The sequence below is a fragment of the Mesorhizobium sp. M0062 genome, from assembly GCF_040323125.1.
GTDB lineage: Bacteria > Pseudomonadota > Alphaproteobacteria > Rhizobiales > Rhizobiaceae > Mesorhizobium.
This window is the reverse complement of record NZ_JAMYUO010000005.1, coordinates 166481-219144: the sequence shown is the minus strand read 5'-3', so window position 1 is coordinate 219144 and position 52664 is coordinate 166481. Positions and strand designations below refer to the sequence as shown.

At 62.9% G+C, this 52664-nt stretch carries 64 protein-coding genes (2 of these 64 running past the window's edge); 33 read left to right on the top strand and 31 right to left on the bottom strand.

What is annotated here, in order from left to right:
* Positions 1-682, top strand: the 3' portion of a protein-coding gene (locus NKJ64_RS08985) for a phosphatase PAP2 family protein (protein WP_352462392.1). 224 nt of this gene lie to the left of the window's left edge; only the last 682 of its 906 coding nucleotides appear in the window; its start codon lies off the left edge, out of view; the stop codon is at positions 680-682.
* Between the two features lie 30 nt (positions 683-712).
* Here the strand turns inward: NKJ64_RS08985 and NKJ64_RS08980 are convergent, their stop codons facing one another.
* The gene (locus NKJ64_RS08980; RefSeq protein ID WP_023700865.1) at positions 713-1360 is read right to left on the bottom strand and encodes an FMN-binding negative transcriptional regulator; all 648 of its coding nucleotides are present in this window, start codon (positions 1358-1360) and stop codon (positions 713-715) included.
* Between the two features lie 212 nt (positions 1361-1572).
* A complete protein-coding gene (locus tag NKJ64_RS08975; RefSeq protein ID WP_023669128.1) occupies positions 1573-2247 on the bottom strand; it encodes an alpha/beta hydrolase in 675 nt (224 codons plus the stop codon).
* Between the two features lie 256 nt (positions 2248-2503).
* On the opposite strand from NKJ64_RS08975, the gene NKJ64_RS08970 reads away from it, so the two are divergent.
* The 7 genes from NKJ64_RS08970 (at position 2504) to sufA (ending at position 9738) form a co-directional block, all read left to right on the top strand.
* Positions 2504-3667, top strand: coding sequence for a cysteine desulfurase family protein (locus NKJ64_RS08970; RefSeq protein ID WP_023826174.1), 1164 nt, complete (start codon positions 2504-2506; stop codon positions 3665-3667).
* Positions 3668-3852: 185 nt separating this feature from the next.
* On the top strand, positions 3853-5370 hold the full coding sequence (gene sufB, locus NKJ64_RS08965) for a Fe-S cluster assembly protein SufB (protein ID WP_352462390.1): 1518 nt from the start codon (positions 3853-3855) through the stop codon (positions 5368-5370).
* A gap of 27 nt (positions 5371-5397) precedes the next feature.
* Entirely contained in the window at positions 5398-6153 is a 756-nt protein-coding gene (sufC, locus tag NKJ64_RS08960; RefSeq protein ID WP_023684862.1) for a Fe-S cluster assembly ATPase SufC, read from the top strand.
* A gap of 43 nt (positions 6154-6196) precedes the next feature.
* A complete protein-coding gene (sufD, locus tag NKJ64_RS08955; RefSeq protein ID WP_352462389.1) occupies positions 6197-7465 on the top strand; it encodes a Fe-S cluster assembly protein SufD in 1269 nt (422 codons plus the stop codon).
* A gap of 137 nt (positions 7466-7602) precedes the next feature.
* Positions 7603-8844, top strand: coding sequence for a cysteine desulfurase (locus tag NKJ64_RS08950; protein WP_023826172.1), 1242 nt, complete (start codon positions 7603-7605; stop codon positions 8842-8844).
* Between the two features lie 21 nt (positions 8845-8865).
* On the top strand, positions 8866-9252 hold the full coding sequence (locus NKJ64_RS08945) for an SUF system Fe-S cluster assembly protein (RefSeq protein WP_023709315.1): 387 nt from the start codon (positions 8866-8868) through the stop codon (positions 9250-9252).
* A gap of 105 nt (positions 9253-9357) precedes the next feature.
* Positions 9358-9738 carry a Fe-S cluster assembly scaffold SufA gene (gene sufA, locus NKJ64_RS08940; protein WP_013532156.1) on the top strand — a complete coding sequence of 127 codons (381 nt, stop codon included), beginning with the start codon at positions 9358-9360 and terminating at the stop codon, positions 9736-9738.
* Between the two features lie 143 nt (positions 9739-9881).
* Here sufA and NKJ64_RS08935 read toward each other — a convergent pair whose 3' ends face one another.
* On the bottom strand, positions 9882-10379 hold the full coding sequence (locus tag NKJ64_RS08935) for a GFA family protein (RefSeq protein ID WP_023706439.1): 498 nt from the start codon (positions 10377-10379) through the stop codon (positions 9882-9884).
* An 83-nt stretch (positions 10380-10462) separates the two neighbouring features.
* Here NKJ64_RS08935 and NKJ64_RS08930 point away from each other — a divergent pair, with 83 nt between their 5' ends.
* Entirely contained in the window at positions 10463-10786 is a 324-nt protein-coding gene (locus NKJ64_RS08930; protein ID WP_023669120.1) for a TfoX/Sxy family protein, read from the top strand.
* A 25-nt stretch (positions 10787-10811) separates the two neighbouring features.
* Entirely contained in the window at positions 10812-11306 is a 495-nt protein-coding gene (locus NKJ64_RS08925) for a GNAT family N-acetyltransferase (RefSeq protein ID WP_023826171.1), read from the top strand.
* A gap of 34 nt (positions 11307-11340) precedes the next feature.
* On the opposite strand, the gene NKJ64_RS08920 is transcribed toward NKJ64_RS08925, so the two are convergent.
* The gene (locus tag NKJ64_RS08920; RefSeq protein ID WP_352462387.1) at positions 11341-12258 is read right to left on the bottom strand and encodes a pseudouridine-5'-phosphate glycosidase; all 918 of its coding nucleotides are present in this window, start codon (positions 12256-12258) and stop codon (positions 11341-11343) included.
* A 70-nt stretch (positions 12259-12328) separates the two neighbouring features.
* Positions 12329-13273, bottom strand: a complete 945-nt coding sequence (locus NKJ64_RS08915) for a carbohydrate kinase family protein (protein WP_023826169.1) — start codon at positions 13271-13273, stop codon at positions 12329-12331.
* Positions 13274-13555: 282 nt separating this feature from the next.
* Between NKJ64_RS08915 and recA the strand changes: the two genes are divergently transcribed.
* Complete coding sequence (gene recA / locus NKJ64_RS08910) at positions 13556-14659, top strand: recombinase RecA (protein ID WP_023669117.1); 1104 nt, start codon at positions 13556-13558, stop codon at positions 14657-14659.
* 271 nt (positions 14660-14930) lie between these two features.
* Positions 14931-17597, top strand: coding sequence for an alanine--tRNA ligase (gene alaS, locus NKJ64_RS08905; protein WP_352462414.1), 2667 nt, complete (start codon positions 14931-14933; stop codon positions 17595-17597).
* Positions 17598-17710: 113 nt separating this feature from the next.
* Here alaS and NKJ64_RS08900 read toward each other — a convergent pair whose 3' ends face one another.
* From NKJ64_RS08900 to NKJ64_RS08890, 3 genes are read right to left on the bottom strand one after another with little or no spacing between them, the layout of a single operon-like run.
* Complete coding sequence (locus NKJ64_RS08900) at positions 17711-18295, bottom strand: demethoxyubiquinone hydroxylase family protein (protein ID WP_352462385.1); 585 nt, start codon at positions 18293-18295, stop codon at positions 17711-17713.
* Between the two features lie 14 nt (positions 18296-18309).
* Positions 18310-18924 (bottom strand): glutathione S-transferase family protein, encoded by a 615-nt coding sequence (locus NKJ64_RS08895; RefSeq protein WP_023690203.1) that lies wholly within the window; start codon positions 18922-18924, stop codon positions 18310-18312.
* A gap of 10 nt (positions 18925-18934) precedes the next feature.
* Complete coding sequence (locus tag NKJ64_RS08890) at positions 18935-20146, bottom strand: NADP-dependent isocitrate dehydrogenase (protein WP_023669114.1); 1212 nt, start codon at positions 20144-20146, stop codon at positions 18935-18937.
* A gap of 217 nt (positions 20147-20363) precedes the next feature.
* On the opposite strand from NKJ64_RS08890, the gene NKJ64_RS08885 reads away from it, so the two are divergent.
* The 3 genes from NKJ64_RS08885 (at position 20364) to murI (ending at position 22837) form a co-directional block, all read left to right on the top strand.
* Positions 20364-21212, top strand: coding sequence for an RNA methyltransferase (locus NKJ64_RS08885; protein ID WP_352462383.1), 849 nt, complete (start codon positions 20364-20366; stop codon positions 21210-21212).
* An 81-nt stretch (positions 21213-21293) separates the two neighbouring features.
* Positions 21294-21902: a DUF805 domain-containing protein gene (locus tag NKJ64_RS08880; RefSeq protein WP_023731156.1), complete on the top strand. Its 609-nt coding sequence runs from the start codon at positions 21294-21296 to the stop codon at positions 21900-21902.
* A gap of 146 nt (positions 21903-22048) precedes the next feature.
* Positions 22049-22837: a glutamate racemase gene (murI, locus tag NKJ64_RS08875; protein ID WP_023694125.1), complete on the top strand. Its 789-nt coding sequence runs from the start codon at positions 22049-22051 to the stop codon at positions 22835-22837.
* An 85-nt stretch (positions 22838-22922) separates the two neighbouring features.
* Here the strand turns inward: murI and NKJ64_RS08870 are convergent, their stop codons facing one another.
* Positions 22923-24305: an RNB domain-containing ribonuclease gene (locus NKJ64_RS08870; RefSeq protein WP_352462381.1), complete on the bottom strand. Its 1383-nt coding sequence runs from the start codon at positions 24303-24305 to the stop codon at positions 22923-22925.
* Positions 24306-24467: 162 nt separating this feature from the next.
* Here NKJ64_RS08870 and NKJ64_RS08865 point away from each other — a divergent pair, with 162 nt between their 5' ends.
* On the top strand, positions 24468-24656 hold the full coding sequence (locus NKJ64_RS08865; RefSeq protein WP_023684876.1) for a DUF3008 family protein: 189 nt from the start codon (positions 24468-24470) through the stop codon (positions 24654-24656).
* Positions 24657-24739: 83 nt separating this feature from the next.
* Here the strand turns inward: NKJ64_RS08865 and NKJ64_RS08860 are convergent, their stop codons facing one another.
* The gene (locus NKJ64_RS08860; protein WP_023684877.1) at positions 24740-24940 is read right to left on the bottom strand and encodes a hypothetical protein; all 201 of its coding nucleotides are present in this window, start codon (positions 24938-24940) and stop codon (positions 24740-24742) included.
* A gap of 387 nt (positions 24941-25327) precedes the next feature.
* On the opposite strand from NKJ64_RS08860, the gene rpsD reads away from it, so the two are divergent.
* From rpsD to NKJ64_RS30485, 4 genes are all read left to right on the top strand, one after another.
* Positions 25328-25945, top strand: coding sequence for a 30S ribosomal protein S4 (gene rpsD, locus NKJ64_RS08855; RefSeq protein WP_023669107.1), 618 nt, complete (start codon positions 25328-25330; stop codon positions 25943-25945).
* A gap of 107 nt (positions 25946-26052) precedes the next feature.
* Positions 26053-26940: a tRNA 2-thiocytidine(32) synthetase TtcA gene (ttcA, locus tag NKJ64_RS08850; RefSeq protein ID WP_352462380.1), complete on the top strand. Its 888-nt coding sequence runs from the start codon at positions 26053-26055 to the stop codon at positions 26938-26940.
* Positions 26930-27757 (top strand): inositol monophosphatase family protein, encoded by an 828-nt coding sequence (locus NKJ64_RS08845; RefSeq protein WP_023684879.1) that lies wholly within the window; start codon positions 26930-26932, stop codon positions 27755-27757. The genes ttcA and NKJ64_RS08845 overlap by 11 nt, the downstream gene beginning before the upstream one ends.
* An 85-nt stretch (positions 27758-27842) precedes the next feature.
* Complete coding sequence (locus NKJ64_RS30485) at positions 27843-28253, top strand: UCP034077 family protein (protein WP_023669104.1); 411 nt, start codon at positions 27843-27845, stop codon at positions 28251-28253.
* Positions 28254-28314: 61 nt separating this feature from the next.
* On the opposite strand, the gene NKJ64_RS08835 is transcribed toward NKJ64_RS30485, so the two are convergent.
* Positions 28315-29583 (bottom strand): multidrug effflux MFS transporter, encoded by a 1269-nt coding sequence (locus NKJ64_RS08835; RefSeq protein WP_352462378.1) that lies wholly within the window; start codon positions 29581-29583, stop codon positions 28315-28317.
* Positions 29584-29701: 118 nt separating this feature from the next.
* A complete protein-coding gene (grxD, locus tag NKJ64_RS08830; RefSeq protein WP_023669102.1) occupies positions 29702-30037 on the bottom strand; it encodes a Grx4 family monothiol glutaredoxin in 336 nt (111 codons plus the stop codon).
* Positions 30038-30197: 160 nt separating this feature from the next.
* On the opposite strand from grxD, the gene NKJ64_RS08825 reads away from it, so the two are divergent.
* Entirely contained in the window at positions 30198-31007 is an 810-nt protein-coding gene (locus NKJ64_RS08825; RefSeq protein WP_352462377.1) for a phosphodiester glycosidase family protein, read from the top strand.
* Between the two features lie 12 nt (positions 31008-31019).
* On the opposite strand, the gene NKJ64_RS08820 is transcribed toward NKJ64_RS08825, so the two are convergent.
* From NKJ64_RS08820 to purL, 3 genes are all read right to left on the bottom strand, one after another.
* Positions 31020-31253: a BolA/IbaG family iron-sulfur metabolism protein gene (locus tag NKJ64_RS08820; RefSeq protein WP_010909092.1), complete on the bottom strand. Its 234-nt coding sequence runs from the start codon at positions 31251-31253 to the stop codon at positions 31020-31022.
* Positions 31254-31352: 99 nt separating this feature from the next.
* Positions 31353-31877 carry a hypothetical protein gene (locus NKJ64_RS08815; protein WP_023706458.1) on the bottom strand — a complete coding sequence of 175 codons (525 nt, stop codon included), beginning with the start codon at positions 31875-31877 and terminating at the stop codon, positions 31353-31355.
* Positions 31874-34105, bottom strand: coding sequence for a phosphoribosylformylglycinamidine synthase subunit PurL (purL, locus tag NKJ64_RS08810; RefSeq protein WP_352462376.1), 2232 nt, complete (start codon positions 34103-34105; stop codon positions 31874-31876). Before purL ends, NKJ64_RS08815 begins: the two co-directional genes overlap by 4 nt.
* Positions 34106-34293: 188 nt before the next feature.
* On the opposite strand from purL, the gene NKJ64_RS08805 reads away from it, so the two are divergent.
* On the top strand, positions 34294-34458 hold the full coding sequence (locus tag NKJ64_RS08805) for a hypothetical protein (protein WP_023669098.1): 165 nt from the start codon (positions 34294-34296) through the stop codon (positions 34456-34458).
* Positions 34459-34488: 30 nt separating this feature from the next.
* On the opposite strand, the gene NKJ64_RS08800 is transcribed toward NKJ64_RS08805, so the two are convergent.
* On the bottom strand, positions 34489-35898 hold the full coding sequence (locus NKJ64_RS08800) for an aminotransferase-like domain-containing protein (RefSeq protein WP_023736517.1): 1410 nt from the start codon (positions 35896-35898) through the stop codon (positions 34489-34491).
* A gap of 93 nt (positions 35899-35991) precedes the next feature.
* On the opposite strand from NKJ64_RS08800, the gene NKJ64_RS08795 reads away from it, so the two are divergent.
* The gene (locus NKJ64_RS08795) at positions 35992-36237 is read left to right on the top strand and encodes a DUF1127 domain-containing protein (RefSeq protein ID WP_023736518.1); all 246 of its coding nucleotides are present in this window, start codon (positions 35992-35994) and stop codon (positions 36235-36237) included.
* Here the strand turns inward: NKJ64_RS08795 and NKJ64_RS08790 are convergent.
* The 8 genes from NKJ64_RS08790 to NKJ64_RS08755 form a co-directional block, all read right to left on the bottom strand.
* On the bottom strand, positions 36204-36896 hold the full coding sequence (locus tag NKJ64_RS08790; protein WP_352462413.1) for a Pr6Pr family membrane protein: 693 nt from the start codon (positions 36894-36896) through the stop codon (positions 36204-36206). The genes NKJ64_RS08795 and NKJ64_RS08790 overlap by 34 nt on opposite strands.
* Before the next feature lie 4 nt (positions 36897-36900).
* Positions 36901-37311 (bottom strand): hypothetical protein, encoded by a 411-nt coding sequence (locus tag NKJ64_RS08785; RefSeq protein ID WP_023715992.1) that lies wholly within the window; start codon positions 37309-37311, stop codon positions 36901-36903.
* Between the two features lie 44 nt (positions 37312-37355).
* Positions 37356-38024, bottom strand: a complete 669-nt coding sequence (purQ, locus tag NKJ64_RS08780) for a phosphoribosylformylglycinamidine synthase subunit PurQ (protein WP_023715991.1) — start codon at positions 38022-38024, stop codon at positions 37356-37358.
* Positions 38021-38245: a hypothetical protein gene (locus NKJ64_RS08775; protein ID WP_155921663.1), complete on the bottom strand. Its 225-nt coding sequence runs from the start codon at positions 38243-38245 to the stop codon at positions 38021-38023. The genes purQ and NKJ64_RS08775 overlap by 4 nt, the downstream gene beginning before the upstream one ends.
* A gap of 62 nt (positions 38246-38307) precedes the next feature.
* Positions 38308-38544: a hypothetical protein gene (locus NKJ64_RS08770; RefSeq protein WP_245260653.1), complete on the bottom strand. Its 237-nt coding sequence runs from the start codon at positions 38542-38544 to the stop codon at positions 38308-38310.
* 43 nt (positions 38545-38587) lie between these two features.
* The gene (purS, locus tag NKJ64_RS08765; protein ID WP_023715988.1) at positions 38588-38830 is read right to left on the bottom strand and encodes a phosphoribosylformylglycinamidine synthase subunit PurS; all 243 of its coding nucleotides are present in this window, start codon (positions 38828-38830) and stop codon (positions 38588-38590) included.
* An 88-nt stretch (positions 38831-38918) separates the two neighbouring features.
* Positions 38919-39713 (bottom strand): phosphoribosylaminoimidazolesuccinocarboxamide synthase, encoded by a 795-nt coding sequence (gene purC / locus NKJ64_RS08760; RefSeq protein WP_013532127.1) that lies wholly within the window; start codon positions 39711-39713, stop codon positions 38919-38921.
* A 105-nt stretch (positions 39714-39818) separates the two neighbouring features.
* On the bottom strand, positions 39819-39941 hold the full coding sequence (locus tag NKJ64_RS08755) for a hypothetical protein (RefSeq protein ID WP_280790911.1): 123 nt from the start codon (positions 39939-39941) through the stop codon (positions 39819-39821).
* A 47-nt stretch (positions 39942-39988) separates the two neighbouring features.
* Here NKJ64_RS08755 and NKJ64_RS08750 point away from each other — a divergent pair, with 47 nt between their 5' ends.
* Positions 39989-40309 carry a DUF1476 domain-containing protein gene (locus tag NKJ64_RS08750; protein WP_023669091.1) on the top strand — a complete coding sequence of 107 codons (321 nt, stop codon included), beginning with the start codon at positions 39989-39991 and terminating at the stop codon, positions 40307-40309.
* A gap of 126 nt (positions 40310-40435) precedes the next feature.
* Complete coding sequence (locus tag NKJ64_RS08745) at positions 40436-41209, top strand: HpcH/HpaI aldolase family protein (protein WP_352462375.1); 774 nt, start codon at positions 40436-40438, stop codon at positions 41207-41209.
* Between the two features lie 19 nt (positions 41210-41228).
* Here NKJ64_RS08745 and NKJ64_RS08740 read toward each other — a convergent pair whose 3' ends face one another.
* On the bottom strand, positions 41229-41783 hold the full coding sequence (locus tag NKJ64_RS08740; protein WP_023708637.1) for an RBBP9/YdeN family alpha/beta hydrolase: 555 nt from the start codon (positions 41781-41783) through the stop codon (positions 41229-41231).
* A 194-nt stretch (positions 41784-41977) separates the two neighbouring features.
* Between NKJ64_RS08740 and NKJ64_RS08735 the strand changes: the two genes are divergently transcribed.
* The gene (locus NKJ64_RS08735; protein WP_023754381.1) at positions 41978-42793 is read left to right on the top strand and encodes a VOC family protein; all 816 of its coding nucleotides are present in this window, start codon (positions 41978-41980) and stop codon (positions 42791-42793) included.
* Between the two features lie 15 nt (positions 42794-42808).
* Here the strand turns inward: NKJ64_RS08735 and NKJ64_RS08730 are convergent, their stop codons facing one another.
* Genes NKJ64_RS08730 through NKJ64_RS08715 form a run of 4 tightly spaced genes read right to left on the bottom strand, consistent with a single transcriptional unit; the run spans position 42809 to position 46153 of the window.
* A complete protein-coding gene (locus tag NKJ64_RS08730) occupies positions 42809-43537 on the bottom strand; it encodes a metallophosphoesterase family protein (protein WP_352462374.1) in 729 nt (242 codons plus the stop codon).
* 8 nt (positions 43538-43545) lie between these two features.
* Positions 43546-44847 (bottom strand): adenylosuccinate lyase, encoded by a 1302-nt coding sequence (gene purB, locus NKJ64_RS08725; RefSeq protein ID WP_352462372.1) that lies wholly within the window; start codon positions 44845-44847, stop codon positions 43546-43548.
* Positions 44848-44906: 59 nt separating this feature from the next.
* Positions 44907-45371 carry a hypothetical protein gene (locus tag NKJ64_RS08720; RefSeq protein WP_023819439.1) on the bottom strand — a complete coding sequence of 155 codons (465 nt, stop codon included), beginning with the start codon at positions 45369-45371 and terminating at the stop codon, positions 44907-44909.
* A gap of 56 nt (positions 45372-45427) precedes the next feature.
* Positions 45428-46153, bottom strand: a complete 726-nt coding sequence (locus NKJ64_RS08715; protein ID WP_023754383.1) for a DUF2259 domain-containing protein — start codon at positions 46151-46153, stop codon at positions 45428-45430.
* A 137-nt stretch (positions 46154-46290) separates the two neighbouring features.
* Here NKJ64_RS08715 and NKJ64_RS08710 point away from each other — a divergent pair, with 137 nt between their 5' ends.
* Entirely contained in the window at positions 46291-46545 is a 255-nt protein-coding gene (locus NKJ64_RS08710) for a DUF2171 domain-containing protein (RefSeq protein WP_023711484.1), read from the top strand.
* A 7-nt stretch (positions 46546-46552) separates the two neighbouring features.
* On the opposite strand, the gene NKJ64_RS08705 is transcribed toward NKJ64_RS08710, so the two are convergent.
* Entirely contained in the window at positions 46553-47572 is a 1020-nt protein-coding gene (locus NKJ64_RS08705; RefSeq protein ID WP_023754384.1) for a P1 family peptidase, read from the bottom strand.
* Positions 47572-48642 (bottom strand): branched-chain amino acid ABC transporter substrate-binding protein, encoded by a 1071-nt coding sequence (locus NKJ64_RS08700; protein ID WP_023754385.1) that lies wholly within the window; start codon positions 48640-48642, stop codon positions 47572-47574. The genes NKJ64_RS08705 and NKJ64_RS08700 overlap by 1 nt, the downstream gene beginning before the upstream one ends.
* A gap of 180 nt (positions 48643-48822) precedes the next feature.
* Here NKJ64_RS08700 and NKJ64_RS08695 point away from each other — a divergent pair, with 180 nt between their 5' ends.
* The 6 genes in view from NKJ64_RS08695 to NKJ64_RS08670 are tightly spaced (at most 58 nt apart) and all read left to right on the top strand, a layout consistent with a single transcriptional unit that may run on beyond the window.
* On the top strand, positions 48823-49350 hold the full coding sequence (locus NKJ64_RS08695) for a flavin reductase (RefSeq protein WP_023690179.1): 528 nt from the start codon (positions 48823-48825) through the stop codon (positions 49348-49350).
* Positions 49347-50276, top strand: a complete 930-nt coding sequence (locus tag NKJ64_RS08690; protein ID WP_352462371.1) for an AAA family ATPase — start codon at positions 49347-49349, stop codon at positions 50274-50276. The genes NKJ64_RS08695 and NKJ64_RS08690 overlap by 4 nt, the downstream gene beginning before the upstream one ends.
* A 5-nt stretch (positions 50277-50281) precedes the next feature.
* The gene (locus tag NKJ64_RS08685; RefSeq protein ID WP_352462370.1) at positions 50282-51526 is read left to right on the top strand and encodes a vWA domain-containing protein; all 1245 of its coding nucleotides are present in this window, start codon (positions 50282-50284) and stop codon (positions 51524-51526) included.
* 58 nt (positions 51527-51584) lie between these two features.
* Positions 51585-51923, top strand: a complete 339-nt coding sequence (locus tag NKJ64_RS08680; RefSeq protein WP_023669077.1) for an XdhC family protein — start codon at positions 51585-51587, stop codon at positions 51921-51923.
* 2 nt (positions 51924-51925) lie between these two features.
* Entirely contained in the window at positions 51926-52630 is a 705-nt protein-coding gene (locus tag NKJ64_RS08675; RefSeq protein WP_352462368.1) for an XdhC family protein, read from the top strand.
* Positions 52627-52664, top strand: partial view of an NTP transferase domain-containing protein gene (locus NKJ64_RS08670; protein WP_352462367.1) — the 5' end (the start) only. 1573 nt of this gene lie beyond the right edge of the window; the window shows 38 of its 1611 coding nt (coding positions 1-38); it begins with the start codon at positions 52627-52629; its stop codon lies off the right edge, out of view. Before NKJ64_RS08675 ends, NKJ64_RS08670 begins: the two co-directional genes overlap by 4 nt.

Here is a 52664-nt window from a genome sequence, read left to right as displayed (position 1 = left end):
GTGGGCTTCAGGCTCGACCAATGTCTTCCGCATCGCCGAGTTTTTTACCTTCTTCGGCCTAGGCGGCTGGTATCTTGTCCCGTCGGTATTGGTGCTGATTGCCGCGAATCTGACGGATTGGCGCAGCCGTTCCCGGCGCGCGCGGATGACCTTCTACAACTGGACCTGCTTTGCTTTCATGGTGCTGGGTTCGATCGCACTCTCGGCCATGGTCGTCAACGTGCTGAAATATGGCGTGGGCAGAGCCAGGCCGATGAATTTCGACAAGCTCGGCGATCTGTCGCTGCATCCTTTTTCCTTGGAGGCGCGCTTTGCCAGCTTCCCGTCCGGCCATGCCACGACCATGGGCGTCATTTTCGGCATTGCACTGCTGTTGTTGCCCCAGCGCAGATGGGTGCTGCTGGCAGCAACCTTGTCGGTCGCATCGACCCGGATCTTTATCGGCGCGCACTACCCGAGCGACACTGTCGCCGGATTCGGCCTTGGCTGTGCTGTTGCCATCGTCTGCGCGATGGTGCTTGGCCGGCTGGGATGTATCTTCCGCTACACGGCGTCGGGGTTGCCGGTTGCAAAAACTACGTTCCGCCTATTCCGTCGGGCTCGCAAACCAAACCAAAACGATGCGCCGAGACAAGACGAATTTCCGCATTGGAGCAGCGCCGGCAAGCAACTGAATTGCTGACGCCTTTGGAACCATCTAAGACCACCCCAGCTAGCTGTCGATGCCACCCCAGCTCCGCACCAGCCGAGCCATGTCAGGCGCGCCGGCGGCGTCCTTCTCCAGCCCTTCGGCGACACCGACGCGGTCGGCGACAGGCCGGTTCTGGCTGACTTTCCACTTGCCGCTGATTTCGGCGATCTCGATCTCAAGCCCGACAATGCCCTTGATTTGCGACTGGATGAAGGTCGGCGGCGCATCGGTCACCGCCCAGGGTGCCTCGCGGGCGCCTTCCTGCGACAGCGTCAGCTCGGTGATCTGCTGTGCGATCCAGGCGGAATCCTCGATCACTCTGACGGTTCCTCGCACCTGGACAATGGCGTAGTTCCAGGTCGGCACGACCTTGCCGGTCTCGCGCTTGGTCTCGTACCAGGACGGCGTCACATAGGCGTCGGCGCCCTGGAAGACGACCAGCACCGGCGATGTCGGATTGTCGGCCAGCTGACGCCATTGCGGGTTGGCCCTGGCCAGATGGGCGCGCAGCCGGCCATTCGGCCCAACCTCTGCATCAAGCAGGAAAGGAATGGCATTGGCGACCGGGCCATCGGTGCCGTTGGAGATCAGCAACCCCAGCGGATGCGTCCGGATCAGCCCGTGCAGGACGTCCGGCCGCGTTTCCTGGAAATGGGGAGGCTGGTACATGATCGGTCATGCCTTCTTGCGCTGGCTGAACCGGCATTGTGCACCGTTCAGCCGAGCCGCGCCACATGTCAGGCTGGCTTCACCGTTTGGATCAGCCGAAATGGCATTGTCGCGCCCATGATGGGCACGACTGTGACGGCATCGGACCGGGAGTTTTTGTTTTGACGCAATTCCGGACGGAAAACCCGTTTACACTTTTCCTGGAATTGCTCTTAGCGCAGCCGCTTCGGCCGCGGATCGGACAATTCGCCGGCCAGCCGTCGGTCGAGATAGTCGGCGCATTCCTCGAGCAGCAGATCGGCGTCGTTGGCGAAGAAGTGGTTGGCGCCTGGCAAGGTCTTCTGCGTGATGGTGATGCCCTTTTGCGTGTGCAGCTTGTCGACCAGGCCCTGCACATCCTTGGGCGGCGCCACCTTGTCGGCATCGCCATGGATGATCAGACCCGATGACGGGCAGGGCGCCAGGAACGAGAAATCATAGGTGTTGGGCTGCGGCGCGATCGAGATGAAGCCCTCGATCTCGGGCCGGCGCATCAGAAGCTGCATGCCGATCCAGGAGCCGAAGGAATAACCGGCCACCCAGCAGCTCTTGGAATCCGGATGCAGCGACTGCACCCAGTCGAGCGCTGCGGCGGCATCCGACAATTCGCCGGTGCCGTGGTCGAATTCGCCCTGGCTGCGGCCGATGCCGCGGAAGTTGAAGCGAAGCGTGGTGAAATCGCGCTTCTGGAACATGTAGAAGAGGTCATAGACGATCTTGTTGTTCATCGTGCCGCCGAATTGCGGGTGCGGATGCAACACGATGGCAATCGGCGCGCTCTTCTCCTTGGAAGGCTGGTAGCGGCCCTCCAGGCGGCCGGCCGGACCGGTGAAAATGACCTCAGGCATGAAATACTCCAAATGGCATACGAATGCGCGGCGCCCGGAACAACTCTTTACTCTAGCCCCAGCCCTTCCGGGCCTTGACGCAGGGCAAGCGTCTTCTTAGAAGCTAGTTTAGAATTGTTCAAAACTGGATAGCCAGCCGTGACGGCCCGGCCATCCTCGCCGCAAGCCGCGTAAATAGGACGTCTTGCCTTGCAATTTCAAGGAAATAACGCGCTATCCTTGCGGAAAGGGTCTTGACGGGATCGATTGGGTGAAAATGGCCGCAGCACGCGCCTATCTCGACTACAATGCCAGCGCGCCGCTCATTGCCGAGGCGCGCGAGGCGATGATTACCGCGCTCGATCTCGTCGCCAATCCGTCGTCGGTGCATGCCGAGGGGCGCGCGGCGCGGCGCCTGATCGACACTGCCCGGCGCGATGTGGCGGCACTTGTCGGCGCCAAGGCCGAGCATGTCGTCTTCACCTCCGGCGCGACGGAAGCCGCATCGACGCTGCTGACGCCGGATTGGCGGATGGGCCGTGGCACGGTGCGCATGAGCCGGCTCTATGTCTGCGAGGCCGACCACCCTTGCCTGTTGAACGGCGGCCGCTTCCCGGCAACACAGGTTTCGCAGATCGGCGTCGACGCCGATGGCATCGCTGACCTCGCTCAGCTGACAGCCGCTCTGGCCGCGCATGACAAGGCCGAAGGCCTGCCGTTGGTCGCGATCCATGCGGCCAACAACGAGACCGGCGTCATCCAGCCGATTGATCGCATCGCCGCAATCGTCAAGGTCGTGGGCGGCATTCTGGTGGTCGACGCGGTGCAGGCTGCGGGCCGCGTTCCCATCGATATGTCAGCGGCTTACGCCGACTATTTGATTCTGTCTTCGCACAAGATCGGCGGCCCCAAGGGTGTCGGCGCCGTCGTTGCGGCAGCCGATCTGATGATGCCGAAGCCGCTGATCAATGGCGGGGGCCAGGAAAAGGGCCATCGCGGCGGCACCGAAAACCTGGCGGCCATCGCCGGCTTTGGCGCTGCGGCGCGGCAGGCTTTGGCCGGACTGAACCATGTCGATACGCTTGCGCACCGCCGCGACGAAGTCGAAACCATCATCAAAACACTGGTGCCGGACCCAGAAATCTTCGGATCCGGCGCGCCAAGGCTTGCCAACACGACATTCTTCGCTATTCCCGGCGTGAAGGCCGAGACGGCGCAGATCGCGTTCGATCTGGCCGGCGTGGCGCTGTCGGCGGGATCGGCCTGTTCGTCGGGCAAGGTCGGGCCGAGCCATGTGCTGAAAGCCATGGGTCATGGCGACAGCCTGGGCGCTTTGCGCGTGTCCATCGGTCGCGCAACGAGCGCCGGGGACATCGAACTGTTTCGTACGGCGCTGGCCGAAATCGCCCAGCGCCGGGCGGGCAGGGAACAAGCCGCCTGAAGGCGACAAAGAATTCAGGCCTCGCGGCCTGGTAGAGCCGTGCGTTTGCAAGTGGCCGGGTGAATTCCCGGCCGAGACGCACTATATGAAACTTACGCCGCCTTCGGCGCCTCATGGGCAGCCCTCGGCGATGCCATAGTTTGAAAACTGTCGGGCCTTGACCCCGGCGTGGATGGAGAACGCTTATGCCTGCTGTGCAGGACACGATCGATCGGGTCCGAAAGATCGACGTCGACCAGTACAAATACGGATTCCAGACAGAGATCGCGATGGACAAGGCCCCCAAGGGCCTGAGCGAAGACATTATTCGCTTCATCTCGGCCAAGAAGGATGAACCGTCCTGGATGCTGGAATGGCGTCTGGAAGCCTATCGGCGCTGGTTGACCCTGGAAGAGCCGACCTGGGCGCGCGTCCATTATCCGAAGATCGATTTTCAGGACCTCTATTACTACGCGGCGCCCAAGAGCACGCCCGGCCCGACCTCGCTGAGCGACGTCGATCCCGAGCTGTTGAAGGTCTACGAGAAGCTCGGCATTCCGCTGCGGGAACAAGAAATCCTCGCTGGCGTGCAGAAGACCGACGTCTCCGATCTCGAGGAGCCCAGCGACAATGTCTACAAATCGGGCCGTGTCGCGGTCGACGCGGTGTTCGATTCCGTTTCCGTCGTCACCACGTTCAAGAAGGAACTGGCGCAGGCCGGCGTCATCTTCTGCTCGATCTCGGAGGCCATCCGCGAGCATCCGGAGCTGGTGCAGAAATATCTCGGCTCGGTCGTGCCGACATCCGACAATTTCTACGCCACGCTGAATTCGGCTGTCTTCACCGACGGCTCGTTCGTCTTCCTGCCCAAGGGCGTGCGCTGCCCGATGGAGCTGTCGACCTATTTCCGCATGAACGAGAAGAACACCGGCCAGTTCGAGCGCACGCTGATCATCGCCGAGGAGGGGGCTTACGTCTCCTATCTCGAAGGCTGCACGGCGCCGCAGCGCGACGAGAACCAGCTGCATGCCGCCGTCGTCGAACTGGTGGCGCTCGACGATGCCGAGGTCAAATATTCGACGGTGCAGAACTGGTACCCCGGCGATGCCGAGGGCAAGGGCGGCATCTACAATTTCGTCACCAAGCGCGGCGACTGCCGCGGCCACCGTTCGAAGATCTCGTGGACGCAGGTCGAGACCGGTTCGGCGATCACCTGGAAATATCCCAGCTGCATCCTGCGCGGCGACGATTCCTCCGGCGAGTTCTATTCGATCGCTGTGTCGAACGGCTACCAGCAGGTCGATAGCGGCACCAAGATGATCCATCTCGGCAAGAACACGTCGAGCCGCATCATCTCCAAGGGCATTGCCGCCGGCTTCTCGCAGAACACCTATCGCGGCCAGGTCTCGGCGCACCGCAAGGCGACCAACGCCCGCAACTTCACCAATTGCGATAGTCTCCTGATCGGCGACCAGTGCGGCGCGCACACCGTGCCCTACATGGAAGCCAAGAACTCGACGGCGCAGTTCGAGCATGAGGCGACGACGTCAAAGATTTCCGAGGACCAGAAGTTCTACGTCATGCAGCGCGGCATCCCGGAAGAGGAGGCGATCGCGCTGATCGTCAACGGCTTCGTCAAGGATGTCATCCAGCAGCTGCCGATGGAGTTCGCGGTCGAAGCGCAGAAGCTTATCGGCATCAGCCTCGAGGGCTCGGTCGGCTGACCGGACAATATATCCAGGAAAGAAAAAATGCTTGAGATCAAGAACCTGCATGCCCGCATCGTCGATGACGGCACCGAGATCATCCGCGGCCTGAACCTGACGGTGAAAAACGGCGAGGTCGCTGCCATCATGGGTCCGAACGGCTCGGGCAAATCGACGCTGTCCTACATCCTCGCCGGCCGTGAGGACTATGAGGTCACCGAAGGCGACATCCTCTATAACGGCCAGTCGATCCTCGAAATGGATCCGGCCGAGCGCGCCACCGCGGGCATCTTCCTCGCCTTCCAGTATCCGATGGAGATACCTGGCGTCGCGACCATGGAATTCCTGAAGGTGGCGATGAACGAGCAGCGCAAGGCGCGCGGCGAGGAGCCGCTAAAAATTCCGGAATTTTTGAAGCGGGTGAAAGAGGCGGCAGCCTCGCTCTCGATGGACATGGCGATGCTGAAGCGGCCGCTCAATGTCGGCTTTTCCGGCGGCGAGAAGAAGCGGGCCGAGATCCTGCAGATGAAGCTGCTGGAGCCAAAGCTCTGCGTGCTCGACGAGACCGATTCAGGCCTAGACATCGATGCGCTGAAGATCGTCTCGGACGGCGTCAACGCGCTGCGTTCGCCCGACCGTGCCATCATCGTCATCACCCACTACCAGCGCCTGCTCGAGCACATCGTGCCCGATAGCGTGCACGTCCTATACAAGGGCCAGGTGATCAAGTCCGGCGACAAGTCGCTGGCGCTCGATCTCGAAGCCAATGGCTATGCCGGCGTGATCGGCGAAGCCGCGTGAGACGCCAGAAGGCCATTTTATGCTGAAAGGCGGGGCAAAACTGATGAATATGCATACACAACCCCAGCGCACGCAGGCCGAAACGGCGTTGATCGACGCTTTCGGCGAGCGTCTGTCGTTGCTGCCGGGTGACGGCGCGGTGATGCTGAAGCGCGACGACGCCATCGAGGCGATCAAGCACGGGCTGCCGACGCGGCGCATCGAATCCTGGCATTACACTGACCTGCGCCGGCTGTTGACCGCGGTGCCGGCATTCGATCCGACGGCCGCCGCCAAAACGCTAACGCCCATCGTCGAAGGTTCCGCCGTGCTGGCGGTTCTGAACGGCGTCTCGAGTGCGAAATTCCCCGCGATCGAGGGCGTGACGATCCAGCGCCTGTCGGAAAAGCTGACCGACGGCTCGATTGCACCCGGCCTCGAGCCCTATGGCAGCGATGACGCCATCGGCGCGCTGAACACTGCTTTCGTCGCCGACGGCTATTTCGTCGACATCGCCGATGGCGCAGCACTGGAAAAGCCGATCGAATTGCAGAACCTGCAAGCCGGCGGACAGACCCATGTGCGCTTTCCCGTGCGTGTCGGCGCCGGCGCCAAGGCTGCGATCGTCGAGCGTCAGGCGGGCGAGGGCGCGGCTCTGGCCAGCTCCGTCAGCCAGCTGGTGTTGGGCGAGGGCGCCGAGGTGACCTGGCTGATCATCCAGGAACAGCCGGAAACGGCCACCCATCTGGCGCAGTTCAAGGCGCATCTCGGCAAGAATTCGAAGCTGACGCTGTTCTTAATGAATGCCGGCGGCAAGCTTGTGCGCCAGGAGATCGTGGTGAAGACCACGGGCGAAGGCGCCGATTTCAAATTGCGCGGCATCAACCTTCTGGCCGGCGACACCCACACCGACGTGACCATGGTGCTCGACCATGCCGTGCCGCATACGACATCGACGGAAGTGATCCGCAATGTGGTGACCGGCAAGGCGCGCGGCGTCTTCCAGGGCCGCATCAACGTCCACCAATACGCGCAGAAGACCAACGCTAAGATGGCCTGCAACACGCTGCTTTTGTCGGATGATGGCGAGTTCTCGACCAAGCCGGAGCTGGAAATCTTCGCCGACGACGTCATCTGCGGCCACGGCGCGACCGTTACCGAGATCGACCACAACCATCTGTTCTACCTGATGGCGCGCGGCATCGACGAGAAGAGCGCCCGTGGCCTGCTGGTCAAGGCGTTCGTCGCCGAAGTGATCGAGGAACTGGACGACGAAACCATCGTCGAGGCCCTGGAAACAAGGCTGGACGACTGGTTCGTGGCCCATGGGTAAGCACCTCTTTCCCTTCTCCCCTTGTGGGGTCCGAAGGACGGGCGAGGCAAGTGACTCGCCCCGGGCGGTGGCCGAGCGAAGCTCGGTCGGATGAGGGGTGCGTGACGAAGTGAGGCGGTGCCTCAAGAGAGCTTGTAATGGACCAGAAGATCGAAACAACCCCATACGACGTCGAGGCGATCCGCCGCGACTTCCCGATCCTGTCGCGCGAAGTCTACGGCAAACCGCTGGTCTATCTCGACAATGGCGCCTCGGCGCAGAAGCCGCAGGTGGTGCTGGATACGATCCAGCACGCCTATTCCCAGGAATACGCCAACGTGCATCGCGGCCTGCATTTCCTGTCGAATGCCTCAACCGACGCCTATGAGAAGGCGCGCGAGACGGTGCGCCGTTTCCTCAATGCGCCAAGCACCGACAACATCGTCTTCACCTCCAACACGACAGCCGCCATCAACACCGTCGCTTACGGCTATGGCATGCCCAATATCGGCGCGGGCGACGAGATCGTGCTGTCGATCATGGAGCACCACTCCAACATCGTGCCGTGGCATTTCATCCGGGAGCGGCAGGGCGCCAAGCTGGTCTGGGTGCCGGTCGACGATCTCGGCATCTTCCACATCGAGGACTTCGAAAAGCGCCTGACCGACAAGACCAAGCTCGTCGCCATCACGCATATGTCGAACGCGCTGGGCACGGTAACCCCGATCAAGGAGATCGTGCGCATCGCGCATTCGCGTGGAATTCCCGTACTTGTCGACGGCAGCCAGAGCGCCGTGCACATGCCGATCGACGTCCAGGACCTCGATTGCGATTTCTTCGTCTTCACCGGCCACAAGGTCTACGGGCCCTCCGGCATCGGCGTGCTCTACGGCAAGAAGGACATTCTGCAGGGCATGCGCCCCTTCATGGGCGGCGGCGAAATGATCGAGGAGGTGACTGAAGACATCGTCACCTACAACGAGCCGCCGCACCGCTTCGAGGCCGGCACGCCGCCGATCGTGCAGGCGATTGGCCTGGGTGCAGCATTGGAATACATGGAAAAGGTTGGCCGCGAGCGCATTGCCGCCCATGAGGCCGATCTCAAGACCTATGCGCATGAACGGCTGCGCGCCATCAACTCGCTGCGCATCTTCGGCGACGCGCCGGACAAGGGCGCCATCATTTCTTTCGAATTGCAGGGCATTCATGCCCATGACGTGTCGATGGTGATAGACAGGCAGGGTGTTGCCGTCCGCGCGGGCACCCATTGCGCCCAGCCGCTGTTGAAACGCTTTGGCGTAACCTCCACATGCAGGGCATCGTTCGGCATGTATAATAACAGGGCCGAAGTCGACGCTTTGGCCGATGCGCTGGAAAAAGCGCGCAAGTTCTTCGGGTGACAGGTTCTTTGGATGACGACCATGGATGATGCGAGCCACACCACCGCGCCGGAAGCAGCCATCAATCCGCTGGTTTCCGCCTCGGCCATTCCCGCCGACGAGCTGGCGCGGCTGACCGACGACATCGTCTCGGCGCTGAAGACGGTCTATGACCCGGAAATACCGGCCGACATCTATGAGCTCGGCCTCATCTACAAGATCGACATCGAGGACAACCGCGCGGTCAAGATCGACATGACGCTGACCGCGCCCGGCTGTCCGGTGGCCGGCGAAATGCCCGGCTGGGTGGAAAACGCCGTCGGCGCCGTCGAAGGCGTCTCTGGCGTCGAGGTCAACATGACCTTCGACCCGCCCTGGTCGCCCGACCGCATGTCGGAAGAGGCGCAGGTGGCGGTGGGCTGGTACTAGGTTGACTGAGGTTGGTGCACTTGCACCAGTGGTAAAACTTCACCATTTTAGGTGAGGAATCATTCGGCAGGCCTTGAACCTGCATGGGATGGAAGAGGAAAGAGAATGGGACGCTTCGCCGTCATCACGATGACCGAAAAGGCAGCCGACCGGGTGCGCGAGATCGTCGCCACGCGCGACAATGCGCATGGCATTCGCCTCGGCATCAAGAAGGGCGGCTGCGCCGGCATGGAATACACGGTCGACCTGGTGACCGAGCCCAACACCAAGGACGACCATATCGAACGCGACGGCGCGCATGTCTATGTCGCGCCCGAGGCTGCCCTTTTCCTGTTCGGCACCGAGATGGATTTCGAGCAGACCACGCTGCGCACCGGCTTCACCTTCCACAACCCGAACCAGAGTTCGGCCTGCGGCTGCGGCGAATCCGTCGAACTGAAGCCCGCCGACCTGAAGGCGCTGGCTGAGGCGCGCGCTTCGGCCTGATCTTCCTTATCCCCGTTCACGGGGAGGTGAGGAATGGTCCGCGCAGCGGGCGAAAAGCCAATTGCTTGGCTTTTCGAATGACGAACGGCCCGAAGGGCCGGGTGAGGGGCAGTGCTAACCATCGCAAGTCGCGCTCCGAGCCCTCACTTCACCCACATCTTCGTCCGCTTGTGCCAGTCGGCGATCGATTCCTCGGGATAGACGTCGAACGCCTTGTCCTTTTTGCCGATCACCGGCTCGACCCAACTCGCCTTGTATTTCAACATCAGATGCACCTTCTCCGGCGGCTTCGGCAGCTCGCTGTCGATTGCCGAGGCGAAGGGGTGGACCAGGTCCGGCCATGTCGGATCGTAGAGCCAGAGCGCCGAACCGCACTTCTTGCAGAAATTGCGCTCGCCCGTCGAAATCTCACACTTTGGATGCTCGTCGTCCGCGATCTCTGCCTGGTAGACGCCGAGATTGCGCTTGCCCTTGATTTTCAGCGTCTTGTAATCGGCGCCGAGATTGATGGCGAAGCCGCCGCCGCCCTGCTGCTTGCGGCAGATCGAGCAGTAGCACAGCATGAACGGCACCGGCGTGTTGCTCTCCACCTCGAAATGGACGGCATCGCAGCGGCAGGATCCCTTGAGCAGCAGCGGCATGACAAAACTCCGACGGATGGCTCTCAACTTGCCAGCATGGTTTTTGGTTGCAGCCATGGCAAGCCCGGTGACATGATTGCGGCATGGACAATGAACGCATCGAAGAGCTGTTCGAAGGCCTCGGCCCGGTCAGTATCCGAAAACTGTTCGGCGGCAAGGGTATCTATTTCGACGGCGTCATCGTCGCCATCGTGCTGCGCGGCGAATTGCTGCTCAAGGCTGACGAGCAAAGCGCGCCCGATTTCGAAGCCGCCGGCTGCAAGCAATGGACCTATACCGGCACCCGCCACGGCAAGCTGGTTGCGATGCCGTACTGGAGCATTCCCGACGACGCGTTTGATGACCCTGACGAGATGAGGGTGTGGGCGCGCCGGGCGTATGAGGCGGGACGCCGGGCGGGGAAGTAGTAACCCTGGGGCATTTCTCATGGCTATGTTCATCAGACCAGAGCGACCTGACGATAAGCAGACCATTCACGACCTGACCATCGCGGCTTTCGAACCCACGCCGTTCAGCGATGGTTCGGAGGCTCCGATCATTACCAAGTTGCGGAATGATGGTGATCTGACGGTTTCGCTTGTTGCCGTCAGAGGTGGAGACATCGTGGGGCACGTAGCCTTCTCGCCAGTTACGGTTGGAGTTGAAAGCGACGGATGGTACGGGCTTGGTCCGGTATCTGTGTGGCCGGATAAGCAGCGGCAAGGCATCGGAAGTGCATTGATCAACGAGGGGCTTGCGATCCTCAAGACGAACGGAGCAAAAGGCTGCGTCTTGATCGGTGATCCAGCCTATTACGGGCGCTTCGGCTTCAGAAGCGACGGCAATTTGAGCTATCAAGAACTGCCCGCGCAATATGTGCAATCACTCCCCTTCCAGAGCGAGCCCGCGACCGGGCAGCTGAAATTCAGCCCTGCATTCGACCGGTAGGACAGATTCAAAGCCGAGGCGATTGGTTTTGACCCTACAGCGCCGTCGCAATCCTCGCCGCCAGCCGCGCATTGTTCTCGACCAGCGCGATGTTGGTCTTCAAGCTCCGGCCGCCGGTCAGTTCGAGGATTTTGCCCAACAGGAAGGGCGTCACCGCCTTACCGGTCACATTCTGCACTTCCGCCGCCGTCTGCGCGGCCTCGATATAGCCGGCCATCTCGTCGGCCGGGATTTCATCGTCCTGCGGCACCGGGTTGGCGATCAGCATGCCGCCGACCAGGCCAAGTGCCGCCCTGGTCTTGTAGAAATGCGCGATCTCTTCCGGTCTGTGCAGGGTCAGCGGCGCGCGGAACGGCGAATGCCGCGACCAGAAGGCCGGCATCGTCTCGCAGCCATGGCCAATCACCGGCACGCCGCACGTCTCCAGCACTTCCAGCGTCTTTTCGATGTCGAGGATCGCCTTGGCGCCGGCCGAGACGACGATGACCGGCGTGCGCGCCAACTCGTCGAGATCGGCCGAGATGTCGAAGCTCTTTTCCGCGCCCTTGTGGACGCCGCCAATGCCGCCGGTGGCGAACACCTTTATCCCGACCATGTCAGCGGCGATCATGGTGGCGGCGACCGTGGTGCCGCCGGTGCGGCCTTGCGCCACCGCAAAGCCGAGATCGGCGCGCGACAGCTTCATGGCGTCGCCGGTCAACGCCAGCGACTCGCGCTCGCCGTCGGAAAGCCCGATCTTGATGCGGCCGGCGACCACGGCGATCGTCGCTGGCACCGCGCCATTGTCCAGGATTATCTTTTCGACATTGGCGGCCATGGCGCCATTGTCGGGGTAAGGCATGCCATGGGTGATGATGGTGCTTTCCAGGGCCACGACGGGGCGGCCAGCGGCGAGCGCCTCGGCCACGGGCGCGTGGAGGTCGATGAAGGGGCGGGCGCTTTGCGGTGTCATGATGGTCTCCGATCCGGAGATCCGCGCGTCCGCTTGGACGTGGCGCTCCGGCAATGGCAATTGGCCGCCCTCATGCCATTTCCTGCGCGTCGGGCACAAGAGCCAGTGCCTCGGTGAAGGTCGCGGCGGTGAAGGCCGGCACGGCATCCGAACTTTCGATGGCGAGCGTCGCCGCGGCAACGCCTTCGCGGAGGGCCTGGCGCAATGCCAGGCCGCGCAGCAGGGCAGCGATGGTGGCGCCGGCCAGCGCGTCGCCGGCGCCGGTGACGTCGGCGACTTTTCTCGGCGCCGGCGGCAGGATAGAGAAGGCGCCGGCTTCGTCGAATCCCAGCACCGGGCCGTCGCCCGCCGTCACCACGCCACTGGTGAGGCCGCTGCAGCGCAGTCCGTCGACGGTCTCGCGCTCGGTGGCATTGGCATCGACGCCGGCCAGCACCATGGCCTCGCGCCGGTTCATGAAGACCTGCGCGAGTTCCTTCAGCACCGGTATCAGCCGCACCACCTTGGCCGGCGAAATGGCGATGGCGAACACCGGCTTGCCGGCGGCGAGCCCCACCAGCCGCTCCAGCGCCGTTGATGGCAGATTGGCGTCGCAGAGCACCGCATCGGCCTCGGCGACCACCTCGCGCACCTTGGAGCGGCGGATCTGCTTGGGGAACGCCAAATCGTAGAGCGCCATATCGGCAAAGCCGGTGATCAGCTCGCCGTCGCGATCGATCAGCGCCGTGTAGCTCGGCGTCGTGCGGTCGAGGAAAACCGCCGACAGGTCGGCAATGCCGGAGTCGGCGATGGCGCGCGCAACCGTCTCGGCCGAGGCATCGCCGCCGCGCACCGACAAAAGCGAGGCCGAGACGCCGCGCCGCACCAGGCTGCGCAGCGCGTTGAAGACGCCGCCGCCGACATCCTCGCGCATCGTGCCGGGGTTGGACGCCGCGGGCACGTACGTGCCCGACACCTGGCCGCGGCGATCGATATGGGCGCCGCCCACCGCCAGTATCTTTGCTGATTTCACCATAACGGCGATATGACCTTTGTTATTCGAGCCGCACAAGCGCTACGCTGTGCGGCGGAGCTTCGCAGGCAAGCCGGCGATTCGGCCGATCGAAACAGCCGGCGCGTCTGGCCCAATGGTGGATACATCCGGAAACGAAACCATGAGACAAAAAAAGAACAAATCCGGATAAAGGTTGCTTTTCAGATATTTGACCCCTCTTGCCAAACGAGAACAAAAGTAGTACAAAATGGGCAGGGATTACGGATTGTCCGGCCTTCATTGACGACCAAGGGGTGATGTATCATGGCTCAGAATTCTTTGCGGCTTGTAGAGGACAAAGCGGTGGACAAATCAAAGGCTCTGGACGCGGCGCTGTCGCAAATCGAGCGCGCCTTCGGCAAGGGCTCGATCATGCGGCTTGGCGCCAACGAGCAGGTCGTCGAGATCGAAACCGTGCCGACCGGATCGCTGGGCCTCGACATCGCGCTTGGCGTCGGCGGCCTGCCGCGCGGCCGCATCGTCGAGATCTACGGGCCGGAAAGCTCGGGCAAGACGACGCTGGCGCTGCACACGGTGGCGGAAGCCCAGAAGAAGGGCGGCATCTGTGCCTTCGTCGATGCCGAGCACGCGCTCGACCCGGTCTATGCCCGCAAGCTCGGCGTCGACCTCGAAAACCTGCTGATCTCGCAGCCCGACACCGGCGAGCAGGCGCTGGAAATCTGCGACACGCTGGTGCGTTCCGGCGCCATCGACGTTCTGGTGGTCGATTCGGTGGCGGCGCTGACGCCGCGCGCCGAAATCGAAGGCGAGATGGGCGATTCTCTGCCCGGTCTTCAGGCGCGTCTGATGAGCCAGGCGCTGCGCAAGCTGACCGCCTCGATCTCGCGCTCCAACACCATGGTCATCTTCATCAACCAGATCCGCATGAAGATCGGCGTCATGTTCGGTTCGCCCGAAACCACGACCGGCGGCAACGCGCTGAAATTCTACGCTTCGGTGCGCCTCGACATCCGCCGCATCGGCTCGGTCAAGGACCGCGACGAGGTCGTCGGCAACCAGACCCGCGTCAAGGTCGTCAAGAACAAGCTGGCGCCGCCCTTCAAGGTGGTCGAGTTCGACATCATGTATGGCGAGGGCGTGTCCAAGACCGGCGAACTGGTCGATCTCGGCGTCAAGGCCGGCGTGGTCGAGAAGTCGGGCGCCTGGTTCTCCTACAATTCGCAGCGTCTCGGCCAGGGTCGCGAAAACGCCAAACTGTTCCTGCGCGACAATCCCGACACGGCGCGCGAGATCGAACTGGCACTGCGGCAGAATGCCGGGCTGATTGCCGAGAAGTTTCTCGAAAATGGCGGCCCCGAGCGCGGCGAAAGCGACGACGGCTTCGAGGAAGAATCCGGCGCCATGTAGGGCACGGCCAGAGTTCGGCCATAAATCCAGTCCATTATCCGATGCTTAAGTAACCGAGTTCTTTAGTATTGCGTTTCAAACCGCCGGCCTTCGCGCCGGCGGTTTTCGTTTTTGGGCAGCGTGAAGCCGGCTTGGCAGTTGCCGGATTGGCCCAATTCCGTGTTTCTGGACAGGGTGGGGCGTGCCCGCTAAAAGGCCAAGTCAATCTTCTAAAAAGCAGAGACCAGTGTCCGCCGGCCGTGCCGGCGGTTTTCGCGAAAAGGCAGCACTCATGAGTGGCGTGAACGAGATCCGGTCGACATTCCTCGACTATTTCCGCAAGGAGGGCCACGAGGTCGTGGCCTCGAGCCCGCTGGTGCCGCGCAACGACCCGACGCTGATGTTCACCAATGCCGGCATGGTGCAGTTCAAGAACGTCTTCACCGGCCTGGAGAAGCGGTCCTATTCGCGCGCCACCACTGCGCAGAAAAGCGTGCGCGCCGGCGGCAAGCACAACGACCTCGACAATGTCGGCTACACCGCGCGCCATCTGACCTTCTTCGAAATGCTCGGCAATTTCTCCTTCGGCGACTATTTCAAGGAGCGCGCCATCGAACTGGCCTGGAACCTGATCACCAAGGAGTTCGGGCTGAACAAGGACAAGCTGCTGGTCACCGTCTATCACACCGATGACGAGGCGGCCGGCTTCTGGAAGAAGATCGCCGGTTTCTCCGATGACCGCATCATCCGCATCCCGACCTCCGACAATTTCTGGGCTATGGGCGACACCGGACCGTGCGGGCCGTGCTCGGAAATCTTCATCGACCGTGGCGAGCACATCTGGGGCGGCCCTCCCGGCAGCCCGGAGGAGGACGGCGACCGCTTCCTTGAATTCTGGAACCTGGTGTTCATGCAATATGAGCAGGTCACCAAGGATGAGCGCATCGACCTGCCGCGGCCGTCGATCGACACCGGCATGGGCCTGGAGCGCATGGCCTCCATCCTGCAAGGGGTGGAGAGCGTCTTCGAGACCGACCTGTTCCGTCATCTGATCGATGCGGCCTCGTCAGCGCTCGGGCAGGGACCCGACAAGGAGACGGTCGCCTCCTTCCGCGTCATTGCCGATCATCTGCGCTCGTCCTCTTTCCTGGTTGCCGACGGCGTGCTGCCGTCGAACGAAGGCCGCGGCTATGTGCTGCGCCGCATCATGCGCCGCGCCATGCGCCATGCGCAGTTGCTCGGCGCCAAGGAGCCGTTGATGTGGAAGGTGGTGCCGGCGCTAGTGCGTGAGATGGGCCAGGCCTATCCCGAACTGCTGCGCGGCGAACAGCTGATTACCGAGACGCTGAAGCTCGAGGAGACCAGGTTCCGCAAGACGCTGGTGCGCGGCCTCGGCCTGCTCTCGGAGGCGACGGATACGCTGCACGCCGGCGATATGCTGGATGGCGAGACGGCGTTCAAGCTCTATGACACGTACGGCTTCCCGCTCGATCTGACGCAGGACGCACTGCGCCAGCGCAACATCTCGGTCGACCTTGCCGGCTTCACCCATGCGATGGAGCAGCAGAAGGCCGAAGCGCGCAAGCATTGGGCTGGCTCCGGCGACGCGGCCACCGAGACCATCTGGTTTTCTGTACGCGAGAAGGCCGGCGCCACCGAATTCCTCGGCTACGAGACCGAACAGGCGGAAGGCCTCATCCAGGCCCTGGTCAAGGACGGCAAGACAGTCGATAGCGCCGGCAAGGGCGACGCGGTGGCGGTGGTCGTCAACCAGACGCCGTTCTATGGCGAGTCGGGCGGCCAGATGGGCGACACCGGCATCATCTCCGGCGAAGGTTTCTCGATCGAGGTTTCCGACACGCAGAAAAAGGCCGACGGCCTGTTCGTGCATCTGGGCAAGGTGACGAACGGCACGGTCAAGCCAGGTGCAGCCGTCGAGCTGAAAGTTGACCATGCGCGCCGCACCCGGCTGCGTGCCAACCATTCGGCAACGCATCTGATCCATGAGGCGCTGCGCGAGGTGCTGGGCACCCATGTCGCGCAGAAAGGTTCGCTGGTCGCGCCCGAGCGCCTGCGCTTCGACATCTCGCACAACAAGCCGATCTCGGCCGAAGATCTCGAAGAGGTCGAGCGCATGGCCAACGAAATCGTCGTCCAGAACAGCCCGGTGACGACGCGGCTGATGTCGGTCGACGACGCCATCGCCGAAGGCGCCATGGCGCTATTCGGCGAAAAATACGGCGACGAGGTGCGTGTCGTCTCGATGGGCACCGGCGTGCATGGCGCCAAGGCCAATAGACCCTATTCCGTCGAACTTTGTGGCGGCACCCATGTTCGGGCGACCGGCGATATCGGCCTGGTCCGTGTCGTCTCCGACAGCGCAGTCGCCGCCGGCGTGCGCCGCATCGAGGCGCTGACCGGCGAAGCCGCACGAAAATATCTCGACGAGCAGGACAGACGCCTGAAGGCGACGGCCGCTGTGCTGAAGATCTCGCCGGCCGACGTGCCGGCGCGTGTCGAGACGCTGCTCGAGGAGCGCAAGAAGCTCGAGAAGGAGCTGAGCGAAGCGCGCAAGAAACTGGCGCTGGGCGGTGGTGCCGCGGCCGATGCTCCGGCCACCACCGAAACCGTCGCCGGTATCGGCTTCCTCGGCAAAGCGGTTTCCGGCGTGTCGCCGAAGGATTTGAAGCCGCTGGCCGATGCCGGCAAGACTTCGCTCGGCTCAGGCGTCGTCGTCTTCGTCGGTGCGGGCGAAGACAACAAGGCAAGCGTCGTGGTCGCCGTGACGGACGATCTCGTCGGCCGCTTCAGCGCTGTCGATCTTGTGCGCGTTGCCTCGGCCGCATTGGGCGGGCAGGGCGGTGGCGGACGGCCCGACATGGCGCAAGCCGGCGGCCCGGACGCCTCCAAGGCCAATGATGCGATCGCCGCGGTGAGGGCGGCGCTGGAGGCGGCCTGAAAGCCACCCTATGCCTGATCTGGTTTTGTGTGCGGCTTTCCGGCCTTCGCCGCCGTGCTTGCCATTCTGTGGCTGATAGTGGCAAGCCGGCAATCAGCTCTTAGACGGTCCGTCTAGCTAGTTCTTTTCGCCGCCTTCAGGGCGCGCGTCATTCTGCTGGAATCGCCCCAGGTGGACAGCCAGATCAGCACGTCCGCGGCCATCGAAATCAGCGACCGTAAAAAGTTCAGCGCCGGGCCGGGCGATTTCAGCTGCTCTTCGGCGTGATGAAGATGGGCGAGCTCTTCCTCGCGGATCGCCAGGATGATGCCGTGCAAGTCGTGGTCGCGGTTGGCGAGAAAAAACAGCTGATCATCCAGATGGCGGTGCGCCGCCGCTTCAACAGCCGCCGTGCAGGCCCAGATGCCTTGCGGACCAATCAGGGCGGTCACAAAACCCAGCAGCCAGCCACCCCAGCTCCAGAATTGCATCACCCGGCACGGTCGCGCCTTCCGCGCCGGCATGGCGGCACGGAAGGCGGCGCAATGCGTGCGCTCGTGCCCGAGCATCTCCGACAAGGATGGCACGCAATCCGGCCAGAAGCGCCTGGCGACAAGAATCTGCGCCGAATAGATCCTGATCGCACCGAACTCACCGGCGTGGTTGACCCTGACAATTCTGGCGATGGTGAGCGCGTCCTGGCGAGATGGGTCAGCCATGGCCCGAACCCATATCAGCCCGCCGCCAGGCTCGGACGTTTTGCGATGCCGTCCCACCAGGCCTGGATGTCGGCGAACGCCGCAAGCAGCTTTTGCCCGTCGGCGACCTTGACGAAATAGGCGATGATGGATGCCGCATGCAGGTCGACCAGCGTCAGCTGGTCGCCGAGCAGCCACGGCCCGGGAGGCTTGAGTGCGGTGAGCACCCGCAGCACCGTTTCCGCCTGGCGCAGCCCGTTGGCGACCAGTGCCTCGTCTGGCGCTTCCTTCTCAAGCCGCTCGACGGCGACGTCCCAGACCATCGATCTGTAGGCATAGGCGTCGAGCATGCCGATGATCTGGTTCATCGTTGCGCGGGTGCGGGCGTCTTTTGGCTGCAGTGCCGGGCCGTCGAACGCCTCGTCGACATAGCGGGCGATTGCGCTGGTTTCGAACAGGCGAAACCCGTCATGCTCGACGGCCGGAATGCGGCCGAAAGGGTGATGCTCGAAGTACCAGGCGGGAGTGCCCTCGGCGGCAAAGACATCGACCGGCACAAGGTCGTAGTCGATGCCTTTTTCCGCCAGCACGAGGCGGACGATGCGCACATAGACGCTGTAGTCCGCCCCGTAGACGACCGGCTTGGCCATGGCTGCCGGCTTACGCCATCGCCTTCTGCAAATTCTCGTCGATCTTGTCGAGGAAGCCGGTGGTCGACAGCCATGGTTGGTCGGGACCGATCAAGAGCGACAGGTCCTTGGTCATGAAGCCGCTCTCAACCGTCTGGATGCAGACCTTCTCCAGCGTGTCGGCAAATCGCTTCAACTCGGCATTATCGTCGAGCTTGGCGCGGTGGGCGAGGCCGCGCGTCCAGGCGAAGATCGAGGCGATCGAATTGGTCGAGGTTTCCTCGCCCTTCTGGTGCTGGCGATAGTGGCGCGTCACGGTGCCGTGCGCGGCCTCCGCTTCCACCGTCTTGCCGTCCGGCGTCATCAGCACGGAGGTCATCAGGCCAAGCGAGCCAAAACCTTGCGCCACCGTGTCGGACTGGACGTCGCCGTCATAATTCTTGCAGGCCCAGACGTAGCCGCCAGACCATTTCAGGGCGGAGGCCACCATGTCGTCGATCAGCCGGTGCTCGTACCACAGCTTCTTCGCCTTGAACTCGGCCTCGAATTCAGCCTCGTAGACCTCCTGGAAAATGTCCTTGAAGCGGCCATCATAGGCTTTGAGGATGGTGTTCTTGGTCGAGAGATAAACCGGATAGTTGCGCAGCAGGCCGTAATTCAGCGAGGCGCGGGCGAATTCCCGGATGGAGTCGTCGAGATTGTACATCGCCATGGCAACGCCGGCGCCGGGTGCGTCGTACACGTCATGCTCGATCACCTTGCCGTCCTCGCCGACGAACTTGATGGTCAGCTTGCCCTTGCCGGGGAAGCGGAAGTCGGTGGCGCGATACTGGTCGCCGAAAGCATGACGGCCGACGATGATGGGCTTGGTCCATCCCGGCACCAGACGCGGCACGTTCTTCATGATGATCGGTTCGCGGAAAATGGTGCCGCCGAGAATGTTACGGATGGTGCCGTTCGGCGACTTCCACATCTTCTTCAGCTTGAATTCCTCGACGCGCTGCTCGTCGGGCGTGATCGTCGCGCATTTCACGCCAACGCCCCATTTCTTGATGGCATTGGCCGAATCGATGGTCACCTGGTCGTTGGTGGCGTCGCGGTGCTCGACGCCGAGGTCGTAATATTCGAGCTTCAGGTCGAGATAAGGGTGGATCAGCTTGTCCTTGATGAACTGCCAGATGATGCGGGTCATCTCGTCGCCGTCGAGCTCGACGACCGGGTTCGCCACCTTGATCTTCGCCATGAAAAGAATGCCTCGCTTTTGGGGAACTAAACGGCCTTGCCCGCATGGCTTCGGCCGGGGATGCGGAGCGTATATCAAAGCCTATTTGGCCGCGCAAACGCCGATCCGTGCAGAATGGGTCGTCTGTGCCGCGACCGGTGTTTTGCAAAAGCTTCATTTTGCCGAGCGGATGTGGCAGGGAACGCTGAAATGCCGCAAACAGCAGTTCATTGAGATCATGTCCGCCGTCGGTCATCCTGAAAACGCATCCGCCGCCGGGCCGGCGATCATCCTGGTCGAGCCGCAGCTCGGCGAGAATATCGGCATGGTTGCGCGCGCCATGGCCAATTTCGGCCTTGCCGAACTGAGACTGGTCAACCCGCGTGACGGCTGGCCGAGCGAGAAGGCGCGCGCCGCCGCCAGCCGCGCCGACCATGTCATCGATTCCGTAACAGTGTTCGGCGATCTGGCGTCCGCCGTCGCCGACCTCAACTTCGTCTTCGCCACCACGGCGCGGGAGCGCGACGGCTTCAAACCAGTGCGTGGTCCGGTCGAGGCGGGCAGGGCGCTGAGGGCGCGTCAGATGGCCGGCCTGCGCACCGGCATCTTGTTCGGCCGCGAGCGTTTTGGGCTCTACAATGACGAGGTCGGGCTGGCCGACGAGATCGTCACCTTTCCGGTCGATCCCGGCTTTTCGTCGCTCAACATCGCCCAGGCCGTGCTGTTGATGTCCTATGAATGGATGAAATCCGGCCTGGAGGACGAGACGGCGACTAATTTCTCCAGTCCTGAAATGAAGCCGGCGAGCAAGGAAGAGTTGCACGGCCTGTTTGCCTATCTCGAAGGCGCGCTCGAAGCGCGCGGTTATTTCCGCCCGGCGCCCAAGAAACCCAAGATGGTCGACAATCTGCGCGCCGTCTTGACGCGCGCCGGTTTCGCCGAGCCGGAACTGAAAGTGCTGCGCGGCATCATCTCGTCGCTCGACCGGTTTTCGCCGGCCATGCCGCGCGGTGACGGCTCGCCGGGAGACGATCCAAGGCGTTTGCCGGCCGCTGCGCGAAAACCCCAGGCAGATAAAGAAGATTAGAAATCGCTAAGCTTCGAACGGCTGAAGTAACCGAATTTTATTTGCTTATCATCCATTGTTGTCAAAACGGTGGGGTGGCAGATGTTCACGTCCAAAATCGGCCGTATGCGCTTCTTCTTCTACTCCCTCGGCGTAGCCCTGCTCGAGGCCGTTCTTGCCGTGCTGTGCATCGTTGGCACGATCGGCTTTGAGGGGCTGGTCAACTCGGCGCCCGGTCCATCGCGGCAAGGGATGGCAGGCGCGGTTCTGATCGTTTCCCTCCTGGCTGTGGTCATGCGTGCCAACATCGCCTGGCGACGCAGCCGCGACGCCAACGGCAAAGCCTGGATCCTGTGGTCCTACATCGTGTTCTGCGCCATCTACGCCTTTCTGCAGGCAGGCACGCTGCTGGTCATCGATTTCAACAATCCGGAAAGCACGTCCAGCGGTTTGAACCTGCTTGCGCTGTCGATCTTTGGCCTTTGGTGCACGATTCTGGTGGCTAAGCCGGTGGCGGGCATCAATATCGACGAACTGACATCGGTTTTCGATTTCGATGGCGATACGCCCATGCCTGCGGCATCCAGCCGGATGGCCAGCAGCGCGGCACAGTCTTCTATGCGCAACGCCACACCGGCCACGCGCTCGGTGCCGTCCGCCCAGCCTCTGGGCCGTCCGCGGCCCGCCGGCTTCGGCAAGCGCGGGCTCTAGAGCAACCGAGGCAAGGTCGTCTTCGCCGGCTTTGCGTGGAAGTTGCTAACATTCGCCACTTCAAGGCCATGATGGTTGCAGATAGAACGGCATTGGCCAATGACCGCCAAGCCTTCTGATCCAGCCTCTTTCATGGTCCGATATCAATGAGCCACCGTCCGATACTGATGTTCGATTCCGGCGTTGGCGGATTGACCGTGCTGCGCGAAGCGCGCGTGCTGATGCCCGACCGGCGCTTCGTCTACGTCGCCGATGACAAGGCCTTTCCCTACGGCGCCTGGGAAGAGCCGGCGCTGCAGGCCCATATAGTCGAGCTCTTCGCCAAGCTGCTCGACCGTTTTGATCCGGAAATTTCGGTCGTCGCCTGCAATACCGCTTCGACGCTGGTGATCGATGCGTTGCGGGAAAAATTCCCTGGCCATCCCTTTGTCGGCACGGTGCCGGCGATCAAGCCGGCTGCCGAGCGCACCCGGTCCGGGCTGGTCTCGGTGCTGGCGACGCCGGGCACGGTGAAGCGCCAGTACACGCGCGACCTGATCGGCAAATGGGCGCAGAAATGCCATGTCCGGCTGGTCGGCAGCAACAATCTCGCCGGACTGGCCGAGGCCTACATGCGCGAGGGCTTTGTCGACGAGGAGGCCGTGCGTGCCGAAATCGCACCGTGTTTTGTCCAGCATGACGATTTGCGCACGGACATCGTCGTGCTCGCCTGCACGCACTATCCGTTCCTGGCCAATCGCATGCGCAAGACCGCGCCCTGGCCGGTCGACTGGATCGACCCGGCCGAGGCGATTGCGCGGCGCGCTCTGTCGCTGCTTCCGGCTGTCGACGGGCCATTGCCGCAAAGCGAGCCCGACATCGCCGTCTTTACCTCCGGAAACGCGGATTTCGCCATCAGCCGGCTGATGCAGGGTTTTGGATTGAGCGCGCGCTAATGCATGTGTCGCCCAAAAGTGCGCAGCGGTTTTGGGACAACGACATGCACAAAACGAAAAAACTAAAGCGCGTCGCCGACGCGCTTTAGGCAAGCTCGAAGACAATGACGCGCCGATCCGGATCGGCCGAAACAAGCCTTAGCGTCAGGCCATCGCCCTGCCTGAACCCAGAGGCCTTCACATTCGCAACGACAGGCATGTCCGAGAGCTGAACGCGCACACGCTGATCACCGACGTCGGTGACGACGGCCTTGAATGTTTCACCCATGCGCCCCCTCAGCATCACCGCCTCGGCAAGGTCGATGGCCGCGTGGTTGATCTGCGAGGCGCGGGCGCCTGCGCGGCCCATCACCTTCGGCAGTCTGGAAAACGCCTCGGTAACGGCTTGCGGCACCGGCTGGCCGTTGACGATGGCCAGCACACAGCGCACGACATAGCGATCGGCCAGCCGCCTCAGGGGCGCGGTGGCGTGGGCATAGGTCGCGGCCATCGCCTCGTGCCAGGGGACAACGCCTTCTTCATAGGGTTGGTAGGACGCACCGGAGCCGGCGCGGCGGATTTCCAGCATCAGCGCTGCCTGTTGCATGTTGGCAGGATCGAGGGTTCGCTGATAGTCGGGCAGGCTGGTCGAAGGAGGCCAGGACAGGCCTAAGGCCCGTGCCGCGCTGCGCAGTCTTTGCACTTTGGAAGCATCGGGCGGCGCCATCACCCGAAACAAGCCGGTCCGGTGTGCCAGCATGGCGTCGGCAATCGCCATGTTGGCGGCCAGCGAAAGTGCTGCGTTGTCTTGCTCGGATTGCAGCAGCGGTCTGAACGCAAGCTGGAATGTGCCATCGGCAAGCTGTTCCACCTCCTGCTCGGGCGGGTCGACGCGCGAAGCGCCGCGACGGTCTTCGGCCGCCGCCATGCGCCGCGCGATTTCGGCGAAGCCGACTGGGACGTCGGCGGCCTGCACGCTGTCATAGGCGAGCTTGGCGCGGCTTTGAATGATTGCCCGCTCCGCGCCATCCAGCCTTACCGCTCCGTCGTCGGCGATCCGGACCGTGAAGATGACAGCCGGACGCGGACCGCCGGGCAGCAAGCTCGCGGCGCCCTCGGCAATGACCCGGGGATAGAGCCCGGCCTTGCCGTCCGGCAAATACAGGGTTTCGCCCCGCGCCCAGGCTTCGCGATCCACCGCGTCGCCGTCTGCGACGAACCAGGCTACGTCGGCGATGGCATAGTGCAACAGAAGGTCGCTACCGCTCGCTTCGATCGAAAACGCTTGGTCAAGATCGGTGGAAGCCGCGGGATCGAGCGTCACGAAGGGCATCGCCGTGCGGTCGGCATGCTGGTCGGGCACGCACCTGGCCGCCGTCTGTGCCATGACCACTACATCAGGGGGAAATCCCTCCGGCACATGGAACTCGGTGCGGATTTTCGCGAGGCCGGTGGCGAGTGCCTGCGAGGGATCGTTCAACGATTTCATGGCGCCGTCCTACACCGGCGTTGCGGGCACGGGAAGGTGGTTTTGCCGGCAGTGCCGGCCGACCATGGGCAGGCATGAGCGCGGAACGGAAGTTGACCGCCAGCGCTGGAACCGTCGCCGGAGCGCAACGTTTCCTCCTCTGGCAGCAAAGGAGGAGCCGATATGCCTGCAACCTCAAAAGCACAGCAAAAGGCCGCTGGCGCAGCCCTGTCGGCCAAGCGCGGCGAGACCAGGAAGAGCGAACTTCAAGGCGCGTCGAAGTCGATGTACAATTCGATGAGCGAAAAGCAGCTCGAGGAATTCGCAGAGACCAAGCGCAAAGGCCTGCCGGAGAAGAAATCGGCAGACTGAAACATTGAACCGAGTCGATAAACAAAGCCCGTGGCCGAAACCACGGGCTTCTTCGATTCAGGCCAAGCCCGAAACTCCTGACGTCACCAGCAGCGCTTCACCTTGTAGCGGATGACCTTCTTGTGGCCATGCCGCCAGATGACCTTCTTCTTCACCACGACATGGCAGGTCTGACGATGCTTGTGGCCCTGCCAGTGCTTGGCCATCGCTGGCTCGGGCACGGCGATCGACATCGTCCCGGCCATGACGGCTGCACCGACCAACGAGAGGAAAAACTTCTTCATGCGACTTCGGGCTCCTTTGGCTCCAGTCCCTTCCTAAATGCCGTCGGCGCAACAACCTCCCGCCGCATCCGGCACGGCACTCAACGCCAAAAGACGTGATATGGTTGCCGGGCCCAGCGCCAGCGACGCGCTTGACTCTGCTCAAATCTCCGTTTATCGAGCGCACCAACACCGGGCCGCAATGCCCGGTTGTTTCTTTTGCATGGCAAGCCCGGGAAAGCAGGTTTATCGTTTCCTGGGTTTTGTCTAGACTGACGTGTCCCGTGGGTTTTCCGCCGCGTTGCGTGGGAAAACCCTGTCAGGCCTCGAAAACGGAGGCCAGAGGAGGGCGCGTTTCCTTCACCCGGACCATGAGGTTCCGGGTGGTTTGTTTTGAAAGGGAATGCGATGAGCAAGCGCGAATCCGCGAAGTACAAGATCGACCGCCGTCTCGGCGAAAACATCTGGGGCCGCCCGAAGTCCCCGGTCAACAAGCGTGAATACGGCCCCGGCCAGCACGGCCAGCGCCGCAAGGGCAAGCTTTCCGATTTCGGCCTGCAGCTGCGCGCCAAGCAGAAGCTGAAGGGTCACTATGGTGATGTCTCCGAAAAGCAGTTCCGCAAAGTCTATGAAGAGGCTGATCGCCGCAAGGGCGACACCTCCGAGAACCTGATCGGCCTGCTCGAGTCGCGTCTCGACGCGGTCGTCTACCGCTCCAAGTTCGTGCCCACCATTTTCGCGGCTCGCCAGTTCGTCAACCACGGCCACGTCAACGTCAACGGCAAGCGCGTCAACATCGGCTCGTACCGTTGCAAGCCGGGCGACGTCGTCGAAGTGCGCGAAAAGTCGAAGCAGCTGGTCATCGTGCTGGAAGCGGTCGGCCTCGCCGAGCGCGACGTGCCGGACTATATCGAAGTCGATCACAACAAGATGGTCGCGACCTTCTCGCGCATCCCCGGCCTGGCCGACGTACCGTTCGCCGTGCAGATGGAGCCGAACCTGGTCGTCGAATTCTATTCGCGCTGATCGATCGCTTTTCTGCGATACCGGAAAGGGCCGCCCGTCGAGGCGGCCTTTTCTTTGTCGGCCATGTCCGCTAATCCGGCACTCTCGGCTATGGAAAGCGACAAGCCATGAACATGCTGGCAGACATCGAAACAGTTGAACCGATTGCTGAAGGCGGCTTCCATCCGCTGTTTGCCGACGTGCCGTCTTCCGTCGAGTTCAACAAACTGCGCAAGCGGCTGTTGCGGTTGACCCGTCAGGCGGTCGAGGATTTCGCCATGGCGAGGCCCGGCGACCGCTGGCTGGTGGCCTTGTCCGGCGGCAAGGATTCCTACGGGCTGCTGGCCGTGCTGCTCGATCTCAAATGGCGCGGGCTGCTGCCGGTCGAGCTGCTGGCCTGCAATCTCGACCAGGGCCAGCCGAATTTTCCGAAGCACATTTTGCCCGACTACCTCGATGCGCATGGCATTGCCCATCGCATCGAGTATCAGGACACCTATTCGGTGGTCACCGACAAGCTGCCTCAGGGCAGCACCTATTGTTCGCTGTGCTCGCGGCTGCGGCGCGGCCATCTCTATCGCATCGCGCGCGAGGAGGGCTGTTCGGCGCTGGTGCTCGGCCACCACCGCGAGGACATTCTCGAAACCTTCTTCATGAATCTGTTCCATGGCGGCCGCCTTGCCGCCATGCCGCCAAAGCTGCTCAATGACGACGGCGACGTCATGGTGCTGCGGCCGCTGAGCTACTGCGCCGAGGTCGATCTGGAAAAATTCGCCGCCGCTATGAAATTCCCGATCATTCCCTGCGATCTCTGCGGCAGCCAGGAAGGCCTGCAGCGCAACGCCATGAAGGCGATGCTGGACGATATGGAAAAGCGCATGCCGGGCCGCAAGGATACGATGCTGCGCGCGCTGTCCAACACCAGGCCGTCGCATCTGCTCGACAGAAAGCTGTTCGACTTTGCCGCCCTCAATGGCAGCCTCAGCACAGGACAAGACAATTCCGATGATATTTGACGACCAAGCGATCGACTGGCTGGCCGAGCTTCTCGCCGATGCAGCCAGGGCCGAAATCATGCCACGCTTTCGCCGGCTGGGCGAGGGCGACATCAGACAGAAGACCTCGGCTGCCGACCTGGTGACCGAGGCCGACATCAACGCCGAGCGGCTGATCACGGCCAGGCTGCGCGAGCGCTATCCCACGGCGATGATCGTCGGCGAGGAAGCCTGTTCCGACAATCCGGCGCTGCTTCAGGGGCTCGGCGATGCCGACCTCGCCTTCGTCGTCGACCCGGTCGACGGCACCTTCAACTTCGCCTCCGGCGTGCCGCTCTTCGGCGTCATGCTGAGCGTCGTCGTCAAGGGCGAAACCGTCGCCGGTATCATCCATGACCCCGTAGGCCGGGACTGGCTGATCGGCGCCAAGGGCGCCGGCAGCCATATCCGCCATGCGCATGGCGCGCTGGAGACGGTGCACGTCGCCGATGCCGTGCCGATCTCGCAGATGACCGGCTCCGTCTCCTGGCAATATCTGGCGGAACCGCAACGCTCGCTCCTGGCGCGCAACCAGACCAAGACCCTGTCGCAGTTCGGCTATCGCTGCGCGGCACATGAATACCGTCTTCTGGCCAGCGGCCATGCCCATTTCGTCGTCTACAACAAACTGATGCCGTGGGACCATCTGGTCGGTGTGCTGATCCACGCCGAGGCCGGCGGCTACACCGCGCGGATCGACGGTAGCGCCTATCTGCCCTCGCATATCGACGGCGGCATTCTTGTCGCCCCGGACAAGGAAAGCTGGCAGGAGTTGCGCAGGGAACTCTGGGCGCAATAGTCGGTCCAACTGCCGGTAGACGCTTTCGTCAAGTATATTGGCTCTGTTATAGTGGTCCAATCGCTCGCGAAGCCGGAGCCGCGAAATGAAACATCGGTCCGCAATTGTCGCAACGGCACTTGCACTTGCCTTGGCCGCCGCTGGCGCCACTGAGGCAAGATCGCAGGAACGCGCGTGCGGCAGTCGCGATCCCGTCGATACCATAGACGAGATGTTTTCCGCGATCTTTGCCTGTTGGCAGCCGCCGCCTGGAAGTGCTGGCATGACCCTGACGCTGAGTTTCTCAATTCGCAAAAACGGCACGCTGATGGGCAAACCGCGCGCCACTTTCTCCCATATGGGAGATGATGCCTCGCTCAACCGGGTCTTTGTGTCATCCGTGCTCGAAGCTCTCGACAAGGCTCTGCCGATGCCTCTTTCGGACAGCATGGGTGGCGCCATCGCAGGGCGCCCGCTGTTCCCTCGTTTCACGGCAGTGATTGGCGGCGCATCCTGAAACGCGTCGCTTGAAGGTGGCTGCGGTCTGACAAATAAAACTCGTAGCGCAGAACAGTTGCTCAATGCAGGTCGGTGACGTGCCCTGAAATGGGTGGGTTGTGCGGCTGGAACATCTTGCCGCGCTCGGCGATCAGGATCATCAGCAGGGCCGCGACCGAGACGCTGCAGAAGCCGGCGGCAAGCGGCGTCACCGTGCCGTTGAAGGCCTGGCCGATCAGCGTGCCGAGGATGCCGCCGAGAAAAGTCTGCATGAAGCCCAGGATGGACGACGCGGTGCCCGCCAGTTGGCCGAGCGGCTCCATCGCGAGCGCGTTGAAATTGGCGCCGAGCGCGCCGAACGGGAGCATCGCGCTGGCGAAGAAGGTGATGAACAGCCAGAGTGGCATCTTCATTTGAAGCGAAACGGTGAGCCAGGCAAGGCTGATCACCAGGAACAACAGCAGTGCGCTCTGCGACAGGCGGCGCATGCCGATGCGGCCGACCAGGCGCGAGTTGAGGTAGTTCGAAAAAGCGAGAACGCCGGCGACACCCGCGAAGATGACAGGAAACAATTCGCCGACATGAAAAATGTCGACATAGATCTGCTGTGCGGAGGCGATGAAGCCGAACATGGCGGCGAAAATGAAGGTGCTGGCAAAGGCGTAGCAAAGCGCCATGCGGTTGGTGAGCACGATGCGGAAACCACCGACGACGGATGAGACTGTCAGCGGCCGGCGGTACTCCGGATGCAGCGTCTCCGGCAGCCGCAGCAGCGACCACGCCGACACGATCAGCGCTCCGACGGCCATGGTGACGAAGATCCAGTGCCATGTTGCGAACAGCATGATGAACTGGCCGATCCCAGGCGCGATCACCGGGATGGCCATGAACACCATGAAGATCAGAGACATCACCTCGGCCATGCGCCGACCGTCGAACGTGTCGCGCACGATCGAGACGGCGATGACGCGGGTCGCCGCCGCACCGATGCCTTGCACCAGCCGGCACAGCAGCAGGACGGCGAATGACGGGGCGATGGAGGCAGCTGCCGCCGCCACGACATAAATCGCCAGCCCGGCAACGAGCGGCGCGCGGCGCCCGAACCGGTCCGAGATCGGTCCGAAGAAAAGCTGTCCGCCACCGAAGCCCAATATATAGGCGGTGATCACATACTGGCGGTGGTTTTCATTCCCAACGCCAAGCGTGGCGCCGATTTGCTGCAGTGCCGGCAGCATGATGTCGATGGCCAGCGAGTTCAACGCCATCAGTGCCGCGCACAGCGCGATGAATTCCCAGCGCGGAATAGGCAATTTGCGTGCCTGTTGCGGCGCTTTTGCTGGCTGGTCCACGGCGGGTCCGATCTTCAAAACGAATATGCGCCGGCATGCCGGCGCATAAGTTCGTCCTCACTCCGATAGGGGGAGGTAACATTTTGCCGGGGCGGGGCTGCCCCGTCTCAACTCAGAATCAGGCTGTCGCTTTGACGCTGACGCCCTTGTCGACGAGCAACGTCTGCAGCTCGCCCGCCTGGAACATTTCGCGGATGATGTCGCAGCCGCCGACGAATTCGCCCTTGACGTAAAGCTGCGGGATCGTCGGCCAGTTCGAATATTCCTTGATGCCTTGGCGCAGTTCGGCCGAGGTCAGCACGTCGACGCCCTTGTAGTCGGCGCCGATGTAATCGAGGATCTGGACGACCTGGCCGGAAAAGCCGCACTGCGGAAAACCGGGCGTGCCCTTCATGAAAAGGACGACGTCGTTGCCCTTCACTTCGCTGTCGATGTAGTCGTTGATGCCGCTCATGAGATATCCTTTCACGCCTGTGGGAGTCAGGCTCGAAGCATAGCCATCAAATAAACCCATAGATGGGCCGAAACAAGATGTTTGCGCCGCCGTCGCGGAAATGGCGCAAAGGATCGCCTGTCTTGGGCCAAGCATCCCTGCCGATTGCAGCCTCCGGGACATGATGAAAAGACGATATGGCGCCGCCCTTCTGATCGCCATCCTGCTGGCCGCGATTGCCGTTGTCTGGTGGCCGAGACGCCCGGAGCCGCCGCCGCTGGTCATTGGCGGTGACCTGCCCGCGCCTTGCCGGAATGTCGCCTTCGAGGCGGTGACCTATGTCGTCTGCACGGTCGACCTGCGGACCTACAACCTCGCTGTCTTTCACGTCGGTGCCGACGGCAAGCCCTTCGGCTCGCTGGAGGCCTTCGGCAAGGCGGTTGCGGGCGAGGGGAGGCCGGTGCTGCTCGCCATGAATGGCGGCATGTATCACGAGGATTTGTCGCCGGTCGGCCTGCTGGTCGAGAACGGCAGCGAAAAGTCGCCGCTCAACCTTGCCGATAGCGAAGGTAATTTCTTCCTGAAGCCGAACGGCGTCTTTCTGGTCGGCAAGGACGGCAAGGCGGCTGTCATGGAAAGCAACGCCTATGCCGCCGCCAAACCCGATGTCGCCTTCGCCACGCAGTCGGGCCCGATGCTGGTGATCGATGGCCTGATTCATCCACGCTTCGAGCCGAACGGAACCTCGCGCTACGTCCGCAACGGCGTCGGCGTGCGCGATGAAAACACCGTTTTGCTGGCGATCTCGCGGTCTGAGGTAAGTTTCGGCAGCTTTGCGCGGCTGTTTCGCGACGCGCTACAATGCCGCAACGCGCTGTTCCTCGACGGCGCGGTCTCCGCGCTGTCGGATGGCGACAGGATGATTGTCGGCGGAAGATATCCGGCAGGGCCGATCATTGCCGTGTTGGCAAGCCAGCCGCCGACGCGCTAGGCCAGCCTGGCGTCAGTCCGGCACACTGGTCTGCAACGCCAGCGCGTGCAGCACGCCGCCCATATTGCCCTTCAGCGCATCATAGACCATCTGGTGCTGCTGGACGCGGCTCTTTCCGCGGAAGCTTTCGGCCACCACTTCGGCTGCATAGTGATCGCCGTCACCGGCGAGGTCGCGGATCGTCACCTTGGCGTCCGGAATGCCGTCCTTGATCAGTTTTTCGATGTCGTGGGCATCCATTGCCATGGCAAAATCCTGTTCTGGGCGGCTAGGCACGAGTGACTCGGACGGCAGCCTAAAGCCTTTCTGGTCCGGGTTGAAGCCGTTCTGTCGGCGACGCAGTGTCTAAGGGCCATCCTGCCGCGGGTGAACCACACCATCTTCTGTAATGTCGTCGCGGGTCGAGAACCCCCGGCCAAGGCTGAACACCAGGACATAGAGCGGGATGTTGAGCGCCAGGGTGATAATCGGGAGATAGCTGGTCATCTGCCACAAGGGCGAAAAGAATGGTTGGCCATAGCCGTCGCAGATCAGCGATGACCCGTATTCCCACAGCGCGCCGGTAATGACCGCAATGGCAAAGAGCTTGATGCAGGTGGCGACATGCCTTGCGCGCGCCGGGTTCGGCAAAAGGCGGCTCCACAGCACCAGGCAGACGATGGGGATCGCATAGATCAGACTTTGCAAGGCCAGCATCTGCAGTGTGCCATTGGCCGCCTCAAGGAACTGGTCACGCCTTTCCAGCAGCGGACAGACCTCGCTCGAGGTCGTCGACAGCAGGAAAAAGACGAACGGCCCGAGGAACCAGAAGAAGAACAGCGACGGCCAGAAGACGACTGCGATCAGCGTCCGGGCTGCCAGGCTGGTCAACTGGACTTGTCCATGAAGTTCGGGAACCAGCCTTCGTGGGCAGCGGTCAATTCGCTGACCGGGATCGCCCTGGCATCGCCGAGCTTCACTTCGTTTCCACCGGTCGAGCCGATCCATGGCGCAAAGATGCCGAGCCTGCTCTGTTCGTCGCGGATGGCGTCCCATTCCTTGCTCTGCGGATCGACGGACAGCGTCAGGAGGTAGCGGCCCTGGTCCTCGCCGAACCAGACCGGGATCGGGTCGGTGCCGGCGAGCCCCGGAATGGTGGCGCCGATGCCGGACGCCATCGCCATTTCGGCCAGGGCTATCGCCAGGCCGCCATCGGAAAGGTCATGCGCCGCGGTCACGACGCCCGACGCGATCAGCGCGCGCACGTGGTCGCCGACGCGCTTTTCATGGGCGAGGTCGACGGGTGGCGGCGGCCCGTCGGTCCGACCGTGAATGTCTCTGAAATAGGCGGACTGGCCGAGATGGCTGCCCCAGCTTGGGGGCGCGCCGACCAGCAGGATCATCTGGCCCTCGGCGGCAAAGCCGATACGGGTCATCTTCGACCAGTCGGCAATCAGCCCCACGCCGCCGATGGTCGGCGTCGGCAGGATACCTTGGCCATTGGTTTCGTTGTAGAGCGAGACATTGCCCGACACGATCGGGAAGCCGAGCGCCCGGCAGGCATCGCCAATGCCTTTCACCGCGCCGACCAGTTGGCCCATGATCTCAGGCCGTTCCGGATTGCCGAAATTGAGGTTGTCGGTGGCCGCCAGCGGCAGCGCGCCGGTGGCGGTGAGGTTGCGCCAGCATTCGGCCACCGCCTGCTTGCCGCCTTCGTACGGGTCGGCCTCGCAATAGCGCGGCGTGACGTCGGAGGAGAAGGCGAGCGCCTTGGTCGGATGGCCTTCGACGCGCACCACGCCGGCGTCGCCGCCGGGAAGCTGCAGCGAATTGCCCTGGATCAGCGTGTCGTACTGCTCCCACACCCAGCGGCGCGACGACAGGTTCGGCCCGCCGAGCAGTTTCAACAGCGCATCGGCAACGTCGGCCTTCGACGCATCGCCGGCTGCGAGCGCCGCCGGCTTCTTCGGCTCGACCCAGGGGCGGTCATATTCCGGCGCCTTGTCGCCAAGGTCCTTGATCGGCAGATTGGCGACCTCGTCGCCCTGATGGATGACGCGGAAACGCAGATCGTCGGTGGTCTTGCCGACGATAGCGAAGTCGAGGCCCCATTTGTGGAAGATCGCCTCGGCTTCCTTTTCCTTCTCGGGGCGCAGCACCATCAGCATGCGCTCCTGACTCTCCGACAGCATCATCTCATAGGCGCTCATGCGCTCTTCGCGCACCGGCACCTGGTCGAGGTGAAGCTCGATGCCGAGGTCGCCCTTGGCGCCCATCTCGACCGCCGAACAGGTGAGGCCGGCCGCACCCATGTCCTGGATGGCGATGACGGCGCCAGACGCCATCAGCTCAAGACAGGCTTCGAGCAGGCATTTTTCGGTGAAGGGATCGCCGACCTGCACGGTCGGGCGCTTCTCGTCGATCTTGTCGTCGAACTCGGCCGAGGCCATCGTGGCGCCGCCGACGCCGTCGCGCCCGGTCTTGGCGCCGAGATAGACGACCGGCAGGCCGACGCCCTTGGCTTCCGACAGGAAGATCGCATCGGTCTTGGCGAGGCCCGCGGCAAAGGCGTTGACCAGGATGTTGCCGTTGTAGCGGGCGTCGAAATTGACCTCGCCGCCGACGGTCGGCACGCCAAAGGCGTTGCCGTATCCTCCGACGCCGGAAACCACGCCGCTGACCAGGTGCCTGGTCTTGGGATGGTCCGGTGCGCCGAAGCGCAAAGCGTTCATCGCCGCAATCGGCCGCGCGCCCATGGTGAAGACGTCGCGCAATATGCCGCCGACGCCGGTCGCCGCACCCTGGTAGGGCTCGATGTAGGAGGGATGGTTGTGGCTCTCCATCTTGAAGACGACGCAGTCGCCGTCGCCGATATCGACCACGCCGGCGTTCTCGCCCGGACCCTGGATGACCTGCGGCCCGGTGGTCGGCAGCGTGCGCAGCCATTTCTTCGAGGATTTGTAGGAGCAGTGCTCATTCCACATCGCCGAGAAGATGCCGAGTTCGGTAAAGCTCGGTTCGCGCCCGACCAGATCGAGGATGCGCTGGTATTCGTCGGGCTTCAGCCCATGCGCGGCTATGAGTTCCGGGGTGATCGGCACGGAATTGGAAATGGTCATGGGCGGCGATTGATGTCCATGGGAGAGGGGAATTTGAGTCCCCTCATATCGCAAGCTTTGGCGTGATACACCCCATTGGATGACGAAAAACGCCGGAAAACCACAGGGCGACGATGGTAGCGGGGAGCCGCTGGGGAACGCTATGGCATCCCGGCCGTTAGGCCTCAAACCAATCAGGAGATTTCGACATGGCCACCAAGCAAGGCAAGAAAGACAATCGCCTCTCCGACAAGGAGGCCATGCATATTGCCGAGACCACCGACGTTTCGCCCAAGCAGGCCAAGGACCTGGCCGAGAAGCACGGCAAGGACAAGGGCGCGAAGGAAGCCAAAAACTTCAAGGCAGAGGGCTGAACCTGAAGATCGGGATACAGGAGGATCGAGTCAGGACGAACTGTCGTAGCCGGCGCGGCCTTCCTCCAGCAGCCGCCGGATCACCGCGACGCCGCCGGTGATGTCCTCGCGCCGCCTTGGCTGCGAGACGCCGAAACGCACGCCGTGAAAAACCTGCTCGGAACGCCCCGCCTTGAACTCGTCCTCGTCGTCGAGGAGCACGCCATTTTCGAGGCATGCGCTCCTGAAAGTGCCGGACAGCCAGGGATCGGGCAGCGTCAGCCAGACGAAGGGCACGCTGCCGTGTGACTTGAAGGCGAAACCGGCCAGTGTCTCGCGCACGATGGCGATCCGGGCGGCAATTTCGGCAATGCTGCGTTTGCGGATATCGCCAGCCTGCCCTGACAGCACCAGCCGCGCATTCACCTCCGCCAGCAGGAACGGCATTCCGCCGGTCATCATCTTGTGGGCGACGCGGATGCGATGGCGATAGGCGGGCGGGCAGGAGAGCCAGCCGCCGCGAACACCTGCCGCGACCGATTTCGACAGACCGCCGGCGACAATGGTGCGCTCGGGCGCATATTCGGCGATGAGCGGCGTCGGATCTTCGGTCAGGCCGCCATAGAGATCGTCCTCGATGACGATGACATTGTACGCGCGCGCGACACGAGCGATCGCCTCGCGGCGCGAAACCGACAGGATCGCCAGCGTCGGGTTTTGCACCGTCGGCATCAGGAAGATCATCTTCGGGTGCTTTTGCGCGCAGACGCGTTCGAAATCCTCGGGATCGAGGCCTTCTTCGTCCGATGCCACCAGTGCTATGCGCCGCCCGATCAGCCCGGCGCTGCGGGCGATCTGCGAATAGGTGAGGTGCTCGAAGGCGACATAGTCGCCCGGTGTGGTCAGTGCCGCAATCGCCGCCATCACCGCGGCATGTGTGCCAAGCGTGGGAACGATGGTGTCGGCCGCCGGACGGAACGAATTGCGCGACAGCCAGCGGGCGCCGGCCTCGAACCAGCGCTCCGGAAAATCCCTGGTGTAGCTCGAAATCTCGTGCGGGTGATCCTGCACCGTGCGCGAGAGCATGTCAGCGACAATGGCGCCCTGGCCGATGTCGGGCGCGGCAGTGCTGTCGAAACGCAGCTTGCCGGGCGGCGCATCGACATAGCGCGTGCCTTGCACGGCAGGCTCGGCGAATTCGGGTGACGCTTCCGATTGCTGCGCCAGCACATAGGTCCCGCGACCGACTTCGCCGCTCACCAGGCCGCGCTCGCGCAGCAGCTGATAGGCTCGGCCGATCGTGCCGACCGTCGTGCCGATATCATAGGCGAGATCGCGCTGCGGCGGCAATTTTGCCCCGGCATCGATGACGCCCTTGTCGATGTCCGACTCGATGCTGTCGGCAAGGCGCTGGTAAAGCGGGCCGGAACCGATGGTAAGGTCAGGGAGCCAATTTGTCATGGTGACAATTCTGTATATTGCACCAGATCGGGTGTCAATGCATATCAGAACCGTACCAAGATGGGTACAATTTGCAAGGTTGGCAGAAAGACAATGGATACAATCGAGACAATCCGCTGCGCGGGCATTGAATTGGTCGGGCCGAGCCCGTCCAGCCGGCGAGGCTTTGTCGGCCGGATCGTGGATGTGGTCAGATCGCTGGCGCGATGGATCGACGTGCTGATCGAGCGCCGTCGCGGCCGCCTGGCTTTGCTCGAAATGACCGACGAGCAACTCAGGGATATCGGTGTTTCGCGTGGCGACGCCTACCGTGAAGGGATCCGACGGCTCTGGGACTGACCCGGAGCCGGTTCGTCAACGACGGGTGCGCGGAGCCTGAGGCGTGAGACGCCCTTGTCGGCAAGCACGGCGAGGATGCAAAGCACCAGGAAAACCCCGGTGACGGCCAGCGCCGCAAGCGCGACGCTGGCCACGCCGTTCTTGGCGGCGTCGAGGAACGGATAGGGCACTTCGCCTGCGATCGGCGCGCGCGCCAACGCGTAGGCGAGATAGGCGATCGGATAGGCCATCCACCAGGAAATGTCGCTCCACCGTGTCCTGCCGTCGGCGCCAGCCACCAGCCACCACAGCACGAACAGCACCGGCGTCACGTAATGGAGCAGCACGTCGCAGAGCAGAAACAGCCCTTGCGGCTGCCAGAGCTGCGCCAGAACCGTGGCATAGACGATGAAGACCAGGGCGATTGACACCGCCACGCCCGCCCGCATCCGCGGCCCGGCAAAGGCCGGCAGCCAGGCGTAGCCCGAAGGCGACAGCAGCGAGACATGGACCAGCACCGCACCGATGTTGGTCAGGATGGTGAAGAAGCTGAACAGAAAGACGATGGAGCCGAGAAAACTGCGGCCGGCTTCCATCGATGCCGGGATGGTGATGCACGCTTGCAGGACAAGCCCGGCCAGACCGATGATCAATCCCGCAAACTGCAGGAAGCGGCCCATGGCGTCAGGCGGCCGCGTTGCAGGAGGGGTTGCCCGTTTGCCAGCGCGCAATGTCGGATCCGATGCGCGCGCCGAGCGGATCGTCCATCAGCGGACCGAACACGTCGACGCGGCTGGAATTGCCTTGCGCCTGGACGACCAGCAGCGGCTTGCCGCCATAATGCTTGGCCGGCACCAGCAGGAAGCGCGGCGTGCCGCTGAACGAATTCAGCTCATTGGCCATCTGATAGGATTTGAAGGCGGGATCCTTGCTGGCGATCCAGCATTTGTGGGCCGATATCGCCACCTGCTCCATGGCCAGCAGCGAAGCGCTTTTGCCCGTCGGCACGGGCACGCTCTTCGGGCTCGACTGGCAGGATGCCAGCGCAAAACCGGCGGCAGCCAGAAGACCCAGGCGAACAATCGTCAGTCTCATGGTCAGCCGCCCCCGCGCTTTGAAAGGAATTTCTAAAAAGGATTTCAGGCGGCGATGCCAAGCGCGCCTTCGAACAGTGCGCGGCCGTCGCTGCCGCCATGCGCTGCCTCGATCAGGTTCTCCGGATGCGGCATCAGGCCGAGCACATTGCCCTTTTCGCTGATGATGCCGGCAATGTCGTTGATCGAGCCGTTGGGATTGGTGCCCTCGGCATAACGAAACACCACCTGTCCCTCACCCTCGAGGCGGGCAAGCGTGTCGGGATCTGCGAAATAGTTGCCGTCATGATGCGCAACCGGCGTGCGGATGATCTGGCCCGGCTGATAGCGGCGGGTGAACATTGTGTTGGCATTGGCGATCTGCAGCTTCACCTCACGGCAGACGAATTTCAGCGACGCATTGCGGATCAGCGCGCCGGGCAGCAAGCCGGCCTCGACCAGGATCTGGAACCCGTTGCAGACACCGATCACCATGACGCCCTTGGCCGCCTTTTCCGCAACCGCCCGCATCACCGGCATGCGCGCGGCAATGGCGCCGCAGCGCAGATAGTCGCCGAACGAGAAGCCGCCGGGGATGGCAATCAGGTCGACATCGGGGATTTCGGTGTCGGTCTGCCAGACGGTCGCAGGCGCCTGTCCCGAAATCTTGGTCAGCGCCGCGATCATGTCGCGGTCACGGTTGAGGCCAGGGAGAAGGACAACGGCGGATTTCATGGTGTTGGCACCCTGGTCGTTGGGGACGGTTTGATCCTGCGCGCCAGCAGCGCGAGGCAGACATAAGCAAGCAGCGTGAACCCTAGAATCATCAAGCCGAACCAGCCTAGCCCGCTCTTCGGTCCAAATAACAGATCGTGCCAGTCAGTTGAAACCCGGATCCAGTCGTGAAGCATGAGAGCCGCAAACAGCATTGCGGGTAAGGTCAGCACCAATGCCAACACGTGCAATCCGGTTGCCAAGGTCGATCGGCCGTCATTTCGATGAAGCCAAAACGGAAATCTCATGGCCTTGGGTCGTAAGGTGTTTGAGGCTTTTCGGCGAGTCCCCGCAATTCAAGGCGCTGCTCAATCCGCTCAAGACGTTGATCGATACGACCAGTTATCGCGTAGATATTGCCGACATCCGTTTGCGTGCTCAACGCCTGCAGCCGGATCGCAACGATCTCTTGCTTGACTTCGCCCAGACCATTCTTAAGCCGATCCATTCGTGAATGGATTTTCTTGAGAAGTTCGTACATCAGCTCATTCGTGACTTCCGGCATAGTGCCCCCGGATACAACCTCAGGTAAGCGTCACACTATAATTCTCAATCACCGTATTCGCCAGCAGCTTGTCGCACATGGCCTTGAGATCGGCCTCGGCCTTGGCTTTGTCGGTCTCGGCAAGCTCGAGGTCGAACACCTTGCCCTGCCGCACCTGGCCGACGCCGCCGAAGCCCAGTCCGGACAAAGCGTGCTCTATGGCTTTTCCCTGCGGGTCGAGCACGCCGTTCTTGAGGGTGACGGTGATGCGGGCCTTGATCATGCTGGACAGGTTCCTGTTCGAAGACTTAGCAATTCCAGGAAAAGTGTGAAGCGGTTTTTCGTCCGGAATTGCGTCAAGAAATGAAGACTTAGTGCGGCTTGCCTTTGAGGCCATCGGTCGAGGCGACGAGCACCGGGCCGGTCGGGCGCGGCGGCTCGTTCTCGTTCATGATGCCGAGGCGGCGGGCAACTTCCTGATAGGCTTCGACGAGGCCGCCCATATCCCTGCGGAAACGGTCCTTGTCGAGCTTGTCCTGCGTCGCCACGTCCCACAGCCGGCACGAATCCGGCGAGATCTCGTCGGCAACGACGATGCGCATCATGTCGCCCTCGAACAGGCGGCCGCATTCGATCTTGAAATCCACGAGTTGGATGCCGACACCCATGAACAGGCCGGAGAGGAAGTCGTTGACGCGGATGGCCAGCGCCATGACGTCGTCGATCTCCTGCGGGCTTGCCCAGCCGAAAGCGGTGATGTGCTCTTCCGACACCATCGGATCGTCGAGCGCATCGGCCTTGTAATAGAATTCGATGATCGAGCGCGGCAGAACGGTGCCTTCCTCGATGCCGAGGCGCTTGGACAGCGAGCCGGCGGCGACATTGCGCACCACCACTTCGAGCGGAATGATCTCGACTTCCTTGATCAGCTGCTCGCGCATGTTGAGCCGGCGGATGAAGTGGGTCGGAATGCCCATGCGGTTCAGATGGTTGAAGATGTACTCGGAAATGCGGTTGTTGAGCACACCCTTGCCGTCGATGACCTCATGTTTCTTCTTGTTGAATGCGGTCGCATCATCCTTGAAGAACTGGATAAGTGTGCCCGGTTCCGGTCCTTCATAGAGGATCTTGGCCTTGCCTTCATAAATGCGGCGGCGATTTTTCATCTGATTTTTCTCTGGATTTGCGGGCAGGCGGCAAGCGACCAGTTCCTGTCCGTCTGCCTAAATTGGTGCGGCGACGGGTGGGGTTCAATGCCGGGTCTATCCCAATCACAGCGTTTGCTCAATCGGCAAATCCTTTCCATCGACCGCTTTCAGGAATGAAATGCCGCAGCGCAGCAAGTGATGTAGCATATTGACCGGCCCGCGCCCTTTTGGTTTGTGCTGCGGCAACACACATATCCATCGCCAACGCGAATCGATTTCATCGGAGGGAAGCCATGAGCAGCATGAAAGACCGCGAAGAGGGTTTTGAGCGCAAATTCGCCTTCGACGAAGAACTTCGCTTCAAGGCTTCCGCACGGCGCAACAAGGCGCTCGGTCTGTGGGCCGCCGAAAAGCTGGGCAAATCCGGCACTGACGCCGACGCCTATGCCAAGGAAGTTGTGGTTTCCGATATCGAGGAAGCCGGCGATCACGACGTATTCCGCAAGATCCGCAAGGATTTCGACGCCGCCGGCGTCGACCAGTCGGATCACCAGATCCGCCGCACCATGGACGAACTGATGGCGCAGGCGATCGAGCAGATCAAGAATACCTAGAGCGAGTAGCGCTGGACCAATCGACCGCCCGGTCCAGCCGGGCGGTTTTTCTTTGCCTTTTCAGCCTTTTCCGGCTGAAACTGTGCGTGGGCCTGTTACAAGGCTCAACCCAACGAGGAAAGCACCATGTCCCTGAAGTCACGCCTGGCGGCGGATGAAACGCTGTTCACCGCCTGGTCCGGCGTTCCGGACGCTTTGACGGTCGAAATCATCGCCAAGCAGGGTTTTGACGCCGTCACCCTCGATATGCAGCATGGCGGACACCACGAGGACTCGGTCCTGCGCGGGCTGGTGCCGGTGCTGGCCGCCAACAAGCCGGCGCTGGTGCGCATTCCGGTCGGCCGCTTCGACATGGCCAGCCGCGCCCTCGATTTCGGTGCCGAGGCGGTGATTGCACCGATGGTGAATTCGGTGGCCGATGCAAAACTCTTTGCCGCGGCGATGAAATATCCGCCGATGGGCGAGCGCTCCTGGGGCCCGACCTATGCTTTTCCGCGCCATGGCAAAGGCGACCACGCCGAATGGCTGCGCGACACCAATCAACGCACCATGGCCTTTGCCATGGTCGAAACGCGCGCCGCATTCGATGCGCTGGACGGCATCCTCGACACGCCGGGCATTGACGGCATCTTCCTCGGCCCATCGGATTTCTCCATCGCATGGTCGAACGGCGCGACCGTCAATTCGACGCTGGAAAGCATGATGGAAACCGTCACCTCCATCGCCGAGCGGACGCGCAAGGCGGGCAAGCATGCGGCAATCTACGTCGTTGAGCCGGCGATTGCCGGCCGCGTCGTGGCGATGGGCTACCGGCTGCTGGCGATGGGCTCGGACCATGCGCTGATTTCGCTCGGCGCAAAGACACTCATCAAAAGCATGAACGATTCGATCAAGGGCTGAGGCGTGGTGCCTTGCCCGGTCAGGCCTTGAGGTCGGTCAGGAATTTGGCGAAGGTCATCGACCCTTCCGGCCACGGGCCGAAGCCGGCATCCTCATTGAGGTGACCGGTTTCGCCGGCATCGATGAACAGCGAACCCCAGGCAGCGGCAATGTCCTCGGCAACCTCGAAGGCGCAGAACGGATCGTTGCGGCTGGCGATGACGATGGACGGGAAGGGCAGCGGTTCGCGCGCATAGGGACCAAAGGTCATCAGGTGACGCGGCCTTATCTCCGGGTTGGCGACGTCGGGCGGCGCGACAAAAAACGCGCCGGCGACCGGCTTCCTGAACTGCGGAATGGCCTGCACCGCGGCCGCCACACCGAGCGAATGGGCAACGATCACCACCGGCCGCTCGGCCTCGTTGACAGCGTTCGCCACGCTTGCCGTCCAGTCCTCGCGCACCGGCTTCGACCACTCCGCCTGTTCGACCCGACGCGCTGTCGACAGTTTCGACTGCCAGCGTGTCTGCCAGTGTTCAGGGCCGGAATTGGTGTAGCCCGGCACGATCAGGATATCTGCGTCTTTGACTTTCATGGCGCTGAGATAGCGAGCGGCCGTGTCTCGTGCAACCCGCGCTGACGCATGCGGTGCATCACAATCGTGAACAACCTGTTCGATTCTTTCCATCTTGTGTGAACGATCAGGATCGACGATTTGAGGCGGGGAGAGATGGACAACAGAATAGGCTGGTGGCGCGCCCCAGGGATAACGCGCTGAACGGAGAGTTTATGAGCGAACTGCCCTTTGCCGCGACGACCCCCGTCAGCGTGTCACGCGTGGGCCTGAAGGCGCGCGACGCCGAAGGACTTGCCGATTACTACCGGGCTGTTGTCGGCCTGCAGGAATTGAGCCGCGCCGATGGCGCCATCACGCTGGGCGCTGCCGAGCGCCCGCTGCTGGTCATCGAGCCTGACGCAGCGGCCAAGCCCGACGATCCGCGCAGCGCCGGCCTGTTCCACACCGCTTTCCTGCTGCCCAGCCGCGCCGATCTCGGCCGCTGGATAAACCATGCCGCCGCCAACAAGATCCGCATCGAGGGCGCCTCCGACCATCTGGTCAGCGAGGCTCTCTACCTGACCGACCCCGAAGGCAACGGCATTGAAATCTATAGGGACCGTCTGCCGCAGGAGTGGAAGTGGAACGGCGACAAGATCGCCATGGCGACCGAGCGGCTGAATCTGGCCGCCGTGGTTGGCAGCGTGCCGGCCGGTGACGCCGGCTGGCAGGGCGCGCCGCAAAACAGCATTATCGGCCATGTCCATCTGCGCGTCGGCCGGCCGGAAGATGCCGAGGCCTGGTGGCACGACGAATTTGGCTTCGACACGGTCGCTAAGTATGGAGGGCAGGCGGTGTTCCTGTCGTCGGGAGGCTACCACCATCATATCGGTGGCAATTCGTGGCACAGCGCCGGCGCCGGGCGCCGCGATCCGTCCCGCTCAGGGCTGGCCTGGGTCGAGATGCGCTCGGACAAGACAACCGCTGACATCACACGGGAAGATCCGTGGGGCACGGTGATCCGCACCGTGCCAGGCGCCCCAGGCTGAGCGTCTGCTCGGTTCTTACAAGGAATTGGCGGCGTAGCCCGTCAGCAGCCCATGCGCCCAGCTGTCGAAGCCGGTGGCTGTCGCGCGGCTGGACGTCTCGGTCCAGTCATAATTGACCACGTGATGGCTGAACGACCATTGTCCGTCCTTGCGCGTAGCGAGGGCGTAGCGGGCATGCGGACTGCCGGTCACGGTCAGGCCGGGGAATGCCTGGACGCCGACGCTGCCGGGATTGAGGATTGTCCGGTTGTCCGACAAGCGCACAAGGCGCGGCGTATGTGTATGGCCGCACAAGGTCAGCCCGGCGCCGGCGCTGCCGAGCTTGTGCCTGATCTGCTTTTCATTGGACGGGTGGAAGTGGCTGCCTCCATCTTCCTCGAGCAGGAACACGTTGTCGTCACTCGGGCTGCCGTGGCAAAGCAGGATGTCCGGGGCAGGCGACAGGGCGACCGGCAATGCCGAGAGCCAGGTCAATGACGCCTGGGACAGGCGTTGGTGAGTGAAAGCATCGACGTCTTCCAACCCGGAAGCAGGCGGCTCGATCAGCACACGGTCGTGATTGCCGCGCACGGTCGGCCAATTCTGCGCCATCAGATATTGCGCGGTTTCTTCAGGCCATAGCGGCCCGGAAAGACAATCGCCCAGATTGACGATTATGTCGGGAGAAGCGTCTTTGATCTGCGCATGAACCGCCTCAAGCGCGCGCAGATTCCCATGGATGTCGGAAAGGACGGCCAGCCGCATCGAAAAACCTATCCGAAAACCCGCTTGAAGATCGTGTCGACATGCTTGGTGTGATAGCCCAGGTCGAATTTCTCGCGGATCTCGGCTTCGGGCAGCGCTGCGGTGACTTCCTTGTCGGCCAACAGTTCTTCAAGAAAATCAGCGCCTTGTTCCCACACCTTCATGGCGTTGCGCTGCACCAGGCGGTAGGCGTCCTCGCGACTGACGCCGGCTTGGGTCAGCGCCAGCAACACGCGCTGCGAATGCACCAGGCCACGGAACTTGTTCATGTTCTTCAGCATGTTGTCGGGATAGACCAGCAATTTGTCGATGACGCCGGTCAACCGCGACAGCGCGAAATCGAGTGTTATCGTGGCGTCCGGGCCGATCATGCGCTCGACCGAGGAATGCGAAATGTCGCGCTCGTGCCAGAGCGCGACATTCTCCATCGCCGGCAAGGCCATGGAGCGCACCATGCGGGCAAGGCCGGTGAGGTTTTCGGTCAGCACCGGGTTGCGCTTGTGCGGCATTGCCGACGAGCCCTTCTGGCCCGGCGAAAAATACTCTTCCGCTTCCAGCACCTCGGTGCGCTGCAGATGGCGGATCTCGGTCGCCAGCCGCTCGACCGACGAGGCGATGACGCCGAGCGTGGCAAAGAACATGGCATGGCGGTCGCGAGGGATGACCTGCGTCGACACCGGCTCCGGCTTCAGCCCAAGCTTTTTCGCCACATGTTCTTCGACATAGGGATCGATGTTGGCGAAGGTGCCGATCGCGCCCGATATGGCGCAGGTGGCAATATCCTCCCGTGCGTGCACCAGCCGCTCGCGGCAGCGTGAGAACTCGGCAAAGGCCTGCGCCAGCTTGACGCCGAACGTGGTCGGCTCGGCATGAATGCCGTGGCTGCGGCCGATGGTGACGGTGTCCTTGTGCTCGAAGGCCCGGCGCTTCAGCGCGGCGAGCAGGCCGTCGAGGTCGGCCAGCAAAATATCGCTGGCGCGGCCGAGCTGCACCGCAAGGCAGGTGTCGAGAACATCCGATGAGGTCATGCCCTGGTGGATGAAACGCGCATCCGGCCCGACGAATTCGGCGAGATGGGTGAGGAAGGCGATGACGTCGTGCTTGGTGACGGCCTCGATCTCGTCGATCTTGCCGACGTCGAATTGGGCGGCGCCGCCTTTTTCCCAGATGGTCTTGGCGGCTTCTCTGGGGATGACGCCGAGCTCGGCCAGCGCATCGCAGGCATGGGCCTCGATCTCGAACCAGATGCGGAAGCGGGTTTCCGGCGACCAGATGGCGACCATTTCCGGCCGGGAATAGCGAGGGATCATCCGTCAGTCCTGATATGTCGGTGGTTAAGTGCGCCTCCTATCAGAGGCGGACCGAATGCTCAACGCTGCTGGCGTGCAAACCACACGCTGGCGGCGGCAAGCGCGATGAATCCGAGCGGAAAATAGAGCCTGATACCCAGCACCACGAACTGGTAGAGCGCCGTCAGCGAGGTGAAGACCAGTTCGAACGCCCACCGGGCGGTGAAGGCCTCCGCGTGCCATTCGGCATAGTAGGAGCGGTATTGCAGCGCAAACAACCCGCCGGTGAAGGCGAGCGTCGTGGCAAGCAGGCAGACGAAGGCGGCGGCGAACGCCACCTCCCAATGCCGGTCGAGCGAGACCAGCCGCGCCGCGAACAACCCGACGGGAAAGGCCAATGCCGCGCCGGTCGCAAACAGCAGGACGACGAAGCGGATCTTTTCCGGGGTCTCCCAATTGTCGAGCCAAAGACCGGTCAGCGCGCTGGCGCCCATGGCCATCGCCCACAGCAAGGCGCCGACAAGCGCCGCGCCCGTCGATGGTATGGCGCGGCTGACGCGATTTCCGGCGCGCTTGCGCCAACTGGATTGATCGAGCGATGTCACAGGCGTCCGGTCACGGCGATCCAGCGAAAATCCGGCCCTTCGAAGCCGTATTGGCGCACCGCGATCAGCACCGCATAGGCGCTGATGCTGTCCATCGAGAACGTCTGCACCGCGCCGATCCTGTAGCCGTTCGGGCAGCCACGGCTTTTCGGGATCGATTTATCCTCATGCAGCAGATGGGTCCGGCCGCCATCCCTGGCCTCGATCCGCAGCAGGCGAAAACCGTTGACCTCGCCCTGGCTCTGGCAGCTTTCGGTGTCATTCATGCCGATCTCGTCCAGCCGGAATTCCAGCGGCGGGTCGACCGGCGAAAAGATCGGCCGTGGGTTCACCACCATGCGGAACGGGTCGGCCGACAATTCGGTCACCGGGTTGAAGCCGGCGGTGATGCCGCGGTTGGCGGTAAGCTCGGCCTGGGCAATGATTGCTTCGCCTTTTTGCTTGGCTTGCTGACGGGCCGTCTCGAGCGAGGCGGTCTCATCCTCCAGCCGGACCCGGATTGGCGTGCCCTTCAGGAACGTGTCGTCGGCGGTGTTGATGTAGTAGCGATTGGCATAGGGAAAGCCCGAACCGTCTGCCACACCATATTCCTCGAAGGCGAAGACGCTGCCATCCTTGCTGAAGCCGAGGATTTCAAGCTCGGCGACATCGCCCGCTCGGGCGGCCATGGCGGATGCCAGATGGACCAGCAGGCAAACGCCAATCAGGACGAGATTTCGCATCGGGGTTCCGCTCCGCCTGCCCTGGTTCGATCGTTCCCTATCACGAGACAGTCAAAACATCGTGCTATTCAAAAGGCGATGCATCCAATTTCGCCTCTGTTTGTTATCGTCGATCGTTTTCAAAAGGAGAACACCCCATGAATGAGGCCAGCAAGATTCGCGAGCATATGGAAGTGATCGGCGCCGACGGCGTTCACATCGGCACCGTCGACCGGGTCGATGGCGAGCGGATCAAGTTGACCAAGGCCGACAGCGGCGAGGGCGCCCATCAGGGGCATCACCACTACATTCCCTTGAGCCTGCTTGCCGAGGTCGAGGGCCAGAAAGTCTGGCTGTCGGCAAATTCGGATGTCGCGGTCAGCTTCGAGGAAGAAGAGTCCGACCCGACCTGATTGAAAGTCAGCGCGACGACCACACCGCAAACAGATCGCCTTCGGCCGGCGTCGCGGCATGGATGCCGCGGCTGATGGCGCGCGCCATGGTGGCGCCGGCGGCGGCAAAGAAATCGACGGCATCGTCGGCGCTGAGTTCTATGCCGCTCTTGCCCGTCGCCAGCGCGAACACCAGATCGCCGTCAGCCGGCGTGTGCACGGGCCAGATGGCGCGCACGAAGCCGTCATGCGCTGAAATGGCCAGCCGCTTGGCTGCCGCCTTGGTCAGCACGGCGTCGGTGGCGATGACGGCGATGGTGGTGTTGCCTCCGGCCTCGGCTTGTCCACCGACACGCTTGTTGCGGTATTTCAACAGGATCCGCCTGGCGTCGTCCGGCATCGGCGAGGGATAGCCGAGGCCTCCGAATTCATCGCCGATCTCGAATGGCGCCGCCCAGAAATAGCGTGTACGCGCAATCGTCACCGAGCCGGTCGGGTTGGCGGCGGCCAGTGCGCCGATGGTGACGCCGCTGTCGAGCACGGTCGAGGCCGAGCCGAGGCCGCCCTTCAGCCCGGAGCTTAGCGCGCCGGTGCCGGCGCCGATTGTGCCGAGCGGAAAGTCGACTGTTGCCGCCTGGGCGGCTTCGTAGCCAAGGTCACGGTAGGGGGGGTACTGGCCCCAATCCTTGTCGCCGCCATTGCGCAGGTCAAACAGGATCGCTGCCGGCACGATCGGCACGCGAAAGCCGCCGACATCGATCCCTATGCCGTTTTCACGCAACGCCGCCTGCACGCCCGATGCGGCGTCGAGGCCGAAGGCCGAGCCGCCCGAGAGAACCACGGCATGGACCGCCTCGATGGAATTGTGCGGTTCGAGCAGGTCGGTCTCGCGCGTGCCCGGCGCGCCGCCGAGGATCTGCACGCCTCCGACCGCCGGTTCATCGCACAGCACGGTCGTGACGCCCGATTTCAACCTCGCGTCCGACGCGTTGCCGACGCGCAGGCCGGCGACATCGGTGATCAGATTGCGCGGTCCGGTGCGAAACATCAGTTCGTCTCCGCCGGCACGAAACGCGTCCCGTCGAAGCGGAAGGCGCGATAGAGGTTTTGGCTCAGATCGCCTTTGTCGTCGAACCGCAGCGGCCCGATCGCGGTGGTGAAATCATGCCCGGTTAGCGCGTCGGCCAGCCCCTTGCCGGAGCCCTCGGACACCGCCGAGGCCGTCTTGGCGATCTCCACCGCCGCATAGGCAGGCAAGGAATAGCCATCAGGCGCGATGTTTTTGGCCGTAAACGCCGCCAGCACCTTGGGATCGGCGACATCGGCCCATTCCGGCGGCGCGATCATCAGCGTGCCGATGGCGTAAGGCACATCGCCGGGTGGCGTGCGCAAATTCTCGCCGCCGGCAAAGACGATGCCGGCCTCGAGCTGGCCGGCGTCGCGGCCCATAATGGCGATGTCGTCGCCGTCGCCACCGGCAAAGACATGCGTCGCGCCCGCCTTCTTCAGCCGGCCGATCAGCCCGATCTGGTTGTCGAGCTGGGGCCGGAACGTGTCTGTGAAGACCGGCTTCAGCGCCGCCTGTTCGGCCGCGGCGCGCAGCGTCTCGGCGATTTCGCGGCCATAGATGGTGCCGTCGTCGACGATGGCGAACAATTCGCTTTGCCACAGCCGGGTCAGGATGCCGGCCACGGCATTGCGCTCGTCGTCGCCGCGCGGCCCCAGCCGATAGACCGGCCAGCCGGTCTTGGCGCGGCGGTCGGTCAGGCTTTCGGTGCGCACGCCAACGGTGATGACCGGTATGTTGGCATCCTTCAGGATCGGCAGCGCCGCCTGGATCGCCTCGGTGCAGAGGAAGCCGACGACGATATCGACCTTCGCAGCGGCGAATTCCCTGGCGGCGGCAGCCCCGCCATCGGCGGTGCAGGCATCGTCGACCGTCCTGATCTCGGCGCCGTTGGCTTCTGCTGCCAGGGCAGCACCCGCCTCGATCTGCTTGCCCAGGATCGCCGACGGACCGGACAGGGGTGCGGCGACGCCGACAAGCAAAGTCTGCGCGCCGGCGCTTGCAGGCAGCAGCCAGAGCAGTGCCGCTATTACAGCTGTTGGGGGTCGCATTCTGACGACGAATTCCTCCGTGCCGGTCGCATGCTTCCAGCGTCTCTTCCGCCAAGACCTAAAGGCTGCCCGCCCCAGGCGCAACACGGGAATTTGCGGATTGGCGTCAACCACTTCGCTTGTGGCCTATTGTGTGCCGCCATATATAACGCTTGGATTCCCGCTTATGGAAAATCATCGGTGTTGAAGTTGAACGACATAGGGCCTCAGGCCTATCGCGACGCGATGGCGCATTTTGCCGGCCACGTCCATGTGGTGACCACCGACGGGCCCGCCGGCAAACGCGGCACGACGGTGATTGCCGCCTGTTCGGTGTCGGACACGCCGCCGACGGTTCTCGTCTGTCTCAACCGCGAGAATGCCAAGAACGAGCTGTTCGTGCAAAACGGCCGGTTTGCGCTGAACACGCTGGCTTCGCACCAGCAGCCGCTATCGGTGGCGTTTTCAGGCCTGACCGGGCTGTCGGCCGATGAGCGTTTCGCGCTTGGCGAGTGGGATGTCATATCGACGGGCGCGCCTACCCTGAAGGGCGCTCTGGCGGTTTTCGACTGCGAATTGATCGACACCAAGGATCTCGCCACCCATCGTGTGCTTTTTGGCAAGGTGACAGGCCTGCGCATGGGCGATAATTTGCGGCCGCTGATCTACCACGCCCGCGACTACCACGTGCTGCAGAGCGGAGCAGAGGCGGCAACGGAGAAAGAATGACCGAGCTGAAACCGCGCCCCGCGCCGCGGACGATCGACGAAACGCTCGATCTCCTGACCGGCGCGGACTACGTCGCGGACCGCTCGCTGGCAACGGTGCTGTTCCTGTCCCTGCGCATGCAGCGGCCGCTGTTCCTTGAAGGGGAGGCCGGCGTCGGCAAGACCGAGATCGCCAAGGTGCTGGCGCAGGCACTCGGCCGCCGGCTGATCCGCCTGCAATGCTATGAGGGGCTCGACGTCTCGTCCGCTGTCTATGAGTGGAATTACGCCGCGCAGATGATAGAGATCCGCATGGAGGAGGCGGCAGGCTCGGTCGACCGCTCCGACATGGAGCGCAATGTCTTTTCCGAAAAATACCTGATCCGCCGCCCGGTGCTCGATGCGCTGACCGGCAAGGCGGGTGCTGCCCCGGTGTTCCTGATCGACGAACTCGATCGCACCGACGAAGCCTTCGAGGCGTTCCTGCTCGAAATCCTGTCCGACTTCCAGGTGACGGTGCCCGAGCTTGGCACGATCAAGGCGGAGGAGCCGCCGATCGTCATCATCACCACCAACCGCACGCGGGAAATCCACGACGCGCTGAAGCGGCGCTGCCTCTATCACTGGGTCGACTATCCCAATGCCGAGCGCGAGCTGGAGATCGTGCGCCGCAAGGTGCCGCAGGCCAACAGCCGGCTTTCCGCGCAAGTGGTGTCGTTCATCCAGAAGCTGCGCCGGGTCGAGCTGTTCAAGGCGCCGGGCGTCGCCGAAACCATCGACTGGGCCGGCGCGCTGACCGAACTCGACAAGGTGGCGCTCGATCCCGAAACCGTCTCCGACACGATCGGCGTTTTGCTGAAATACCAGGACGACATTGCCCGCATCGGCGCGGGCGAGGGCCGGCGTATCCTCGACGAGGTCAAGGCCGAACTGGCGGCGGCGGAGTAGGGCAAGTGAAGGCGCCCGAACCCAGAGAGGCGACGGAAGACGGGCGCATCGCCGACAACATCGTCTATTTCGCCCGCACCTTGCGCAAATCCGGCATGCGGGTCGGGCCGGCTTCGGTCAAGGATGCGATCGAGGCGGTGCTGGCAGCCGGCATCGGTTCGCGCGACGATTTCTACTGGACGCTGCATGCCGTGCTGGTGTCGCGGCACGAGGATCACCCTGTTTTCGACGAAGCCTTCCGGCTGTTCTGGAAATCGCGCGAGCTGATCGAGAAACTTCTGGCGATGTTCTCGCCTGTGGCGCCCGACACCAAGGAGAAGCAAAAGCCGCGCGCGGCAGAAAACCGCGTCAGCCAGGCCATGTTCGAAGGCCACGAGAAGAATCGGCCGGTCAGGGAAATCCCGGAGATCGAAGTCGACGCCCGGCTAACCTTCTCCGGGAATGAAGTGCTGCGTGGCAAGGACTTTGCCCAGATGAATGCCGACGAGATGGCAGACGCCAAGAAGGCGATTGCCCGGCTGCGGCTGCCGTTCGACATGGTCCGTACCCGACGCTTCAAGGCAGACCTGCATGGCCGCCGTATCGATCCACGCGCCATGATGCGCTCGGCCGCGCGCACCGGCGGCGAACTGATCCTGCCGAAATTCCGCTCAGCCCGCGAAGTGCATCCGCCGCTGGTGGTTCTCGCCGATATCTCCGGTTCGATGAGCCAGTACACGCGCATCTTCCTGCACTTTCTGCATGCGCTGACCGAAAAACGGCGGCGCGTGCACACCTTCGTCTTCGGCACGCGACTGACCAATCTCACGCGGCAGATGCGCCATCGCGACCCCGATGCCGCCCTTGCCGACTGCTCGGCGGCGGTGAAGGACTGGTCGGGCGGCACCCGCATCGGCGATACGCTGGCGGAGTTCAACAAGCACTGGTCACGCCGCGTGCTCGGGCAGGGCGCGGTGGTGCTGCTGATCACCGACGGGCTGGAGCGCGACGATGTTTCCGGCCTGTCGGAGGAGATGGATCGCCTGCACAAATCCTGCCGGCGGCTGATCTGGCTCAACCCGCTTCTGCGCTTTGGCGGCTTCGAGGCGCGGGCCCGCGGCGTCAGAGCGATGCTGCCTCATGTCGACGAGTTCCGCTCGGTACACAATCTCGATGCGCTGGCCGACCTCTGCGCCTCGCTGGACAAGAAATCGGCCGCTTCGGTCGATCCGCGTCGCTGGCTGGACGCTGGTGTCAGGCGCGCCGCATAGCCATATTGGATTCCGAAAAACAGGCTCCCAGAGAAAACAGACTTTGAGGCAAGCGATCATGGACAACAGCATCTATCTCGATGAGGCCCGCGACCCCTTGATCATCGCGGAAGGCTGGATGAAGGACGGCAAGGATGTCGCCATCGCCACTGTGGTCGAGACCTGGGGTTCGGCGCCGAGGCCGGCCGGCAGTCATCTGGTCATTGACGCCGAAGGCAATTTTCACGGCTCGGTCTCGGGCGGCTGCGTTGAGGGTACCGTGGTGAGCGAGGCGATGGACGTCATCGACTCGGGGAAAGCGAAGATGCTGGAGTTCGGCGTTGCCGACGAAACCGCCTGGCAGGTCGGCCTGTCCTGCGGCGGCCGCATCAAGGTCTATGTGGAGCGGCTCGGTTAGGCATGGATCCCTACGCTCTCAAAGCCCTCAATGCCGAACGCCGTGCCCGCCGTGCGGCGATCCTGGTGACCGATCTCGGCGACGGCCGCGACCGTATCGTGCGTGAAGGCGATCCCGTCGCCGGCGATCTTGGAGCAGCGATCGCCAAGGCGTTTCGCACTGGCAATTCGGGTTCGGTCGAGGCGGAAGGGCGAACCTTCTTCCTCAACGCGCATTTGCCGCAACCGCGCCTGGTGGTGATCGGCGCCGTCCATATCAGTCAGGCGCTGGCGCCGATGGCCAGGATCGCCGGCTATCCCCTGGAGATCGTCGATCCGCGCACCGCCTTCGCCACCCCGGACCGTTTTCCCGATGTAGCACTCCATGCCGAATGGCCGGAGGATGTGCTGAAACGCCAGCCGCTCGACAGCTATACGGCGCTCGCCGCCGTAACCCATGATCCGAAGATCGACGATTTCGCACTGAAGGCCGCGCTCGACGCCAACTGTTTCTATGTCGGCGCACTCGGCAGCCGCAAAACACACGCCAGGCGCGTCGAGCGCCTGCTGGCGCTCGGCGCCAGCGCCGACCAGATCGCCCGCATCCACGCACCGATCGGTATCGACATTGGCGCGGCGAGCCCGGCCGAGATCGCCGTCGCCATCCTGGCGCAGACGATCCACGCCTTTCGCTCGCGCGGGCTGGAATCGAAAGGCGCTGCGGCGTGAGATTCGGTCCGGTTCCAATCGACAAGGCGCAAGG

What these genes read in the sequence shown, in the direction of transcription:
- NKJ64_RS08865 (WP_023684876.1), top strand. Translation starts at nt 24,468, where the DNA reads ATGCCTGCAACCTCAAAAGCACAGCAAAAGGCCGCTGGCGCAGCCCTG.
- sufD (WP_352462389.1), top strand. Translation starts at nt 6,197, where the DNA reads ATGAATATGCATACACAACCCCAGCGCACGCAGGCCGAAACGGCGTTG.
- rpsD (WP_023669107.1), top strand. Translation starts at nt 25,328, where the DNA reads ATGAGCAAGCGCGAATCCGCGAAGTACAAGATCGACCGCCGTCTCGGC.
- NKJ64_RS30485 (WP_023669104.1), top strand. Translation starts at nt 27,843, where the DNA reads ATGAAACATCGGTCCGCAATTGTCGCAACGGCACTTGCACTTGCCTTG.
- NKJ64_RS08785 (WP_023715992.1), bottom strand. Translation starts at nt 37,311, where the DNA reads ATGAGACTGACGATTGTTCGCCTGGGTCTTCTGGCTGCCGCCGGTTTT.
- NKJ64_RS08730 (WP_352462374.1), bottom strand. Translation starts at nt 43,537, where the DNA reads ATGCGGCTGGCCGTCCTTTCCGACATCCATGGGAATCTGCGCGCGCTT.
- NKJ64_RS08945 (WP_023709315.1), top strand. Translation starts at nt 8,866, where the DNA reads ATGGATGATGCGAGCCACACCACCGCGCCGGAAGCAGCCATCAATCCG.
- NKJ64_RS08820 (WP_010909092.1), bottom strand. Translation starts at nt 31,253, where the DNA reads ATGGCAATGGATGCCCACGACATCGAAAAACTGATCAAGGACGGCATT.
- NKJ64_RS08870 (WP_352462381.1), bottom strand. Translation starts at nt 24,305, where the DNA reads ATGAAATCGTTGAACGATCCCTCGCAGGCACTCGCCACCGGCCTCGCG.
- NKJ64_RS08745 (WP_352462375.1), top strand. Translation starts at nt 40,436, where the DNA reads ATGTCCCTGAAGTCACGCCTGGCGGCGGATGAAACGCTGTTCACCGCC.
- purQ (WP_023715991.1), bottom strand. Translation starts at nt 38,024, where the DNA reads ATGAAATCCGCCGTTGTCCTTCTCCCTGGCCTCAACCGTGACCGCGAC.
- NKJ64_RS08890 (WP_023669114.1), bottom strand. Translation starts at nt 20,146, where the DNA reads ATGGCGAAGATCAAGGTGGCGAACCCGGTCGTCGAGCTCGACGGCGAC.
- NKJ64_RS08770 (WP_245260653.1), bottom strand. Translation starts at nt 38,544, where the DNA reads ATGTACGAACTTCTCAAGAAAATCCATTCACGAATGGATCGGCTTAAG.
- NKJ64_RS08675 (WP_352462368.1), top strand. Translation starts at nt 51,926, where the DNA reads ATGGATCCCTACGCTCTCAAAGCCCTCAATGCCGAACGCCGTGCCCGC.
- NKJ64_RS08800 (WP_023736517.1), bottom strand. Translation starts at nt 35,898, where the DNA reads ATGACAAATTGGCTCCCTGACCTTACCATCGGTTCCGGCCCGCTTTAC.
- NKJ64_RS08740 (WP_023708637.1), bottom strand. Translation starts at nt 41,783, where the DNA reads ATGAAAGTCAAAGACGCAGATATCCTGATCGTGCCGGGCTACACCAAT.
- grxD (WP_023669102.1), bottom strand. Translation starts at nt 30,037, where the DNA reads ATGAGCGGCATCAACGACTACATCGACAGCGAAGTGAAGGGCAACGAC.
- NKJ64_RS08710 (WP_023711484.1), top strand. Translation starts at nt 46,291, where the DNA reads ATGAATGAGGCCAGCAAGATTCGCGAGCATATGGAAGTGATCGGCGCC.
- NKJ64_RS08795 (WP_023736518.1), top strand. Translation starts at nt 35,992, where the DNA reads ATGGATACAATCGAGACAATCCGCTGCGCGGGCATTGAATTGGTCGGG.
- sufB (WP_352462390.1), top strand. Translation starts at nt 3,853, where the DNA reads ATGCCTGCTGTGCAGGACACGATCGATCGGGTCCGAAAGATCGACGTC.
- purB (WP_352462372.1), bottom strand. Translation starts at nt 44,847, where the DNA reads ATGATCCCTCGCTATTCCCGGCCGGAAATGGTCGCCATCTGGTCGCCG.
- NKJ64_RS08860 (WP_023684877.1), bottom strand. Translation starts at nt 24,940, where the DNA reads ATGAAGAAGTTTTTCCTCTCGTTGGTCGGTGCAGCCGTCATGGCCGGG.
- NKJ64_RS08805 (WP_023669098.1), top strand. Translation starts at nt 34,294, where the DNA reads ATGGCCACCAAGCAAGGCAAGAAAGACAATCGCCTCTCCGACAAGGAG.
- NKJ64_RS08790 (WP_352462413.1), bottom strand. Translation starts at nt 36,896, where the DNA reads ATGGGCCGCTTCCTGCAGTTTGCGGGATTGATCATCGGTCTGGCCGGG.
- NKJ64_RS08975 (WP_023669128.1), bottom strand. Translation starts at nt 2,247, where the DNA reads ATGCCTGAGGTCATTTTCACCGGTCCGGCCGGCCGCCTGGAGGGCCGC.
- NKJ64_RS08700 (WP_023754385.1), bottom strand. Translation starts at nt 48,642, where the DNA reads ATGCGACCCCCAACAGCTGTAATAGCGGCACTGCTCTGGCTGCTGCCT.
- purS (WP_023715988.1), bottom strand. Translation starts at nt 38,830, where the DNA reads ATGATCAAGGCCCGCATCACCGTCACCCTCAAGAACGGCGTGCTCGAC.
- NKJ64_RS08845 (WP_023684879.1), top strand. Translation starts at nt 26,930, where the DNA reads ATGATATTTGACGACCAAGCGATCGACTGGCTGGCCGAGCTTCTCGCC.
- NKJ64_RS08980 (WP_023700865.1), bottom strand. Translation starts at nt 1,360, where the DNA reads ATGTACCAGCCTCCCCATTTCCAGGAAACGCGGCCGGACGTCCTGCAC.
- NKJ64_RS08750 (WP_023669091.1), top strand. Translation starts at nt 39,989, where the DNA reads ATGAGCAGCATGAAAGACCGCGAAGAGGGTTTTGAGCGCAAATTCGCC.
- NKJ64_RS08930 (WP_023669120.1), top strand. Translation starts at nt 10,463, where the DNA reads ATGGACAATGAACGCATCGAAGAGCTGTTCGAAGGCCTCGGCCCGGTC.
- NKJ64_RS08715 (WP_023754383.1), bottom strand. Translation starts at nt 46,153, where the DNA reads ATGCGAAATCTCGTCCTGATTGGCGTTTGCCTGCTGGTCCATCTGGCA.
- NKJ64_RS08895 (WP_023690203.1), bottom strand. Translation starts at nt 18,924, where the DNA reads ATGGCCAAGCCGGTCGTCTACGGGGCGGACTACAGCGTCTATGTGCGC.
- sufA (WP_013532156.1), top strand. Translation starts at nt 9,358, where the DNA reads ATGGGACGCTTCGCCGTCATCACGATGACCGAAAAGGCAGCCGACCGG.
- NKJ64_RS08935 (WP_023706439.1), bottom strand. Translation starts at nt 10,379, where the DNA reads ATGCCGCTGCTGCTCAAGGGATCCTGCCGCTGCGATGCCGTCCATTTC.
- NKJ64_RS08690 (WP_352462371.1), top strand. Translation starts at nt 49,347, where the DNA reads ATGACCGAGCTGAAACCGCGCCCCGCGCCGCGGACGATCGACGAAACG.
- NKJ64_RS08950 (WP_023826172.1), top strand. Translation starts at nt 7,603, where the DNA reads ATGGACCAGAAGATCGAAACAACCCCATACGACGTCGAGGCGATCCGC.
- sufC (WP_023684862.1), top strand. Translation starts at nt 5,398, where the DNA reads ATGCTTGAGATCAAGAACCTGCATGCCCGCATCGTCGATGACGGCACC.
- purC (WP_013532127.1), bottom strand. Translation starts at nt 39,713, where the DNA reads ATGAAAAATCGCCGCCGCATTTATGAAGGCAAGGCCAAGATCCTCTAT.
- recA (WP_023669117.1), top strand. Translation starts at nt 13,556, where the DNA reads ATGGCTCAGAATTCTTTGCGGCTTGTAGAGGACAAAGCGGTGGACAAA.
- NKJ64_RS08885 (WP_352462383.1), top strand. Translation starts at nt 20,364, where the DNA reads ATGTCCGCCGTCGGTCATCCTGAAAACGCATCCGCCGCCGGGCCGGCG.
- NKJ64_RS08680 (WP_023669077.1), top strand. Translation starts at nt 51,585, where the DNA reads ATGGACAACAGCATCTATCTCGATGAGGCCCGCGACCCCTTGATCATC.
- murI (WP_023694125.1), top strand. Translation starts at nt 22,049, where the DNA reads ATGAGCCACCGTCCGATACTGATGTTCGATTCCGGCGTTGGCGGATTG.
- NKJ64_RS08915 (WP_023826169.1), bottom strand. Translation starts at nt 13,273, where the DNA reads ATGGTGAAATCAGCAAAGATACTGGCGGTGGGCGGCGCCCATATCGAT.
- NKJ64_RS08705 (WP_023754384.1), bottom strand. Translation starts at nt 47,572, where the DNA reads ATGTTTCGCACCGGACCGCGCAATCTGATCACCGATGTCGCCGGCCTG.
- NKJ64_RS08900 (WP_352462385.1), bottom strand. Translation starts at nt 18,295, where the DNA reads ATGGCTGACCCATCTCGCCAGGACGCGCTCACCATCGCCAGAATTGTC.
- alaS (WP_352462414.1), top strand. Translation starts at nt 14,931, where the DNA reads ATGAGTGGCGTGAACGAGATCCGGTCGACATTCCTCGACTATTTCCGC.
- NKJ64_RS08970 (WP_023826174.1), top strand. Translation starts at nt 2,504, where the DNA reads ATGGCCGCAGCACGCGCCTATCTCGACTACAATGCCAGCGCGCCGCTC.
- NKJ64_RS08880 (WP_023731156.1), top strand. Translation starts at nt 21,294, where the DNA reads ATGTTCACGTCCAAAATCGGCCGTATGCGCTTCTTCTTCTACTCCCTC.
- NKJ64_RS08825 (WP_352462377.1), top strand. Translation starts at nt 30,198, where the DNA reads ATGATGAAAAGACGATATGGCGCCGCCCTTCTGATCGCCATCCTGCTG.
- NKJ64_RS08735 (WP_023754381.1), top strand. Translation starts at nt 41,978, where the DNA reads ATGAGCGAACTGCCCTTTGCCGCGACGACCCCCGTCAGCGTGTCACGC.
- NKJ64_RS08925 (WP_023826171.1), top strand. Translation starts at nt 10,812, where the DNA reads ATGTTCATCAGACCAGAGCGACCTGACGATAAGCAGACCATTCACGAC.
- ttcA (WP_352462380.1), top strand. Translation starts at nt 26,053, where the DNA reads ATGAACATGCTGGCAGACATCGAAACAGTTGAACCGATTGCTGAAGGC.
- NKJ64_RS08920 (WP_352462387.1), bottom strand. Translation starts at nt 12,258, where the DNA reads ATGACACCGCAAAGCGCCCGCCCCTTCATCGACCTCCACGCGCCCGTG.
- purL (WP_352462376.1), bottom strand. Translation starts at nt 34,105, where the DNA reads ATGACCATTTCCAATTCCGTGCCGATCACCCCGGAACTCATAGCCGCG.